This window comes from Pseudolactococcus insecticola (assembly GCF_011170065.1).
In the GTDB taxonomy this organism is placed as follows: Bacteria; Bacillota; Bacilli; order Lactobacillales; family Streptococcaceae; genus Pseudolactococcus; species Pseudolactococcus insecticola.
The window spans coordinates 57672-107100 of the sequence record NZ_BLLH01000007.1 but is presented as its reverse complement, the minus strand read 5'-3'; the positions used below and the strand labels follow the sequence as shown (position 1 = coordinate 107100).

The following is a 49429-nucleotide window of genomic DNA, read 5'->3' as shown; positions in this document are numbered from 1 at the left end:
TCGTCAGAAGACAGTGACTCGTCAGAAGACAGTGACTCGTCAGAAGACAGTGACTCGTCAGAAGACAGTGACTCGTCAGAAGACAGTGACTCGTCAGAAGACAGTGACTCGTCAGAAGACAGTGACTCGTCAGAAGACAGTGACTCGACAGAAGACAGTGACTCGACAGAAGACAGTGACTCGTCAGAAGACAGTGACTCGTTAGAAGACAGTGACTCGACAGAAGACAGTGACTCGTCGGAGGACAGTGACTCGTTAGAAGATTCAGATTCATCTGAAGACAGTGATTCGTCGGAAGACTCGGACTCATCAGAAGCTAGTGATTCTACAGAAGACAGCGACTCGACAGAAGACTCGGATTCGTCAGAAGACTCAGATTCATCAGAAGACAGTGATTCGTCAGAAGACTCAGACTCATCTGAAGATAGCGATTCAACTGAGGATTCAGACTCATCTGAAGACAGCGATTCTACAGAAGATTCAGACTCCGATGAAGATTCAGATTCAACAGCGGATAGCGAATCAGCAACTGCGCTAGATTCAACAGAAGATAGCGACTCAACAGAAGACTCAGATTCAGACGAAGACAGTGATTCCTCAGAAGACTCAGATTCATCTGAAGACAGCGATTCCTCAGAAGACTCAGATTCATCTGAAGACAGCGATTCCTCAGAAGATTCAGACTCCGATGAAGATTCAGATTCAACAGCGGATAGCGAATCAGCAACTGCGCTAGATTCAACAGAAGATTCAGATTCAACAGAAGATAGCGATTCCTCAGAAGACTCAGATTCCTCAGAAGACTCAGATTCAACAGAAGACTCAGATTCATCTGAAGACAGCGATTCAACAGAAGACTCAGATTCAACAGAAGATAGCGACTCAACAGAAGACTCAGATTCATCTGAAGATAGCGATTCAACAGAAGACTCAGATTCATCTGAAGACAGCGATTCTTCAGAAGACTCAGACTCATCTGAAGATAGCGACTCAACAGAAGACTCAGACTCAAGCGAAGATAGCGATTCAACTGAGGATTCAGACTCATCTGAAGACAGTGATTCAACAGAAGATTCAGATTCAACAGAAGACTCAGATTCCTCAGAAGACAGTGACTCCTCAGAAGATAGCGATTCCTCAGAAGACTCAGATTCAGACGAAGATAGCGATTTAACAGAAGATTCAGATTCAACAGAAGATAGCGATTCCTCAGAAGACTCAGATTCATCTGAAGACAGCGATTCCTCAGAAGATTCAGATTCAACAGAAGATAGCGATTCAACAGAAGATTCAGATTCAACAGAAGATAGCGATTCCTCAGAAGACTCAGATTCATCTGAAGACAGCGATTCCTCAGAAGATTCAGATTCAACAGAAGATAGCGACTCAACAGAAGATAGTGATTCATCTGAAGACAGTGATTCAACAGAAGACTCAGATTCATCTGAAGACAGCGATTCAACAGAAGATAGCGACTCATCTGAAGACAGCGATTCAACAGAAGATTCAGACTCCGATGAAGATTCAGATTCAACAGCGGATAGCGAATCAGCAACTGCGCTAGATTCAACAGAAGATAGCGACTCAACAGAAGACTCAGATTCATCTGAAGACAGCGATTCCTCAGAAGACTCAGATTCATCTGAAGACAGCGATTCCTCAGAAGACTCAGATTCATCTGAAGACAGCGATTCAACAGAAGACTCAGACTCATCTGAAGACAGCGACTCAACAGAAGACTCAGATTCATCTGAAGACAGCGATTCAACAGAAGATAGCGACTCAACAGAAGACTCAGATTCATCTGAAGACAGCGATTCCTCAGAAGACTCAGATTCATCTGAAGACAGTGACTCCTCAGAAGATTCAGATTCAACAGAAGATAGCGATTCAACTGAGGACTCAGACTCATCTGAAGACAGCGATTCAACAGAAGATTCAGACTCCGATGAAGATTCAGATTCAACAGAAGACTCAGATTCATCTGAAGATAGCGATTCAACAGAAGATAGTGATTCATCTGAAGACAGTGATTCAACAGAAGACTCAGACTCATCTGAAGACAGCGATTCCTCAGAAGACTCAGACTCATCTGAAGACAGCGATTCAACAGAAGATTCAGACTCCGATGAAGATTCAGATTCAACAGCGGATAGCGAATCAGCAACTGCGCTAGATTCAACAGAAGATAGCGACTCAACAGAAGACTCAGATTCAGACGAAGACAGCGATTCCTCAGAAGACTCAGATTCATCTGAAGACAGCGATTCAACAGAAGATAGCGATTCCTCAGAAGACTCAGATTCATCAGAAGACAGCGATTCCTCAGAAGATTCAGATTCCTCAGAAGACTCAGACTCAAGCGAGGATAGCGATTCCTCAGAAGACTCAGATTCATCCGAAGATAGTGACTCCGATGAGGATTCAGATTCATCCGAAGACAGCGACTCCACAGAAGATTCCGATTCATTCGAAGATAGTGATTCCACAGAAGATTCCGACTCTGCTGAAGATAGTGATTCCACAGAAGATTCAGACTCAAGCGAAGACAGCGACTCCACAGAAGATTCAGATTCATCAGAAGACAGCGATTCCACAGAAGACTCAGATTCAACAGAAGATAGCGATTCTAGTGAAGACAGTGATTCAGATGAGGATTCAGATTCAACAGCGGATAGCGAATCAGCAACTGCGCTAGATTCTACAGAAGATTCGGACTCATCCGAAGATAGCGATTTCACAGAAGACTCAGACTCAAGCGAAGATAGCGATTCAACAGAAAGCTCAGATTCAGACGAAGACAGCGATTCCTCAGAAGACTCAGATTCAACAGAAGATAGCGATTCATCTGAAGACAGTGATTCAACAGAAGACTCAGATTCATCTGAAGACAGCGATTCAACAGAAGACTCAGACTCATCTGAAGACAGCGATTCAACAGAGGATTCAGACTCAACAGAAGATAGCGATTCAACAGAAGATAGCGACTCATCAGAAGACTCAGATTCAGCTGAAGATAGCGACTCATCAGAAGACTCAGATTCAAGCGAAGACAGTGATTCCGATGAAGATTCAGATTCAACAGCGGATAGCGAATCAGCAACTGCGCTAGATTCTACAGAAGATTCAGATTCAAGCGAAGATAGCGATTCAACAGAAGACTCAGACTCAAGCGAAGATAGCGATTCAACAGAAGACTCAAATTCCTCAGAAGACTCAGATTCATCAGAAGACAGTGATTCCTCAGAAGATTCAGATTCAACAGAAGATAGCGATTCATCAGAAGACAGTGACTCCTCAGAAGACTCAGATTCAAGTGAAGAAAGTGATTCTACAGAAGACTCAGATTCAACAGCGGATAGCGAATCAGCAACTGCGCTAGATTCAACAGAAGACTCAGACTCAAGCGAAGATAGCGATTCAACAGAAGACTCAGACTCAAGCGAAGATAGCGATTCGATAGAAGACTCAGATTCAAGCGAAGACAGTGATTCCGATGAAGATTCAGACTCATCAGAAGACAGCGATTCAACAGAAGATAGCGATTCCTCAGAAGACTCAAATTCCTCAGAAGACTCAGATTCATCAGAAGACAGTGACTCCTCAGAAGACTCAGATTCATCAGAAGACAGTGATTCCTCAGAAGATTCAGATTCAACAGAAGATAGCGATTCCTCAGAAGACTCAGATTCATCAGAAGACAGTGACTCCTCAGAAGACTCAGATTCATCAGAAGATAGCGATTCCTCAGAAGATTCAGACTCAACAGAAGACAGCGATTCCTCAGAAGACTCAGATTCAAGTGAAGAAAGTGATTCTACAGAAGACTCAGATTCAACAGCGGATAGCGAATCAGCAACTGCGCTAGATTCAACAGAAGATTCAGATTCAACAGAAGATAGCGATTCCTCAGAAGACTCAGATTCAGACGAAGACAGCGATTCAAATGAAGATTCAGATTCAACAGAAGATAGCGACTCAACAGAAGACTCAGATTCATCTGAAGATAGCGACTCAACAGAAGACTCAGATTCATCTGAAGACAGTGACTCCTCAGAAGATTCCGACTCAACAGAAGATAGCGACTCAACTGAGGATTCCGACTCGACAGAAGCTAGTGATTCAGCGACTGCGCTAGATTCAACAGAAGATTCCGATATCCCAGATGAACCAATCGGTGAGGCGAAACCTGGTCAGGATGTACAACCTGATTATCCGATTATTCCTGTGACTGACGGCAATCGCACCACGCCTGATGGACCAAATGGTTCAGCAGGGCAAAAGTATCCGATATTGCCGAGAACAGGTGAGGAAAATGCCGCGGTAACTAGCTTACTTGGCGCAGCATTCCTATCGCCGATGTTCCTACTTGCATGGAAACGGCGTAAGAAAAAGACAGAACGAGCTGAAAAATAGTAAAATAAAACCAGCTTCTTGCCAAAAAAGAGGCTAGTTTTGTTGCAAAAATGCGCTCAAGGCTGATTATTTGCCATTAAGCACGTGAAATGGTAAATTAGACATATATTGATCGTACTGCTTTTCAAAAATGGCTGTGCGAAACTGTTTCTAAAATAGAAAGGCTAAAAATGAAAAAAATTGGATTTCTAAGTTTTGGCTTTTGGCAAGAGCAGGCATCACTTGTCAAAACAGCTGAACAATCGTATCTTGAATCAATTGACTTGGCTGTTGAGGCTGAAAAATTGGGCGTTGACGGTGCTTGGTATCGTGTTCACCACTTTGCCAATCAAATCGGATCACCATTCCCACTCATGTCAGCAATTGGTCAAAAAACTAGCAAAATCGAGATTGGCACAGGCCTAATCGACATGCGCTATGAAAATCCCTACATGATGGCAGAAAATGCTGGATTAACGGATATTTTAACCATGAATCGCGTGCAGTTAGGCGTCGGTCGTGGGTCACCTGAGCAAGTTCAAGATGGCTGGCAATATTTTGGCTATGACTACACTGAAGAGGAAATCAAGGATATTGCCCGTGCGCGGACACTTGAATTTTTACAGTTGATCAAAGGCGAAAAATTTGCTGAACCAAACAGACAGCCAATGTTCCCGCAAGCACCTGGGAAACTTCGGATTGAACCGTATTCTGCGGGTCTCAATCAACGCATCTGGTGGGGAGCTGGTTCAAAAGAAACGGCAATCTGGGCAGCTGAACAAGGCATGAATTTGCAATCCTCAACCCTTGTCAACTATGAAAGTAGTGAGCCATTTCACGTGCAACAGGCCAACCAACTGCGTGCCTACAAAGAGGCGTGGAAAAAAGCGGGTCACGATTTTGAGCCTAGAACCTTAGTCACACGCTCAATCTTGCCAATCACAAGTGATCTGGATCGCCAAATTCTTGCAACTGGTGCACAATCAGAAGATCAAGTTGGTTTTCTCGCCTATCACCAAAATCCAACGATTTTCGGTAAGACGTTTGTCGGTGAACCTGAAAAACTTGTTGAAGAACTCAAAAACGACGAAGCGATTCAAGAGGCTGATACAGTGCTTGTCACCGTACCAAACACGCTTGGTATCGACTACAACGTTCACATTCTTGACACAATCATGAAAGACATGGCGCCTGACCTCGGTTGGCGTTGATAGACATGAAAAATCCTGCTCATTTCAAAATGAACAGGATTTTTTTATTTTGTCATAGCGTTGTTTTTATCAATGGTTGCGGTGATTGCATCGATAACGGTTGCCACAAACTGATGTTGCTCAAGGCTTACGACGCCTGAAATCGTTGTGCCACCAGGGCTTGAAACATTGTCGACTAAGGTCCAGGGATTTTCACCGCTTTTAAGCAGCATCTCAGCGCTTGCGGCAAGCGTTTCAGCGACAATCTGCGTGCTCACATCTTTTGGCATGCCGTGCAAAACGCCCGCGCGGCTCATGGCGTCGATGAACATATAGATGTAGGCGGGCGAGCTGCCAGCAAGTGCTGTAAAGGTGCCAAAGTCCTTCTCAGCAATCTCGTGAACGCTACCAATGCTCTCAAAAATCGCAAGCGCAGCCTTGAAAGTCTCATCAGAAACATAGGCATTTCTGACGATTCCCGTTGTTGATTTTTTGATAGTCGCATTGATATTTGGCATGACGCGGATTAGGGGTTGCGTGTTTGACGTCATCTCAGCTAGGTTATCAAGCGTCAAGCCAGCTGCAATCGAGATGATCGGCTGTGTGATTGTGTAAGCAGATAAAATGTCAGGAATCACATGAGGTTTGACCGCAAGGATGACAAGCTCAGCATCCGCTATCAAGTTTGTATGGTCACTTGCTGCGGTAACGCCAAGTGTTGCTGCAGTCTGCTGCGTTTTTGATAAATCGCGTCCTGAGATTTGAATGCTGAACTTGCTTTTATCAAGTCCGCTGATGATGGCCTGCGCCATTTTACCTGCACCGATGAAACCGATTTTCATAGTTATTTCCTCGCATTCGTTTTATTTCTTAATTTTAACATATTTTTGTATAATTAAGATAAAGAGAGGTGGTGGTGAGATGAGAAAATGGTTGTTCATAATATTTTTCACTGTTTTTGTTGTAACGATCGGAACGATTTACTATCTTGATTTTCAAACGCAAGCCACGGCTGTTGCGGATGATTACGGCACAACGACAATGACGATAGGTACAAACACGCTTTATTATGACAATATTGGTCGCGATAACATGAAAGCGCAAAATTACATCAACAATGATCCACAGCACCATGTGGCAACGTGGGGAGGCAAGCCAATACAGGATAATTTTGACGGGCATAACACACACTTTATCGGGCATAATCCTGGCGTTTTCCATATCTTGAAAGCAGTTCAAATTGGCGATAAGATCACGGTCAAAGACGACTACAACACGGCAGAAATCTATCGTGTGGCAAAGATTTTCATTGTAAACGACGAAGGTTACATGGTCGATGACCACAGACAAAATCGTCTGCAAGAAATGATTGGTATTGGGACAAAAGAGCAAATTACGTTGCAGACTTGTCTGTCTGAAACGACAAATCTTGTCGTGATTGCCTATCCGTTTCAGAGTTAAAACTGTGTTATAATCGGGGAAACTCAGCCATTTTAAGACAAACGAAAAAATTCTTGGTATAATAGAACTAAGAATTTTTTTATTTAGGAGAAAAATATGAGTACATATGCGATCATTCTTGCGGCTGGAAAAGGCACGCGCATGAAGTCAGACTTGCCAAAAGTCTTGCACCAAGTGACTGGGAAACCGATGGTTTCTCACGTTGTCACAGCGACTGAGGCGATTCAGCCAGATAAGACGATTGCAATCGTCGGTCACGGTGCGACGGAAGTTCTAGGTGTTTTACCTGAACATGTCCACTACGTCAAACAAGAAGAGCAGCTTGGCACGGGTCATGCGGTCAAAATTGCTGAAACATTGCTGAAAGACTTGCACGGGACAACGCTTGTCATCGCAGGGGATACACCGCTGATTCGTCCTGAGACCTTGTCAGACTTGATTACTTTTCATCAGAATGAAAAGGCGACGGCAACCATTCTGACGGCGATTGCTGAAAATCCAACAGGCTACGGTCGCATCATCAGACAAGACGGTCAGGTGGAAAAAATCGTTGAGCAAAAAGACGCCAATGACTTTGAAAAATCAGTCCAAGAAATCAATACAGGCACTTATGTTTTTGACAACAGAGCCCTGTTTGATGCGCTAAACAATATCACGACAGACAACGCGCAGGGTGAGTATTATCTGACAGACGTCATCGAGATTTTCAAAAATGACAGCAAAAAAGTTGCGGCTTTTGTTTTGGATGACTTTAACGAGTCTGTCGGCGTCAACGACCGTGTGGCGCTGTCAGAAGCAGAAAAAATCATGCGGGTGCGCATAAATCATCAGCACATGGTAAATGGCGTGACCCTGATTGATCCTGAAACCACCTATATAGATTCTGACGTTGTCATTGGTGCTGATACCATTATCGAGCCAAATGTCGTGATTACAGGCGCAAGTGACATTGGTAAAAACGTCCACATCACATCAGGTAGCCGCATCGAGGACTCGAAGCTTTATAACAACAGCGAAGTCCGTAACTCGACTGTCGAGTATTCGGTTATCGAGGAGGGCGCAAACGTTGGCCCTTACGCACATCTGCGTCCGAGCAGCATTCTTCATGAAAATGTTCACGTGGGTAATTTTGTTGAAATCAAAGGCTCATCACTTGGTGCAGGCACGAAAGCAGGTCATCTGACCTACATTGGCAATGCCACAGTTGGTGAAGGTGTCAACTTTGGCGCTGGTACGATCACGGTCAATTATGATGGCAAAAATAAATTTAATACTGAGATTGAGGACTATGCCTTTATCGGTAGCAATTCTACATTGATTGCGCCGCTTAGTATTGGCAAAAATGCCATCACAACGGCAGGTTCTGTGATTACAGAGGATGTCAATGAAAACGACATGGCCTTTGGCCGTGCAAGACAGGTCAATAAATCTGGCCGTGCCAAAAATAAACCCAGTTACCACAACGACTAAATACCAAAAAGGAAAATAGCCATGAATTTTGAAGATTTTGAAGAAAAAACGATCAGCCGTGAAACGATTTTTAAAGGGCAGATTATTGACGTCAAGTTTGATACGGTTGCACTTCCTGGAAACCGCGGCGCAGCACCACGCGAACTAGTTTTTCACAATGGTGCGGTGGCTGTTCTTGCCATCACTTCTGATGACAAAATCGTCCTTGTCCGCCAATTTCGCAAAGCACTCGAAAAAGTTATTTATGAGATTCCAGCAGGCAAGTTAGAACAAGGTGAAAATGCGGATCCGCAAGCAGCCATGCTGCGTGAACTCGAAGAAGAAACCGGTCTTGCCGCAAAAACAGTGACTAAAATCGCTGAATTTTACACGGCGCCTGGCTTTTCAAACGAGTTGATTTATTTATACAAGGCTGAAAATTTGGTCAAGGTGGAAAATCCAAGGCCTCAAGATGACGATGAGATTTTAGAGCGCTATGAAGTCAGTCTTGCTGAGGCAAAAGCCCTGATTGCATCAGGTGAGATTGCCGATGCAAAGACGATTTTAGCCATTCAACATTGGGAGTTAAGCACACATGCCTAAGCCGTTATTGACAGATGACATCATCAATCAAGCGAGTCGTGAGAAACAACGACTAGACGACGAAATCGCACGCGCCAAGTCATCTGATCCAGAATTAGCCAAAAAATTTGCGGCACAAAAAGCGCAAATCGAAAAAAATCAAATTTATAAAAGCCGTCGTATTGAAGCGCAAAAACGAGATGAACGTGGCAAAAAAATGACAAAGTACATCGTGATTTTAGCGATTTTACTGATTATCGTGATGATCGTCGTTTTTAAGTTTTAAAAGCAGGTTCCCATAATCAAGCGACAAAAAATGATAGGAGAAATCATGAAATTAGGCATTATTGCAGCCATGGATGAAGAGTTAAAAATCCTGACTGACAGTCTACTCAAACCTCAAAAAGCCATGCACCACGGCTTTATTTTTTATACAGGTGCTATCGGGCGCCACGACGTCGTCCTTGTCAAATCAGGGATTGGTAAGGTCATGAGTGCCGTTGCTGTTGCGCTTTTGGCAGATATTTTTCAGGTTGACGGCATCATTAACAGTGGCTCTGCTGGTGGCGTTGGCGATGGTCTCTCTGTTGGAGACGTCGTTATTGCAGACAAACTCGCCTATCACGATGTTGATGTGACCGCTTTTGGCTATGCTTTTGGGCAAATGGCAGGACAGCCACTTTATTTTGAAAGCAGCAAGTATTTTGTGTCAGAACTCAAAAAAGCGGACCCTCAGGCAAAAATTGGCCTGATTACTTCGTCAGATTCGTTCATTTCATCAAAAACACGTCAACTTGACATCAAACAACATTTTCCGGATGTGTTAGCCGTTGAGATGGAAGGCGCGTCAATTGCGCAGGCTGCAACTGCACTCGGTAAGCCATTTGTTGTCATTCGTAGCATTTCTGACACAGCAGACGGCGCCGCAGCTGAAAGTTTTGATAGCTTTATTGTGGCAGCAGGCGAAAAGTCAGCTCAAACCTTGATAAAACTTCTGGGAAGCATGATCTGATGACCGATAATTTGGTGCTACACACGGATTTATACCAACTTAACATGATGCAGGTTTATTTTGAAAAAGGAATTTCAGAGCGAAATGCCGTTTTTGAGGTTTATTTTAGAGACATGCCCTTTAAAAATGGCTACGCTGTTTTTGCGGGACTTGAGCGCGTGATTGACTATTTGTCAAGCCTACATTTTGAGGCTGATGACATCGTCTATCTGCGTGAGCTGGGCTATCCAGAGTCGTTTTTGAGCTATCTGTCAGATTTACGATTTACGTGTAGCGTCAGATCAGCGCGTGAGGGTGATTTAGTCTTTGCAAACGAACCGATTCTTCAGGTGGAAGGGCCACTCGCCCAATGTCAGCTGGTTGAAACAGCCATCTTGAACATTGTCAACTTCCAGACCCTCATTGCCACCAAGGCCGCGCGGATCAAGTCGGTCATCGGTAGCGCACCACTCATGGAGTTCGGCACACGCCGGGCGCAGGAAATGGATGCAGCCATCTGGGGGACACGTGCAGCAGTGATTGGGGGAGCAGATGCGACCTCAAATGTCCGAGCAGGAAAGCGTTTTGGGATTCCGGTTGCAGGCACACATGCCCACGCCCTCGTGCAGGCTTATGGCAACGACTACGATGCTTTCAAAGCCTATGCCACAACGCATAAGGACTGCGTTTTCCTTGTTGACACCTATGACACGTTAAAAATCGGCGTGCCCGCAGCGATCAAAGTCGCAAAAGAACTAGGTGATGCGATCCATTTTCAAGGCGTCAGAATCGACTCGGGTGATATGGCCTATATTTCCAAAAAAGTCCGTGAACAGCTGGATGACGCAGGATTTACAGATGCGAAAATCTACGCCTCAAACGACCTAGATGAAAATACCATTCTCAATCTCAAAATGCAAAAAGCAAAAATTGACGTTTGGGGTGTCGGGACAAAGCTCATCACAGCCTATGATCAACCGGCGCTTGGCGCAGTCTATAAAATTGTTGCCATTGAAACAGAAAACGGAGATATGCGTGATACGATCAAGCTCTCAAGCAATGCTGAAAAAGTCTCAACGCCTGGTAAAAAGCAAGTTTGGCGGATTCGTAGCATAGATAAAAATAAGTCAGAAGGCGATTATATCACTTTTTCTGATGTTGATGTCACAAGACAAGACGAGATTTTCATGTTTCACCCGACTTATACTTATATCAATAAAAAACTGACCAACTTCATGGCACGTCCACTTCTGACGCCTATTTTTGCCAAGGGTCAGCTGGTTTATGACAAGCCAACTTTGCCTGAAATCAAGGCTTATTTTAAGGCGATGTTGGATGATTTGTGGGACGAGTACAAACGCGATCTTAATCCGCAGGATTATCCAGTGGACCTGGCGCAAGACGTCTGGGATCGTAAAATGCAGCTGATTGACCAAGTACGAAAGGACGTTTACAAATGACATTACAAGACAAAATCATCGCTGAGCTAGGTGTCAAATCTGAGATTTCACCTGAAGCTGAAGTTCGCCGTTCAGTTGATTTTCTAAAAGACTATCTCAAAGCGCATCCATTTTTAAAAAGTTTAGTATTAGGTATCTCAGGCGGGCAGGATTCAAGTCTGGCAGGTCGCTTGGCACAGCTTGCAGTCACAGAACTACGTGCTGAAACAGGAGATGACAGCTACAAATTCATCGCCGTCAGACTCCCATATGGCGTCCAGCACGACGAGCTTGATGCGCAGCGTGCGCTTGCCTTTATCAAACCTGACGAAAGTCTTGTGGTCAATATCAAAGGTGGCGTGGATGGCCAATTAGCCGACCTTGATGCGGCAGGTGTTAGCGTTTCAGACTTTAATAAGGGCAATATTAAGGCACGGCAACGCATGATCACGCAGTACGCTATTGCTGGTGCTAATCAAGGCGCCGTCATCGGAACAGATCACGCTGCTGAAAATATCACAGGATTTTTCACAAAATTTGGTGATGGCGGTGCGGACATCCTGCCTTTGTTTAGGCTAGACAAGCGTCAAGGCAAGCAACTGTTGGCTTATCTGGGCGCAGATCCTGCTATCTATGAGAAAGTACCCACGGCTGACCTAGAAGATGGCAAGCCAGGACTTGCAGACGAAGTAGCGCTTGGCGTGACCTATGCTGACATTGATGACTATCTAGAAGGACATGAGATTTCTAGTGAAGCAAGACAAATCATTGAAAATTGGTGGATGAAAACGGAACACAAACGACATCTACCGATTTCAGTGTTTGATGATTTCTGGCGGATTTGATATATGACGACTGGTAAAAGAATTGGCATTTTAGGAGGTAATTTCAACCCTGTCCATCATGCGCATTTATTCATCGCAGATCAGGTGCAGCAGTTGTTGCAGCTAGACGAAGTCCAGCTCATGCCTGAAAATCTGCCGCCACATGTGGACGCAAAGCCGACCATTTCGCCTGAGCATCGCATCGCCATGCTGAAACTCGCCATCAGAAACTACCCCAATCTGACACTCAATCTGTCAGAAATCGCACGTGGTGGCAAATCTTACACTTACGATACTATGTTAGCTGAGACGACCAAGCACCCAGAAAATACCTATTTTTTCATCATTGGCGGGGACATGGTGGACTACCTGGACAAGTGGTACAGGATTTCAGACCTGATAGAACTCGTGACCTTTGTCGCAGTAAAACGGGAAAATACTGGCGCAGTTGTCCCAAAATATCCCGTGAAATTACTTGATTTACCACAGCTAAATATCTCATCAAGCGACATCAGAGCACGTATTGCATCAAAGACTGCACCGCGGCCGAATTTTCTTCTGCCCGCTGAGGTGCTTGACTACATTGACGAAAATAAGATTTATCATGCCTAGACGCAAAAAAAGTAGTATAATGGAACTGTTTTTAGGAAAGGACTAGACACATATGACTGAACTTACACAAGATTTTACACAATCACTCTATGATAACTACTTGGCAAACGCCAAATATCAAGCGGTGGAGAATGCGGCAACGAAAAACGGCCTGCTAAATGCGCTTGAAAATCGTGCCTCACACGCCGCCAACCTGCCAGTTTTCTCGCTTGATTTGACCAATGATCCCGTTGCCAATCAAAAACAATCAGGACGCTGCTGGATGTTTGCAGCACTCAATACGTTTCGTCATAAAATATTGACAGAATTCAAGCTTGAAAACTTTGAACTGTCACAAGCCTACACATTTTTCTGGGACAAATACGAAAAATCAAACTGGTTTTTGGAACAAATCATCACGACAAGCGACCTCGAAATCGGTGATCGCAAACTGAAATTCCTGCTTGACGTGCCCCAACAAGACGGTGGCCAGTGGGACATGGTTGTTGCGCTATTTGAAAAATACGGCGTCGTGCCAAAAGACATCTATCCTGAGTCTATCTCATCAAGCGCCAGTCGTGAGCTTGACCAATATCTCAACAAAATCCTGCGCCAAGATGCGCAAGTTTTGCGTGATTTGATCAAAACAGGCGGCGATGTGGCAGCAAAAAAAGCTGAACTCTTGCAAGAAGTCTTCAACTACCTTGCCATGACGCTCGGCTTGCCACCGCAAAAGTTTGACTTTGAATATCGCGATAAAGACAACCAATTCAACAAGTTTGAAAACATCACACCGCAAGCTTTTTACGAAAAATTCGTCAACCTCAAACTCGACGACTACGTGAGCGTGATCAACGCACCAACGGCCGATAAACCTTACAACAAGTCATACACAGTAGAGTTTTTGGGCAATGTTGTGGGTAGCCGCGATGTTCGCCACCTTAACGTCGACATGGATCGCTTCAAAAAACTCGCGGTCGCACAAATGCAAGCTGGCGAAACGGTCTGGTTTGGTTGTGATGTAGGTCAAGTCTCTAACCGCAAAGACGGCCTTCTGACGCTTGACGCATATGACTTTTCAGCCATGGACGTAGCCTTCACACAAGACAAGGCGAGCCGTCTGGATTACTCAGAAAGTCTCATGACGCACGCCATGGTACTGACGGGTGTTGACCTCGATACAGCAGGCAATTCACTCAAATGGAAAGTTGAAAATTCATGGGGCGAAGATGTTGGTAAAAAAGGTTATTTCGTAGCCTCCGACGACTGGATGGATGAGTACACTTATCAGATCGTCGTCAGAAAGGAATTTCTAACAGCAGAAGAACTCGCAGCCTATGAAGCAGAACCAGAAGTCCTGTTACCATGGGATCCGATGGGTGCACTGGCTTAAATAGTTTTGTGAACCATTATTTAAAATATCTGATACTACAAAAGCGATACTCATTTGAGTACCGCCTTTTTTTAATTGCTCCCTGCAACCCAGCCAGTCGCAAGGGCGCTTGTGATGTTGAAGCCACCTGTGTGAGCGTTAATGTCGAGGACTTCGCCAGCAAAATAGAGATTGTCTACCGTCTTACTCATAAGCGTTTTCGGTGTGATTTCACTCAGATCAACGCCGCCTGCGGTCACAAAGGATTTGGCAAAGCTCATGGTGCCAGTAACTTTGATGGGAAATGCTTTGAAACTTTCAAGTAATTGCTGCAACTTTTTCTGTGGCAGTTGTTTGATTTTCAGATCAGGTGCAAGCCCTGTTATTTCGATCAGAAAGTCAGCGAGGCGCTCCTGTAAAAAGAGTTTGGCGACATTTTTAAGCGATTTATCACGCAGTTGCTCAAACTTATCAGCAAGTTCATCTGCGGTCAATGTTGGCAAAAAGTCAAGCGTGATCATCTCGTCAGAACTTGTCACAAAACTAGACGCCCGAAGCGCCGCAGGACCTGATAAGCCAAAGTGTGTGAAAAGCAAGTCGTGTGTAATCGTCTGATTTTTAATCTGCAAAGACACATCACGCAGGGAGATGCCTTGTAGTTTTTTATGCGGAAAATCAGTCATTAGCGGACTTTCCGCAGGTTTCAACTCTGTGACTTTGAGCTTGAAATGCCGTGCAATATCGTGACCAAAGCCAGTTGAGCCAGTCGATGGATAGGACTTGCCACCTGTTGTCACGATGAGTTTTCGGCTGGAAAAGCTCTTGCCGTCAGCTGTTTTGATGGTAAACTCATCGTCACCTTTTTTGACAGAGATGACTTCAGTTTTCGTCAGAACGCTCGTGCCAAGCTCAACCATCTTTGCTGACAGCGCAGCGATGATCGTCTGTGACTTGTCGGTCACGGGAAAGACACGGCCGTGATCCTCAACTTTGAGCTTGGTACCATTGTCCTCGAAAAAAGCCATAATATCGTGGTTGTCGAACTGGGCAAAGGTGCTGTAGAGAAACTTTGCGCCGTGAGGGATGTTTGCGAGAATCTCGTCACGCGTGCCATTATTGGTCACATTGCAACGACCGCCGCCCGTCATGGCGAGTTTTTTGCCGAGCTTTTTATTTTTATCTAAAAGTAGCGTTTTGCGACCGTAAAAGCTGCTCGCAATCGCAGCCATCATGCCCGCCGGGCCGCCACCAATGATGATTGTATCGTAATTAGTCATGTTGTTATTATAGCAGAAAAAATTGGAATTTTGGCAGATGTTGCTAGACGAAGCTACTTTCTAACAATGGAAAATATGATTCTGGTTTTTCTTTTGCCAATTTGTGACAAAATTCTTGAAAAAAATTGAAAAAAGCGGTAAAATAAGGCAAATTGATTTTTATATTGAAAACGGTAACAGCTTTCATTTTCAGTCTAAAAGTCAAAATTGCGAGTTGCACATCATATAAAGACTGTGTGCTCACGCTTAAAAAATAAGGAGAACTTATGTCACACGTAAAATTTGATTATAAACCAGCTTTGGAATTCGTTTCTCAACACGAATTTGATTATCTGCAACCAGCAGTTTCAGCTTTTGACAAGGCTTTGCGCGAAGGAACTGGACAAGGTTCTGACTTTACAGGCTGGATTGATCTGCCAAAAGACTACGATAAAGGCGAGTTTGACCGCATTTTGAAAGCCGCAGACAAGATCAAGTCTGACAGCGACGTCTTGATCGTCATCGGTATCGGTGGGTCATATCTCGGTGCGCGTGCGGCGATTGATTTCCTCAACAATCCATTTGTCAACTTGCAAACAAAAGACGAACGTAAAGCGCCGCAAGTCTTGTACGCTGGAAACTCTATCTCATCTACTTACCTGTCACAACTCGTTGAGTACGTGGGCGATAAAGACTTTTCTGTCAATGTCATCTCAAAATCTGGGACAACGACTGAACCTGCCATAGCTTTCCGCGTGTTCAAAGAAATGTTGATCAAAAAATATGGTCAAGATGAAGCTAACAAACGCATCTACGCTACAACTGACAAAGAAAAAGGTGCCGTTAAAGTTCAAGCCGATGCACAAGGTTGGGAAACATTTGTTGTGCCAGACGCTGTTGGTGGTCGTTTCACAGTTTTGACGCCAGTTGGTTTGTTGCCAATCGCAGCATCAGGTGCAGATATCCAAGCGCTTATGGACGGTGCAGCAGCAGCGCGTGAAGCTTATAGTTCTGACAGCATTGCCAAAAACGAAGCTTACCAATACGCTGTTTTGCGTAACATTCTCTACCGCAAAGGTAAATCTATCGAAATCCTTGCCAACTACGAACCATCACTCCAATACTTCGGTGAATGGTGGAAACAATTGGCCGGTGAGTCTGAAGGTAAAGACTACAAGGGTATCTACCCAACGTCAGCAAACTTCTCAACTGACCTCCACTCAATCGGTCAATCTATCCAAGAAGGCAGCCGTAACTTGTTTGAAACAGTGATCAAAGTCGCTGAACCAAAACTTAATATCAATATTCCAGCTGAGTCAGAAGACTTGGACGGCCTTGGCTACCTTGAAGGAAAAGACGTTGACTTTGTCAACTCAAAAGCATTTGAAGGCGTGCTTCTTGCCCACACTGACGGTCAAGTGCCAAACTCAGTTGTAACGATCGATAAACAAGATGAATTTACACTTGGCTACCTGATCTATTTCTTTGAAATCGCGATTGGCCTATCTGGTTACTTGAACGGTGTCAATCCATTTGACCAACCAGGCGTTGAAGCTTACAAGAAAAACATGTTTGCTTTGCTTGGTAAACCAGGATTTGAAGCACTTTCAAAAGAATTGAACGCGCGTTTGTAATCTAGGTATAATGACTAATATAGGAAAAACAGTCGAAAGGCTGTTTTTCTTTGATAAGGCAGGTCTTTGCTTGAAAATAGGAGTGAATGTCATGACTGTTAGCCCGTTTGAGGTAAAAAAATCCCGTCAGAAAAAACGGCTTCCGGCTGTAAATCAGCCACTAATCCTTGAAAACAAGAAAAGATCCCCCAAGAAAGTTTACGTGTTAGCGATTATCTTTTTTGTAGGCCTTGCCTTCACGGTAATAGCCGACAAGGATTATGGTCAGATTGAAAAATTTGGCATGCTGGTCTGGTTCGTGCTTAGCTTTTTTGCCTATGCAACAGTTGTCACGAGCTTTGCAGTGATTTGGCAGCGTTTGCTGCGTCCTTCTCCTAAAACTAAAAATGCCTTTTTCATCTTTATAACGGCGTTTATTTCAAATCTTTTGTCAAAACTCATGATCATTTTCTACCTGTTCGCATTTCTACTTGCACCAGCTTTTTGGCTGATTTCAAAGCATTGGACGATAGGTTGAAAAATCTACAGCAAGAAAATCAAAAATGACAAGTCGTTTGAGTTCGCACTCAGCCGATTTTTTATTATAATTAGATTAAGAAGGATTATTCTCAAAAATAGACCAAAAGAATGGAGCAAAGACTATGATTATCACAAGACATAACGAGGTGTTTGACGAGATCACACCGATTACAGAGGGTCAGGCGCCAGATTTTACACTAACGGACCAAAATCAAGTGGCAGTTACCCTATCTGAGCTTTCTGACCCAATCATCATCAGTGTTTTTCCTGATATCAACACCCGCGTTTGTTCGCTACAAACCCGCAGGTTCAATGCTGAGGCAGCTGCGAACGCAGATATTTCGTTTCTATCTATCTCAAACAACACACTGGATGAACAGGCTAATTGGTGCGCGGCTGAAGGCGTTGATATGACAGTCCTATCTGACGAAAAAAATGAATTTGGTAAGCTCTACGGCCTAGTTATGACGCAGTCAAATCTCCTAGCACGCAGCGTCTACGTCATTAAAAATGGTCAGATTATCTACTCTGAGATTTTAGATGAGATGACAGATGAGCCCAACTACGATCGTGCGCTTAAAATTGCAGCTGAAAATAAATGATAGAAAAAATCCTGATTTCAATAAATCAGGATTTTTTTGTGATTTGACGTGCCTCACAAAACCAGCTGGTTCGTCTGCGCCAGATGGAGGTTACTGCAAATGTTTCGCCATTTTCAAAAAATTCATAGGTCAAAACAAAGGTTTTTTTTGAGATGCGATCTGGTTTGAAGGCTGCAATCGCTAGATTTTCATGGTGTTCAGTTAGCTTATCCGCTTTTGTGATTTCAATGCCGTCACGGCGAATCTCGGTAAAATGTTCTGACAGGAGTTGCGCGTCTGAACCGTTTAGCACTTGTTCTTCTAAACCAAGCAAATGCAGCGCCAGACTAGCGTCACGTTCCTCATCAGGCAAGATAGCAGGCTCGACATGGACATCCACATCAAACACATCAAAGTTTGCTTTCAGGGTATTTTCGATGACCTCGGTCGCCGCATGGCTCTCAAAAACTGAGAGATCAGGCGACATCTCAACGACGACATCTAAAAAGATATTACTACCGTAAGTTCGCCCGCGGATAAATTTGACGCGCGTAACCTTGTCAATCTCAGCAATCGCAGCAGTGTAAGTCGCTATCTTTTCTTCGTCAAAGCCATCAGATAAGCTAAACACGGACTCAGCAAAAATATCATAGGCAGTTTTGAAGATGAAAACCGTGATGACCACAGCCATGAGTCTATCAATGATGGTCAAGTTAAAGGACGCTGCAAAGATTGCAATTGATGTCGCAATTGACGTGACTGCGTCAGACAGATTATCCTTTGCGGCGCTCATCAGAGCAGAACTTTTAGATTTTTTGGCGAGATTTCGGTTGTAAAAGTAAATCCCTATCATGACCACGGCCGAGAAAATCCCGACAAGTGACCCAACGAGGTCGACAGACGTTTTGGTATTGTGTAAAATCGCATCTACCGTGTCTTTTAAGACAAAAAAGCCGACGACAAACATGATAAAACTCGTCAGAAGAGAGGCGACTGACTCAACTTTCCAGTGGCCATAGGTATGATCGTCATCAGCAGGTCTGCGGGCAATTTTTAAGCCAATCAAAACGGCGACATTACCCAAAATATCAGTGACATTGTTAAATCCATCTGCTCGTAAACTCTCAGAATGTGTCATACTTGAAACAGAGATTTTGATGAGGGACAAAATAACATAGGCCCAGATGCTCAAAAGTGCCCCGCGTTCCGCTAATTTCAAGTCTTTATAACGTGAATTTTCCATTAGTCTATTATAACAAATTAAATGCCAAATCGGCTCAAAAATTTGTGAATTTCTCAAAGGGTAAAATGCCATGAAATATGTTAGAATAGTAAAGATTTAACATTGAAAGGAAATATTTATGCTCATCAAAGCAATCAAACAGTACAAGTTTTGGGCGCTAGGCTCGCTTGCAATGGTCATCTTAGTTGTTGCAACGACGCTTTGGCAGCCACAAATCTTGACCAAAGTCCTTGAGGCTGTGTCTGAAAATGACAAAAACAAAATCGCAGACTACGGTGTGCAACTCCTGATTATCGCAGGTATCGGTCTTCTAGCTGGGGTTGTCAATACAATCTTTGCAGCCAAAATTGCACAAGGTGTTTCAGCTGATTTACGGGAACAAACTTTCCGAAAAATCCAAAGTTTTTCATATGCTAATATCGAAAAATTTAACGCCGGAAATCTTGTCGTTCGCATGACAAATGACGTCAATCAGGTCATGAACTTGATTATGATTTTGTTCCAAATTCTTTTGCGAGTACCGCTTTTATTTATTGGATCATTTATCCTTGCGATTCATACGCTACCAAAACTGTGGTGGATTATCGTGCTTTTAGTTGTCGTTATCGTCTTGATCACGGCGGCATCTATGGGGAGCATGGGCAAACATTTTGGTGCTTTCCAAACCTTGATGGATAAACTAAACGGTATTGCTAAGGAAAATCTTCGCGGCACACGTGTCGTTAAGTCTTTTGTCCAAGAAAAAAATCAAGCGGCGAAATTTGACGAGAACTCAGATGAGCTGTTAGGACATAACTTAGCAGTTAGCTACATCTTTTCTGCCATGATTCCAGCCTTCACTTTTGCGGCCTATCTTGCTGTTTTTGGAGCCATCTGGTTTGTGTCGACTTACGTCCAAAAAGAACCAAAAGATCTTGCTGGCATTGCATCATTTATGACTTACATGATGCAAATCATGTTTGCCATTATCATGGGTGGTATGATGTCTATGATGGCGTCACGTGCCTTTATCTCACTCAAACGGATCGGCGAAGTGATCAATACCAAGCCTGCTATGACCTTTGAAGACAGTGCAGATATTGATCTGACGGGTGATCTTGAGTTTGACAATGTCACATTTACCTATCCGACTGACGATGAGCCAACGCTTGAAAATATTTCTTTTAGCATCAAAGCTGGGGAAATGGTTGGTGTCGTTGGGGCGACGGGTGCTGGGAAGTCAACACTTGCTCAGCTGATTCCACGACTGTTTGATCCGACCGAAGGCGCAATCAAAATCGGTGGTCATGATCTGCGTGAGCTCAATCGTAAAAATCTACGTGAGACGGTGTCTATCGTCTTACAACGGGCGATTTTGTTCTCAGGGACCATTGCGCAAAACCTGAAACATGGTAAGGCAGATGCGACGATTGACGACATGAAACGTGCCAGCTCAATCTCGCAAGCACGCGAATTTATCGAAAAAATGGCGGATATCTATGATAGTTCAGTCGAAGAACGTGGGACCAACTTCTCAGGTGGTCAAAAACAACGTATGTCCATCGCGCGTGGTGTTATCGGCGATCCGAAAATTTTGATCCTAGATGATTCGACATCAGCACTTGATGCCAAATCTGAAAAATTGGTGCAACAAGCGCTTGCTGGGGAACTTGCCAACACGACTAAAATCATCATTGCCCAAAAAATCTCATCAGTGGTACATGCCGATAAGATCCTTGTTTTGGATGCGGGCAAACTGATCGGCGTGGGTACACATAAGGAACTCGTCGAAACAAACGAGATTTACCGTGAAATCTACGCAACACAGAAAGGAAGTGAAGCCTAATGGGAGAATATCAAAAAGCCATCAAATTTTTCTGGAATTACTTCAAAAAATTCAAGCTATCATTTCTGATCATCGCTATTGCTGTGATTGCAGCCACTTATTTGCAAGTTAAAGCGCCTGTTTTTCTAGGCGATGCGCTAACAAAACTGGGTGAGTGGTTAGGCGATTATTTCAAGCATCAAGGTGCACAAAAAGTTGTGGCATCGTTTAACGGGCATATCCCACAAGAGTTGCCGCAACAACTTGCCGCTCAGCTACATAAAAATGGCCTGCCAACTGACGTGACAAAACTTGTCAACTTGGCAAAACACGCACCAGAAAAGACAGCATTTGTCGCGGTGATGTGGAAACTTTTACTGTCTTATGTCTTTATGACAATTGCCATGCTGATTTACAGCGTTTTGTTCGGTCGTATCGTGTCTCACTCGACAAACTCAATGCGTAAAGGTCTGTTTGGCAAGCTAGAACGTCTGACGATTTCGTTTTTTGACCGTCATCAAGATGGCGACATTCTCAGCCGCTTTACGTCAGATTTGGATAACATCCAAAACTCGCTCAATCAATCACTCGTACAAGTGGCAACGCAATCAGCCATGTTTATCGGTGTTCTGATCATGATGTTCCGTCAGAACGTGAGTCTCGCATGGGTAACAATCGCATCAACACCAGTTGCGTTGATCCTTGTTGCCATTATCATCCGTCAAGCCAAGAAATATATCGACTTGCAACAAAATGAAGTCGGTAAACTAAACGCCTATATGGATGAGAAAATTTCTGGTCAGAAAGTCATCATCGTTGAGGGTCTTGAGTTAGACGCGATTGAAGGCTTTGTCAAGCAAAATGATAAAGTGCGTAGTGCAACTTTCAAAGGTCAAGTCTACTCGGGCATGCTCATGCCTGTCATGACTGGTATGAGTTTTGTCAATCTGGCAATCGTCATTTTTGCAGGCTCACTTATCGCACTCAATGACAAGTCAATGTCAACAGCAGCAGCGCTTGGTCTAGTCGTGATGTTTGTGCAATATTCACAACAATACTACCAGCCTGTCATGCAGATTTCATCGTCATTTTCACAACTTCAAATGGCTGTCACAGGTGCCCGCCGTTTGCAAGAAATGTTTGACGAAAAAGATGAAGTTCGCCCTGAAAATGGCAAATCCTTCACTGGCATTGAATCAGGTGTTCAGATTGAAAATATCGACTTTAGCTACGTACCGGGTAAACCGATTTTGCGTGACGTGTCGATTGATGTCAAAAAAGGTCAGATGGTTGCAGTTGTTGGACCGACAGGTTCTGGTAAGACCACAATCATGAATCTGATGAATCGTTTTTATGATGTTGACAAGGGTAGCATCAAGTTTGATGGCGTTGATATTCGCGACATGGATTTGGATTCATTGCGTCGTGGCGTTGGTATCGTGCTGCAAGACTCTGTTTTGTTCAGTGGAACGATCAAGGACAACATCAAATTTGGTTTTGACGCGACAGACGAAGCTGTGATCACAGCAGCCAAAACAACGCACATCCATGAATTCATTGATAGTCTTCCTGATAAATACGATACGCTCGTTGACGACGATGAAAATGTCTTCTCGACAGGTCAGAAACAGCAGATTTCGATTGCACGGACGATTTTGACAAATCCAAAACTCTTGATTTTGGATGAAGCGACATCAAATGTAGACACGGTGACTGAGCAACAAATCCAGTGGGCAATGGAAGCAGCAATTGCAGGTAGGACGTCATTTGTTATCGCACACAGACTCAAAACAATTCTCAATGCCGATAAAATCGTTGTCCTAAAAGACGGCGTGGTCATTGAAGAAGGCAGCCACCATGAGCTACTCCAAGTGCCAAATGGTTTTTATGCCGAATTGTATCACAATCAATTTGTCTTTGATTGAAATTGAAAAGTAAGCAGTAGAAAAATCGATTTCCCGAAAGGAATCGATTTTTTTGTGTCCAAAATTCGTCAAGGTGCCAAATGAAAAAAAATATGGTAAAATAGAAAAGCATGAATTGACATTTTTAAGAATTGGATTTGATAGAAAATATGAAAAAAATAGTAATTAACGGTGGTAAGCGCATTTCTGGCGAAGTGACGATTTCGGGTGCTAAAAACTCAGTTGTGGCGCTGATTCCAGCAACGATTTTGGCAGATGACGTGGTCACACTTGAAGGCGTTCCTGACATTTCTGACGTGGCAAGCTTGATTGAGATTATGGAAATCATGGGCGCAACAGTCGAGCGTGACATGGCGGCAGGTACAGTGACCATCGACCCACGTGGCGTTGAATCAAAACCGCTACCGTATGGTAAGATCAACTCTTTGCGAGCGTCTTATTACTTTAACGGATCGCTTCTTGGTAAATTTGGCGAAGCAACTGTTGGCTTGCCTGGCGGTTGTGACCTTGGACCACGTCCGATTGACCTGCATATCAAAGCATTTGAAGCACTTGGCGCACGGATGACCTTTAAAGAAAACGCCATGCACCTGACGACAGATGGTAAGCACATGCGTGGCACGACGATTTTCATGGACATGGTTTCAGTGGGGGCGACGATCAACACGATGCTTGCCGCGGTTAAGGCAGAAGGGCGTACCATTATCGAAAATGCGGCGCGCGAGCCTGAGATCATCGACGTAGCAACGCTTTTGAACAACATGGGCGCCAAAGTTCGTGGTGCAGGCACAGACGTCATCCGCATTGACGGCGTTCAAAAGCTCGGTGGTGCGCGTCATACCGTGATTCCTGACCGCATCGAGGCGGGTACTTACTTGAGCCTGGCTGCTGCCTTTGGCGATGGTGTGGTGGTCAATAACGTGATTTACGAGCATCTTGAGTCTTTCATCGCAAAACTCGAAGAGATGGGTGTCAAGATGGTCGTGCGTGACGACTCAATCGAAGTGCTCAAGTCGGAAAATCTCAAAGCTGTGACCATCAAAACCGTGCCATATCCTGGCTTTGCGACAGATTTGCAACAGCCGATCACACCACTTTTATTGATGGCAAATGGGCGTGGCAAAATCATCGATACCATTTATGAAAAACGAGTTAATCATGCCGCAGAACTCGCACGTATGGGTGCGAACATCCAAGCTAGCAATGGCGAAATCAACTACCATGCGCCAAATGATCTGCACGGTGCACAAGTTACGGCGACAGATTTGCGAGCAGGTGCAGCACTTGTCAATGCAGGTGTGATTGCAACAGGCGAAACAAAAATCTCAAATGTTGAGTTTATTCTGCGTGGCTATGATAATATTATCGAAAAAATGACAGCGCTTGGTGTTGACATCAAATTAGTTGACGAAAATTGAGTTTTGGGCTTGAAAATCGTCGCTAGTTTTGATAAACTATATTAGTATTGATTACTTTGGACTGGCAAACAGTCCAAGGCAGAAAGGAAATATCGAACATGAAAGCAGAAATCCATCCTAATTATGGACCAGTAGTATTTATGGATACTTCAACAGGCTTCAAATTCTTGAGTGGCTCTACAAAAGGCTCAAGCGAAACTGTTGAATGGGAAGATGGCAACACTTACCCATTGATCCGTGTGGAAACATCATCAGATTCACATCCATTCTACACTGGTAAAGCTAAATTCACACAAGCCGATGGCCGTGTGGACCGTTTCAACAAAAAATACGGATTGTAAGCTATATTTCATTTCTAGAGTTATCTGGAATACAAGAAATCATGGCTAGACCGTACTTTACTGCGACGAGCGAAAGCGAGAAAGCAAAAAATACGGATTGTAAGCTGTATTTCATTTCTAGAGTTATCTGGAATACAAGAATACGGTTTATTGGAAAGACGCCTGCGGGTGTTTTTTCTTACCTTAAAACACAGCGTCTGTCTAGGAAATTTGGTATAATAAAAGCATGTCAATTCACCTGAAAGCTGCTGATTTACTTTTTGTCAAAACAGACCAAACGCAATTTTCGACCGCTATTGCTGAGGCAACGGGCGACTATGTCCACGTGGCAATCGTTGCTGCGGCTAACAAAATCATCCATGCAACGTTTACACATGGCGTTGTGGCGCAGACGTTGGCAGAATTTCTAGCTGAAAATCCTGATCCAGACGTTTATCGGTTTGATGATGAAGGAATTGATTTTGACACGGCAGATGTGATTGAGCGGGCTGAAAATCAGTTGGGTAAGCCTTATAACTTGAGCTTTTATCCTGATGCAGAAGGATTTTATTGTTCTCAGCTTGTTGCCTATGCCTTTAAAAATCAAGTGTTATTGCCAGAAGTTGCCATGCAATTCGGCGATGGTGAGGACTTGATTTCGCCGTATTGGCAGAGCTACTATGACAGACTAGGACTAGCAGTCCCGCTGGGTCAAGCAGGAACTAATCCGAATGACTTATCGCAATTTTCAAAACTCAAACGAATAGGAACCCTGTCAGATGGCGCAAATCAAAATTTTTAATCAGACGAAACTCACGGAACGTCCGTTTTTTCAAGATCTGATTGACCACCTGGATACACATGAGGATGTGACTTTGCGCAAGCTCAAGGTGGTCTTTTCTGATGTGAAAAATCTGGAGCGCCAGATTGAGGATTTTGTTCAGGCAGGCTTTATCAGGCGTGCTGAAAAGCGCTATACCAATGCCTTTCAGACTTTTGAAGATGGTGATTTTGACCTGACTTTACCCGCATTGGAGCCGAAACGACTTGTGTATGACGCACCGTTTTTTGTCAGAAATGGTTCAAAGTTGATGACGAAGCTTGCGACATCTCAAGTCCAGCAGGTTTTGAAAAATGATACGAATGGCATCAAACTGCATATTTCGTCAGATTTTCAGCGTTCTGACGACAGTCTAGCCAACTATTTTTATCATGTTGATAAACGTGTTAAGCTGACCCCACTTGAAGAAGAAGTTTTTGAGCTTATCGGTGATAGTGATCCAAACTATGTCTTGAAATATATGACGACATTTCTCCTGAAATTCGCCAAAAAAGACACCGTTAAAAATAAAAAACCAGATATTTTCGTCAGAACACTTTTGAAATATGGTTATATTCGGGAAGTGGCCCCTGATTTGTTTGCGACGACATTTGCGTTGGCAGATAAAAAAATAGCGACTCAAAAGCTAGACACGGCACAAGATTTCATCGCGCAACAAATCCGTCAGACGAAAAAAGTCGAAAATTTCCTAACATTTGAATGAAAATTCTTGTCAAAATGACAAAAATTGGGTAAAATAGAAAAGTGAGATTGATTACTGAAAATGGTGATTTTCCCATAGACGCAAAAAATGCGCCAATTTAGCTCAGTTGGTAGAGTTGAAAGCACTGCTTTCAATCGGCGGATAAAGAAATTCGAAGAATTTCTACATCTGGCTGCTCTTTCAAATGTCAGCAAAGTAATCAACAATCTTTCCCACAGACGCAAAAAATGCGCCAACTTAGCTCAGTTGGTAGAGCAGCTCACTCGTAACGAGCAGGTCACAGGTTCGATCCCTGCAGTTGGCATGACCGGGTTAAATCACCCGAAGAAGCAGAAGAATCGCGCTTGGCACGATTTTTTTTACCTTGTTTTTTTCGAAAAAACTCCACATAACAATGTTAACACCAATTAACACTAACATTACGCCGAAATAGCTCAGTCGGTAGAGCAGCACCATGGTAAGGTGAAGGTCGTCGGTTCGATTCCGATTTTTGGCATTAACAATCGCTTATTTATGCTCGTAATTTGGTCGGGCGTCTCTACTTGGCACCGTAAATGCCAACCAATAAGCAAGGAGTTTAGGTCTCTTTGCGTCGTTTCGCAGAGGGATTTTCTTTTTAGAAAGATAGGTATATGGAAGAATTAGTAGCTAGAATCAAGCAAGACGGGACGGTTTTGGGAGACGATATTTTAAAAGTTGATAGCTTTTTGACCCATCAAGTTGACCCCAAACTCATGCGCCAGATTGGCCGTGTTTTTGCGGCAAAATTTGCAGATGCAGGTATCACAAAGGTTGTTACCATTGAAGCAAGTGGGAATGTCCCTGCGGCATACGTGGCTGAGGCGCTTGATGTGCCGATGATTTTCGCCAAAAAAGCTAAAAACGTGACCATGACCGATGAGCTTTTGACGGCAGATGTCTATTCATTTACCAAAAAAATCACGTCAACCGTACAAATCTCGAGAAAATTTCTGTTAGAAACAGATAAAGTGCTTGTGATCGATGACTTTTTGGCAAATGGTCAGGCGGCTCTCGGATTGATCAAAATTCTTCACGAAGCAGGGGCTCAAGTCGCAGGTATAGGCATTGTGATTGAAAAATCTTTCCAGACTGGACGCGGCTTAGTCGAAGAAACAGGTATCCCCGTCTTTAGTCTTGCGAGAATCGCAGGATTTGACGCGGGAGAAGTTGTATTTGCGGAGGCAGACTTATAATATGAGCAATCAAAATCAAGAAATCAAACACTCGAAATCTGCTGTTCTAGGCTTGCAGCACTTACTTGCCATGTACTCGGGTTCGATTCTCGTGCCCATCATGATCGCAGGTGCGCTCGGTTATTCATCAAAAGAGCTGACCTATCTGATTTCGACCGACATTTTCATGTGCGGGGTCGCAACGCTTTTACAGCTTCAAGTTAATAAATACTTCGGTATCGGCCTGCCGGTTGTCCTGGGGGTTGCCTTTCAGTCAGTCGCACCACTCTCAATTATTGGTGCAAAACTAGGATCAGGTGCCATTTTTGGCTCGATTATCGTGTCTGGGATCATTGTGATTCTAATCTCTGGCGTCTTTTCAAAAATCCGCAAATTCTTCCCACCACTCGTGACAGGCAGCGTGATAACAACGATTGGCCTGACCTTGATTCCCGTTGCAATCGGGAACATGGGCAATAATATCGCAAAACCAAAACTCTCAAGCCTGATTTTGGCGGCGGTGACGATCGTGATCATCCTCTTGATTCATGCCCTAACGACAGGTTTTATCCGCTCGATTGCGATTCTGATTGGGCTTGTTGCGGGGACTATTATCGCGGCATTTATGGGGCTCGTTGACTTCTCGCCAATCGCGCAAGCACCGATCGTCCACGTGCCAACCCCATTTTTCTTTGGTAAACCGATTTTTGACCTGTCATCGATTATCATGATGACGATTATTTCCTTAGTGTCAATGGTGGAGTCCACAGGCGTTTACCTGGCACTTTCAGATATTACAGGCGATGAAATCTCTGAAACACGCCTGAGAAATGGCTATCGTGCTGAGGGGCTCGCCGTGACTTTGGGTGGTATTTTCAACACTTTTCCTTATACCGGTTTCTCACAAAATGTCGGTCTGGTCCAATTATCAGGCATCAAAACCCGTCGCCCTATCTTTTATACGGCTGGCTTTCTCGTGATTTTGGGACTGTTACCAAAGTTTGGTGCCTGTGCGCAAATCATCCCTGGTCCAGTTTTGGGTGGCGCCATGCTCGTTATGTTTGGGATGGTCACTGTTCAAGGGATTCGGATGCTAGCTCGTGTCGACTTTGAAAATGAACACAATCTGCTAATTGCGGCAGTCGCTATTGCAGCAGGCGTTGGCTTCAACGGCACAAGTCTATTTCAAGCGCTGCCCGATACGGTTGAAATGTTCTTAAATAACGGCATCGTCATGGCAACGCTGATTGCCATTGTCTTGAATGTGATTTTTAATCGTGAACCAGATTAAATTATATGGAAAAGTAACCTTTAGTGTGGCTGCTTTTTTATTTATCGACAAAAACAGTCTATATTCTCCGTCCCTTACCCGGTTCAGATGTTTAAAATCACAAAAAATGGTATAATAGAATTAATAATATATTGAAATTAGAAGGATAATATGACTTATTTAGCCATAAATACCCAACATTTGACGGCCCTAGAGCAGTTATCTTTAGACGATTTTTTGCAGGCGCCAAAACCTGCCTCTTATCTGATTTTAGATTGCCGTGGCGTTGATCTGTCGACGCTTGAAAAACTTGTTACAAGTGTTCGCAGTCGCTACATCGTCTATGGCTATGCAACTGCAAAACAGGCTGCCCTGCTTGGACAATGGGGGCATTTTGATCTGACAGAAATCTGGGAAGCACCAGATTTTTTGGCGTTGCTTGATTGGATTTTTGACGATTTGCTATTTACTCAAGGGTGGAATTTGGCGCCTGATGAGGCAGCCATGCTTTCTGACGATTTTACTGGGACGATTGAGCGTCGAGGCCGCTATGAACTCTTTTTTGATCACAAAGTTGCAAAAAAAGAACTGTTGACAACCTTTGATCCGTTGGTTAGAAATTGGATGTTTAAGACCTATGTCAGACCCTATCGGCGTTTTGATAAGGCAGGCAAGTATCTGATTGAGTTTGACGTGGTAGCTGATGACTCAGTTACAGTAACTTATGTTTTCACACAGTACGATAAAAATTACCAAATCGTCAGAAAAGAAATGATTGATGCCCGTACACCGTCTGCGATTTTCGAAAAATTACCAGATACGACACTTGATGTTATGATCTATGTTGAAGGTCAAGGTCAGGCGGTGATTGGTAAAGTTTGGACCTACAAATACAAGTATGGCCTGGGGCGGTTTGTTGCGGGAGACAGGCGCTATCTGACGGCGCAAAACGAGCCGATTGATACCTATTATATGCCCGGTCATGACACACGCAAACTCATCGTTGGCTTCTCAGGTGCTTTGAACGAAGTACCACAGTATGAGCGGATGAGTATGGCGAAATTTGGCTTTCCCGTCTTGCTTTTTGCAGATATCCGCAGCCGTGGCGGCGTTTTTCAGCTCGGACGCAATCTTAACACGGACTATGAAAATGAGGTCAAGCGTCTGATTGACGAAAAACTTTCTGAAAACGGTCTGACAAGAAAAGATCTGATCTTTGCTGGGTGGTCTATGGGGTCATTTTCAGCAAGTTATTACGGCGTGACGATGTCGGCAGGGGATATTATCGCTTGTAAGACGCTAACAAATGTCGGTAAAATCACGTCAGATACCTGGCTGATCTATAAAATGGATGGTGCAATGATTGATGCGCGTGAGTATCTGACAGGGCGCACAGACAAGTCTGACGACGAAAAATTGGACCAAATATTACCGAAAGCTGTGGCAGAACACGACATATCAGATACAAATTTTCACCTGTTTATGATGCATGATGATGAACTTGATCGCAATGTTAGCTTTTTTGAAGAAGTGGTTAAACCACGCGCCAAAACGCTCACAATCGAGATGCACGACGGTTTTCATGCGGGAAAAGTAAGAGAACAAAACGCGTTTATTATGGCGCGTCTTAAAGAAATAAAGGATAAACTTTGATGCAATATTTTACACAAAATCCAGTTTCCGAAGAAGCGAAATTTAACGCAATTGGCAAAGTCACCGCTGACTATGCACAGTTTTTTGGCGAACTTGGCATGAAAAATCTAGATATTCCAGATCGTGTTGGGGCCGGTGGTGCTGAACGTCTTTTTGCACAACTGACGCCTGAGGATGTTGTATTTTATCAGTATCCATCATACTATGGTTTATCGCTTGCTAAGGAGACGATTATTGTCGATGAACTCGTTAAAAAAGGGGTAAAAATCGTTGTTTTAGTGCATGATGCCTACACCTTGACCTATGAGTTAGAAGAAAATAACCAAGAAATTGCGTTGCTCAATCGGGCAGACGCCATTATCTTGCATGGCCCTAAGATGCAGGCAGTCATGGAAGAAAAAGGCTTGACGACACCTAGCGTGGTGCAAGGACCATTTGGCTATCGCTTGACAGATGATGAAATAGCAGGCATTGATCACAAAGTCACTGAAAAAACGACAGCTTGGGAAACGCTTTACACGGGAAATCTAGGAAAAGCTTGGTTTGCTATTGACTATGAAGCACAGACTCACATGATTCTCTACGGGCCACTTCCCAAATGGGCTGAAGGACAGGAAAAACCGTTCAAAGGCAATTTAGATTATCGAGGGAAAGTGGCGCCAGAAGAGCTGCCAGTATCAGATTTTAAAGGGTTTGGTCTGGTTTGGGATGGCACACATGACCCTGATTATCGAAAAAAATCTCGCTATACCGCCTACAATATGCCACTCAAAGTATCAAACTATTTGGCACATGAATTACCGCTAGTCGTCTGGTCAAAATCTGCTATTGCTGAGTTTGTTTTAGAAAACAAAATCGGTCTGGCGCTAGATGATCTAAACGAAGTTGATGCGGCTTTAGCTGATATTTCAGCTGAAGATTACAATCAAATGGTTGAAAATATGCAGACAATTGGTGCTAGTATCCGCGACGGGCAAACGATTAAAAATGCTGTGGTGCGTGCGCTTGAAGTGTTGTCGGGTACTAAGAAAATCTTTTACACACAAGTTGAGATAAAAACTGATGAATTGGGATTTAGTGCACTATCAAAAGCAACTGCTGATTCTTCAAAAATCTATGAAAAATCAGGACTGCTTGATACCATCTATCAAAATTACGAGGAGCTCTTAAAATGAATCAAGAAATCATATATCTAGTCGCACACTCAGGTGCTCCTAACTACGGCGATGAGCTGATTCCAAAGCTCTGGCTTGATTTTTTGACAGCAAAATATCCTGACAAAACAATCATCGTGGACACTCTGCGTCCTGGTTTAGCAACAAGTTTTTGGGGTTTTCAGTATCGTAATGTTCACTTTGTTGACACACTGTTTCAGTTGGTGGAACGTCTGAATAATCTAGGCGTTGACTTTACGAAAGCAGATGAACAGGTTGAAAAATTTCTGACGCAAAAATTGCCAAAGCTTGATTTTGGGATTGATTTATTGCTATCAGCGCAGAGTATTCATTTTGTTGGCGGTGGCTATATCAACGGGATTTCGCGGTCATTTAGAGGGCAATTTAAATTATTTTTACTTGCTAATGCTGCCAAAAAAATAAATCCAAGTATAAAATTATTTGCGACGGGACTTGGCTTGACGCCGATTCCTGAGCAGTTTGTCGGCAAATTAAATGACGTCATCATTCCTAACTTTGACGTATTTGAAGTTCGAGATGAAGAGACTGCAGCAAGTTTGCCAAATGCGACGCTTGGATTTGATGACATGTTTCTGGGCTTTTCAGACGTCATGCGTGAGAAGAAAACGATTGCTTACGACCTAGATAAGCCGAAAATCAATATCTTGTTACAGCGTCATTTACAAGGACGTGATGAGATTGAAGCGACATTAACGCCGATTTTTGACTATCTTAAAACGCGTGATGACTTTAATGAAACGACGCCAATCAATGTTGTAGAGTCAATTTCGCCTGATGACGGCTGGCTTGCAGGTGCAATCAAGCGCTACACGCCAAATCCGATCGTCTTTACAACGGCAAAAGATTTGCTTTGGAACGGCTTTCCTGCTGCGCCAGATTCGATTTGGTTTACTACACGTTTTCATTTCCACATGATTGCTGCGGCAAATGGCTTTGCGGGGACGTTCATCAACACAGGCGGTGCTTACTATGACGTCAAACATGGCAGTTTGGCAAAACTTGGCACAGGCTGGCGCAACTATGCTGAGAGTGGCGATATGACGCCAGAAGTTTCAGCAACATTTTCAGAAACGGCACAAAAACTAGGCAATCTAAAATATCAATTAGCAGAAAAAATCTATCTATGAAAAAATATATCACACGAATTTATGGCATGGCAGGGACGGTCGAAAAGGCTGACCGTGATTTTGCAGATTTCGCAGAGGAAATTGGCTTTGAAAATATCCCCATCCACCGTTATAATGACAGTAAAGAAACAGACCGTGAAATGTCCAGCCGTATTGACGGGATTCTGGGGCGTGTTGCACGTGGGGACATGATCATCCACCAATATCCGACGTGGAACTCTCCTCGTTTTGAAAAGCGGTTATTGCAAAAAATGCAGTCTTGGGGTCTGATCTGCGGCGCTATGATTCACGATATTCCAAACTGGGTCAATGGCCCATCAAAATGGAACTCGACATTTCCAGAAGAGCACGCGATGAGATATGATTTCTTGATTGTTCACACAAAACGTATGGCAGATGAGTTTAGAAAGCGTGGCTATGATAAGCCAATTTTCGAGAATATCTTTTTTGACTATGCAAGCGATATGCCAATCAACGAGATGACTTTTGAAAAGCAAGTTTACACAGCGGGAAATCCACGTAAAGCTAAGGCTTTACTTGCTTGGGATAATGATGCTAAGCTACTCATGTATGGTGGTAATCCTGATAATTTCATCGAAAACAACATGACCGGACGCAACATTGTCTACAAAGGTATGGTGCCTGCTGATGAGTTGCCACGTGAGTTTACGGGAGGATTTGGCTTAGTTTACTACCAAGATATTCCTGAAGAAGATAACTGGTCGGCACGCTATGCTGGTTTTAACGGACCCCATAAGCTGTCGTCTTATCTGGCTGCGGGTTTGCCTGTTATCGTCGAATCTTATATGCCGTCGGCAGACTTTATTGTCGCGCATAAGCTTGGTTTTGTCATTGACGATATCACACAGGTCGATGCTAAGATAGCTGAGTTAAGTGCAAAAGACTATGCTGAAATGGTTGCTGCGACTAAACGTTTTGCAGGTTTGCTGCGAAGTGGCTATTTTACGAAGCGCGTGATGAGTGAGGTTGCGGCGTTTGCCTTTACTGAAAATACAGGCGATATTAATGTGCTACGGTATTGAGAAGTATTGAAAAGTAATGAAAAGTAATAAGAGGAACTGAGATAATGAACTGGTTGACACAGACCGTGGGCTTAGTGCCACGCGGCGACTATAAGAAAGCACAGGCGGATTTTGCGCAGTTTGCAAAAGCGGCAAAGTATCGCAAACTCGCAATTTTCCGCTTTAATGACGCTGGCGAATCCGATGACGAATTGCAACATCGGATTTGGGGGATTATTGCTGGTGTTAAGCGTGGCGATCTGGTCTTGCATCAGTATCCGACGTGGAACTCCAAACGTTATGAGGAGATGTTTTTCCAAGAAACGTCTTTTAAAGGTGCGACCATGGGTGCTTATATCCAGCAAATTCCAGCTCTTGCAAATCCTGCGACGGCGGAAAATTTTCCGCTTGAGCTCTTGTTTCGCTATCACTTTATCGTTGCGCACACTGAAAAAATGCGTAAAAAGTTGCGGGAGTTGGGCTATGATAAGCCAATTTTTGTGAGTGATTTTGCGGATTATGTGCATGATTTTCCCGTTCAAGACAAGAAATTTTTGCGTCAGGTGATTTATTATGGGAATATTGGCAAAAAAACTAAGTTTTTGAATTGGTCGAATACGACGACTTTGAAAGTTTTAGGCCCTAATCATAGTGATGTGGCAAGTTCTGATAGCGTCAAGTTCACAGCCAACCCGAGCTTAGAAGTCTTGCCGACTTATCTGAATGGCGGTTTTGGCTTTTTGGAGCGTGATAGTCGTAAGACAGATGACTATGCAGTACTGAGTTTCCATGATAAGTTGTCCTTGTTTCTATCATCAGGTTTGCCTGTAGTGGTTTATGACGATTTTGCCTATGCTGACTTTATCGTTGCGCATAAGCTCGGCTTTGCTATTTCAAATATTAACGAGATTGATGCCAAGATGTCACAGATCGACGAGACAGCCTATGCTGACTACCTTAAAAACACGGCTTACTTTGGTGAATTGATGCGAAGTGGCTATTTTACAAGTAGACTCTTGCAACAATTGGACGGACTTGAATTTTTCGACCAACTTGATGACGGTCGGATGCAGTTAGGATTTTAGATGATAGACAGTATTTTACATATTTTAGATAAGATTTGGGATGGCATATATGCGTGGCTGACGGATGGTAAGCCTATTCGGAAAATTCGTGGCCTTGCTGGTTTTTTCATGATGATTGCCTTTTGGCGGTATTTCTATGTGTCGCATAAACGTGCAAAATTGCGCACCAAAGAGCATGAAGAAAAGATGATTGAGGACACTTACGAGAAAAACGAGGATGGTCTTTATCCTTGGGAAGTGGATACAGATATTAGTCCAAAACGTATTTCAAAGGATGCCGAGGCCTTTCGTGACAAGGAAAATGCACGGCCAAGTCGTGGTCGCTGGAAAACTTGATGTTGTTGAAAATGACAGATCTCAGATAAAACGAAGCAAAGGAAACAAGAATGCAATATTGGATTACAAAAATAAATGGTTCTGACACTAAAAATGCGTCTGCTAGTGGCTTTGTTGCCAATCGTCAAGCGGCAGCTAGTGCTTTTGCTGTCGGATTTAACCCAATTAATTACTATACATATGCGCTGCGAGATGCGTCTGACGAGGAGATTGGGTTGCGCGTGTCGACGCTCTTATCAGGTGTTCAGTCAAATGACGTTGTGATTGTACAGTGGCCAATGTGGCAGTCGGATAACCGTTTTGAGCAGATTTTTCTTCAAAAATTACGTGTCATTCCTGGCGTGAAAATTGCAGCTATGGTTTGGGATGTCATGGCTTGGGTTAAAGATGACCGTGACCGTGATTATACGGGTGATTATTCGCTGAAGATGCTAAATGAATTTGACCTCGTCATCGCAGCCAATCGCAAAATGGCTGCACGAATGCGCAAAGAAGGTGGTGTTAATTCTGCTATCTTGTCAATGGACATCTCTGATTCGCTTTATAGCGGTCCATTGCGCGATAAAAAAGTCATCAAAAAGCTCTATTTTGTAGGGTCACGTATCAATCAAAATATGGTGCTGGACTATACGGCTGAAACCCCGTTTGATATGGTGGGCAACAGTGCAGGTCTTGAAAAAACGAATCCTGCCATTAATTTTCTAGGCAGAATGTCGTCTGATGCGATACCGTTTTTATTTGATGGCGGTTTTGGCGTGGTCCAATATGCCAAGCCTGTAAATTTTAAAGGCATGCAAAAATACGGCGAATATAACAATCCGCTGAAACTGTCACAGTACTTGGCAGCAGGGATTCCGGTTGTCATTGGCTCAAAAATGGCACATGCTGAACTTGTCAGAAGTCAAAATCTAGGGATTGTCCTAGATGATCTAAATGACATTGATACTGTGCTTTCTGAGCTTTCAGAAGCTGACTATCAGGCGAAATTAGCTGCTGTTAAACCCTGGTCAGAAGCCATCAGAACAGGCTATTTTTCAAAACGCGCCTGCCTTGAAGCTGTCAGAATCATGACGCTAGGTAAAACAGATAGTTTAGCAGAATTGGCGGTTGAAACAAAGACTGAGGGAAAGTTATGACACTTATTTTTAGTGATTTTGGTATGTTTAACCATAATCGGACGGTGATTGGCGTGCAGCCAGTACTTGGTGCGACTGTCATCACACCACACCTTTTAGTGATGAAAAATGCTGCTGCTCGCGCACACAACATGCCTTTTGGCAGTGTTTGGTCGATTTATGACCTATTTACAGGTAGACAAGCGGTTAGGGATGTCGCACTTAAAGTTGCTGATCTGCAGATTTCTGATGACTATGCGCGTGAGACGCCAGAGACATTTACCAGTGCTGACGGGCGAAAAATTCTTGTCACTTTGCGGGACAAGGCCTTTGTCGGGGAAGTTCAGTATTTTGACGTGGCGGGGAAGTTGACCCAAAAAGACATCTATGATGACGGTGGTTTTCTCATGAGCCGCGAGACGCCGATAGCTCCTGACGTTGTTCGTGCAGAGTTGCTAGATGCGGGCGGTCAGCCAATTTTCGAGCTAACTCGGAGGGGACGTTGGGGTCAAATTTCAAAAGTCAAGTATGTGCCTGAAAATCTGAGCTTTGACTCTGAAAATAAAGCGCTGCGCTGGGCTTTTGAACAATTGGTGGCAAAAAAATCAACTGATGAGCGTTTTCTAGTTGCCTCAACGCAAATGCGTGAGGCTTTGCGTGAGTCATGGTACGAGCCTAAAGGCGTTGCTTTACTTCTGACAGAGCGATTTAGCAAGTCTTTGGATATTTTATTTGACCATTATGAAGCGGTTGTGTTTAATAATCAAGCTGATCTGAAACAGGCGCAGCTTGACTATGGTGAGCGGACGCAGGCGAAGTTAGCTTGGAATAATTTTATTGCGTCAGACCATATCCAGCGGACATTTACAGCGGATCATCGCCAGATTTATCTGACTTTGGGGGCTGCGAGTGAGGCGCTTAACTATGAAAAAATTGCTGACAAAATCAAAGAAATCTTTGACTATCAGCCGGATTTGCGCATGATTATCCAAGTGGATGGTCGAAAGAGTCGTGATAACTTAGTGCCACATATCAAGTGGCGCGGCGCAGAACAGCTTGACAAAATCGAGTTTTACGCAAATCCCAATACAAGTTTTATCAAGCGCAAAATCACAGAGTCGATGCTTGTCATCAATCTGACGGAGCACGATCTGGTGGCATTTGACGTGGCGATGGCGATTGCAGCGCATATCCCTGTTTTGGGGTTAAAAGACAATGCGGTCATGCAAACCTATATTTCTGATGACAATGGGAAACTAGTCTCAATGGATCAGCTTGCCATGGTCGCGAAGGAAGCCGTCGCAAATCTAGGTTTTTACAGCCGTTTGGCGGATGATTTAGCAAGAAAACAGGAAACGCTTTCAAGTGACAAAACAGCAGAAAGATGGAGTGAAATCTTAGAATGACGATTTATCATATGAATAAAGGCATTGGTCGCGCGTCAAGCGGGATTGAATATGCGCAAAAATACCGATTTGAGCTAGTTAAGGAGTTTCCTGAGCGCCAGTTTTTCGTGTTTTGTGACTATCTCTCGACAAATATCACGGTCTACACAGATAAAATGGGCTTTGACCCGGACTACGTCTTAAATGCCTACAAATATATGGCTGGTCAGAAAAATCACCCGTCGTCGTATTCGGCAGATGACTTTGCTGCGACAATTCCGTCAGAGTTTGAAAAAACGGATGATACATCGCAGTTTGTGTCATACAAGTCTGATAAGACACATTATAAGCTTTGGCTCTTGCCTGAAAATGGCATGGTTGACAGGATTGATACCATTTTTAATGGCAAGCTTATGACAGTTGATCATTATTCTGATCGTCTGACGTCGACTGATTTTTACACAGGAGCTGCTGTGACTGCACGTCATTTTTATGATGAAAATGGCAAGTTAAGCATGCGTCAGTTTTATCAGGACAAGGCAATCGCTCTGACCTTGATTGATGACTTGGTGTTACAAGGTCGCAATGCCTTTTATCAGGAATTTTTCAAGCGGTTAGAGTTTACGGCGGATGACTTGATTATTGTTGATCGAAACAAGGAAATCGGCGATGCGCTCTATCCAAATTCGGGTGAGGCTAAAGTTTGTGTGGTGATTCATGCGGAGCACTATAATGCAGCGAGAACGACGGATGACTGGGTTGGCTGGAATAACTTTTACGAATATCCCTTTGTCAATCCGCAGTGGATTGACCACTTCATCGTGTCAACTTACAAACAAGAGGAGATTTTGCGTGAGCAGATGGCGAAAATGGGGCATCCAGATGTGGATGTGCTGACCATTCCTGTGGGTGCCATCACGCATATCTCTGACGGTGAAAATGTCGAAAAAAATAAGTACAAGTTTATGACGGCAAGCCGTTTGGCGTTTGAAAAACATATTGACATCTCGATAAAGGCAGTCGTTGCGGCTAAAAAAGTAGTACCCGAACTGGAATTTCATATCTATGGCGATGGAAAATTCCGCAAGGACTTGGCAGACTTAATCAAGAAATACGACGCATCAAGCTATATCATACTTGAAGGTCACAAAAATCTGGCTGAGATTTATCCGCAATTTGGCGGCTATCTGACGGCGTCAGGATCAGAAGGCTTTGGTCTTACGATTTTGGAGGCGATTGCTGAGATGCTGCCAATCGTTGGCTTAAATGTCAACTATGGCAATACTGAGTTTGTCAAATCAGGCGTTAATGGTATTTTGATCGAAAAAACGGATCCGAAAACGCAGGTAAAAGACATGACAGCAGCCATTATCAAGCAAGTCCAAACGCTTGATTTTGCAAAAAATATTGCCTACTCACAAGAAAAAGCAGCACAGTATACCGATGTTGAAGTCAAGAAAAAATGGCGTGCACTTTATGATACCGTACTTTTTAGAGGGATTAACACTGACAATGGAGGTGAGGCATGAAACTAGTTCTGACGGATTTTAACCGAGAAAATACGCAGCGGTTTAAGGCGAGCTTGACGCAAGCAAGCGTTGATTTTGTTCATGTGAACATCCAGTATGACGGTTTTTTAGATCCAGATATTTTAAATCCATTTTCTTATTTTATGGGCTATTATCAGATGCCTGAAAAGCATCGTTATTTCAATCAAATACCGCTGCCACCATTTTACGAGGCGAGAAACGCAGATGGTGCCAAGTCTGAAATCCTCCAAGGCGACAATATTGTCGGCTATATTTTCTACCACCCAAACACTAATCGTCTGGTCAAGGAAGTCGTCTGGCTTAGCCGTCTGGGGAAAAAAGTCACAGCTGAACGCTATAATATCCAGGGTCAAAAGTATGCGGATGTCATCTTTGATCAGGATGAAAAAGAGTCGAAAATCGTCTACTTTGCAGACGATAAACCTGTGATTGACTACGATCTTGCGACGAAGCACATCAGTCTAAAAGACGGCGGCCTGACGCATTCCTTCAATAATCTGACGGATTTTGTGTTTTATTTTATTGAAACGATTGTCAAGGAAAAATATGGATATCAGTTTGACGAGGTTATCTACAACAACCTTGCAACGCCTTTATTTGTGTCAAATCGCTTGCCACAGCGTGCAACGCTCTATTTTCAAGAGTTTATCAAGGATGCCATTCCTGGCAATATGATTGGCATCTTGGCGGGACGGACGCCTACAAAACGCATTTTGTTTGAAAATATCAAGCAGCTCAAAAAAGTACAAGACCTTGCGACAGATATCAAGATTCCACTGGATTATCTGGGGGCAATCGAGGCGTTTCGCAGGGAAAATGACTATAGTCAAGGTGCGCTTTCAATCACGTTCTCAGATCAAGTGCTGAACGCCGATGCGATTGCTGAAACGCTTGCTAAACGTGGTAAATCATGGACCATTGCCGCACCGACTGAGGTTTCTGACAAACTGCGTAATTTTGCAAACGACCATGATAATGTCAATCTGATTGAGCGGATTTCGGGAGATCAGATTGATCAGTTGCTTGCGACCCATGACTTTTATCTGGACGTCAACCGTGGCGCGCAGATGCTTAACAACATTTACCGTGCCTATCACGAAGGTTTGCTTGTCATTGCGGACCAAAAAACAGCGAAAAATGGTGGCTACGAGGTGATTTTAGCAGAGCTTCCTGATATTTTAGGTGCCATTGACCGCGACAACTATGATAGCCTGATGAAACTTTTGCGCAATAAAAAAGGCAAGCCGGCGACAGTTGCGGCTTATCAGACGCAGTTTGGAGGATAAGCGCGATGACGACAGCATGGAGACAGCCATTTACGCGGCAGGAGCACTTTCACATGCTTGATGCAGCGGTCGTCAGATACGATGAGAATCCCGGCATTTACTACCAGCACGGCCTGATCAGAGATGGTTTTATCATCATCGAGAAAAATGGGACTGATTTTTTAGGTTTGCCCAATGGTCGTAAAGTCACGTTTTCGATTGAAAGCATCGACGAGGGATTACGCCCATATCTGACAATTTTGTTTGAAAAAGATGGCAACAGGCAGGAGTTTTCTGACGGAACGCAAAAAAGCCTGAGCTTTACTGTGCCTGACTATGATAAGTTTACCGTCAGAGTCCGCATGGCAGGAAGCGGTGCAACTCGCCTGATAGCAGTCAGCGCAAACTTGACAGATGACTAGAAATTTAGTATAGTTGAGATATTGAAAAGAGTAGCTGACTGATGCGTTAAAAGGGAAAATGGTCCTGACTGAAAGCCATTTATCGCTAGGTTTGTGAAGTTCACTTCAATGTCACTAGCAACAAACTAATCAAATAAAGATAATTAAGGCAGACTAGTCTGCGAATTAGGATGGTACCGCGGTTTTCGCTCCTTTATGTAGGAGAAAAACAGGTGCCATTTTTATATTGAAAGGAAAACGATGAGTTTACAAGAAAAGATTGCAGCCTTGCGCACCAATGCGCTTGCAAAGCTACAAGCGATTAGCGATGACAAAACGCTAAACGACTTTCGGGTTTCAGTGCTCGGGAAAAAAGGCGAGCTGACTGAGATTTTAAAAGGCATGAAGGATTTGTCAAATGAAGAACGTCCTAAAATCGGAGCGCTCGCAAATGAGTTTCGTGATGAAGTGACAGGACTTTTAGAGGCGAAAAAAGCGACGATTGAGGCTGCAATCATTGCCAAAAAGCTTGAAAATGAAACGCTTGACGTGACGCTGCCTGGGAAAAAAGTTGCAAAAGGCAACCGACATATTCTCACGCAAACAACGGAAGAAATCGAAGATATTTTCCTAGGCATGGGCTATCAGATTGTTGACGGCTATGAAGTTGAGACGGATTATTACAACTTTGAACGCATGAATCTGCCTAAGGATCACCCAGCGCGTGACATGCAAGATACTTTTTATATCACGCCTGAAATTCTCTTGCGCACGCACACGAGTCCAGTTCAGGCGCGTACCATGGATGCGCATGACTTTACAAAAGGACCGCTCAAGATGATCTCACCAGGGCGCGTTTATCGTCGTGACACCGATGATGCCACACACAGCCACCAATTTCATCAGATTGAAGGGCTTGTCGTTGACGAAGCTATCGCCATGAGCGACCTCAAAGGAACTTTGGATACGCTTGTTAAGAAAATGTTTGGTGCAGAACGTAAAATTCGTCTGCGCCCTAGCTATTTTCCGTTTACAGAGCCATCTGTTGAAGCCGATATTTCTTGCTTCAAATGTGGCGGTAAGGGCTGTAACGTCTGCAAATACACTGGCTGGATAGAAGTCCTAGGTGCCGGTATGGTGCATCCAAACGTCCTTGAAATGAGCGGTATCGACTCAAGCAAATACTCAGGATTTGCCTTTGGATTGGGACAAGAACGCATCGCCATGCTGCGCTATGGCATCAATGACATCCGCGGCTTTTATCTGGGTGATGCTCGGATGAGTGAGCAGTTTGAATAAAAGTGGGTATATGTCTAATTATGAGTATTATAAAGAATTATTGAATAATTCATACAGTGAAGTCGTTGAATTTTTACTTGAGAAATATGGCGAAGCTCAGGATGATTATTTTAGAGAAAAATCATATCAAAAATTTTTGAATGGAAAAATTAAGTCCATAACAAAAGGTAAAATATCTCGAACTGGTGAAGGCCTATATTGTCATCATATTGATGAAAATAAATTTTTAAATATAGGAAATACCATGTTTATAAAAGAATATTCTATTCCTTTTGATAGTCAAAAGAGAGACAGACTTGTATATTGTGATTTGATAGAACATTGTATCTTACACGTCCTTATCTCAGTAGAAACGAATGGCGAGTATGGGCTGCCTGGTTTTGAAGTATTTTTAAAACCAATGGTCAAAGAATGGTATATTGACGAATACATCCCACAACTAAAATGGCAAAGAAATTGCTATGATAAATCATTTTTAAAAATTCAAGAAACAATAGAACTTTTGGAAGATATGGAAGAAGTTTTAGAGAAAATATAATATAAAATATAAGGAAAAATAAAATGCAAGTATCATATAATTGGTTAAAAGAGCTCGTCAACATCGACGTGCCAGCACATGATCTATCAGAAAAAATGTCGACAAGTGGCATCGAAGTCGAAGGTGTGACGACGCGCGCAGCTGGACTTTCAAAACTAGTCGTTGGCGAGGTCATAAGCATGGAAGCTATTCCTGAAACGCACCTCAACATTTGCCAAGTCAACATTGGCGAGACTGAGCCCACGCAGATCGTCTGTGGTGCGCCAAATGTCAAAGCTGGCATCAAGGTCATCGTGGCGCTCCCTGGTGCACGCATTGCAGGCAATCACAAGATCAAAAAAGGCAAGATCCGTGGTGTTGAGAGTCTTGGCATGATTTGCAGTCTGCAAGAGATTGGCTTTCCAGAAAGTATCGTGCCCAAAGCCTATGCTGACGGCATTTACTACCTGCCTGAAACGGCGGAAAATGGTGCAGAGATCTTTGACTATCTAGACATGAATGACGAAGTCCTTGAGCTCTCAATCACCCCCAACCGTGCTGATGCCCTGTCAATGCGTGGTGTAGCGCATGAAGTTGCAGCTATCTATGACAATAAAAAAGTCAGCTTTGACGACAAAGTTGTCAGCGAGTCTGACGAAAAAACTGCAGATAAGATTGCAGTCGACGTCGCAACTGACAAAGTTATCACCTATAAAATGCGGATTATCGAAGATGTCAAAATCGGGCCAAGTCCGCAATGGCTCCAAAATCGTCTGATGAGTGAAGACATTCGCCCCATCAACAACGTTGTTGATGTGACGAATTTCGTTTTGCTGTATTTCGGACAACCGTTGCACGCCTTCGACTATGCGACATTTGATGAGAAAAAAATCGTCGTGCGTCAGGCTGAAGCTGGTGAAAAACTGACGACGCTAGATAGCGTTGAACGTGAGTTATCAACAGATGACATCGTCATCACAGTAGCGGGAAAACCCGTTGCACTTGCTGGTGTCATGGGTGGCGAAAATACAGAAATCACAGATAAATCCACAAGTGTGGCGCTAGAATCAGCGATTTTTGACGGGACAAGCATCCGCAAAACGTCGCAAAAATACAACCTACGTTCTGAAGCAAGCGCACGTTTTGAAAAAGGCATCAACCAAGCAGATGTCGAAGTCGCGCTCGACTATGCAGCAGCCATGATCGCAGAACTTGCAGGCGGAAAAGTCAGCGCTGGTGTCGTGTCTAACAACGATTTCACGGCGCAAGACGTGATCGTCTCAATCACGCTTGATAAAATCAACCGTGCGCTCGGACTCACGCTCAACCAGGCTGATGTCGTAGCAATTTTTGATAAACTTGGCTTTACGACGCTTGTCACAGCAGATACCTTTGCGGTCACTGTGCCACCACGCCGCTGGGACATTGCGATAGAAGCCGACTTGGTCGAAGAAATCGCACGGATTTATGGTTATGACAATATTCCAAACACCCTGCCAAATGCAGGTAACACCATTGGCCAGTTGACGCCCATGCAGAAATTCCGCCGTGACATTCGCACCAACCTTGAGGGTGCAGGCCTGTCAGAAGTCATCTCGTATTCCCTGACAACGCCTGAAAAAGCCGTGCAGTTTACAACATTGCCTACTGAACATCTGACGACACTCGCCATGCCCATGAGCGAAGAACGCAGCACGCTGCGTCTCAATCTGACGAGTGGCATGCTCGACATCGTACGCTATAACCTAGCCCGTGGCAATGACACGCTCGCACTCTATGAAGTCGGTCAGGTTTTCGCCAAGTTTGGCAATGAATCTGACAACCGCCCAACAGAATTGCCACAAGTTGCGCTAGCACTGACTGGCAAAGCCTATGATTTTTACGACATCAAAGGTGTCGTGGAAAATCTCCTGATTAAGTTTTCTGACGTGCGTTTTGAGGCTGATACAACGATTACAGATCTTCATCCAGGACGTACTGCGCGTGTCTTGGTCGGGGATACGCCCGTTGGTTTTGTTGGTCAGGTACATCCAACGACAGCGAAAGCCTATGACATTTCTGAAACCTATGTAGCAGCGCTTGATCTGACAGCACTTCTTGACAAGCAACCTGAGCAAGTCATTTTCACAGACATTCCAAAATTCCAAGCGTCAAAACGTGATATAGCGCTGTTAGTTAACCGCACGGCAACCAATCAGGAAATTCTTGATGTGATTGCAGAAAGCAAAGTCAAAACGCTTGCTAAAACCGAGTTGTTTGATGTCTATACTGGGGACAATGTCGCAGCAGACAAAAAATCACTAGCCTACACGCTGACCTTCCAATCTGCCGACGCACAGCTGACTGACGACGAAATCACAGCTGCCGTGACAAAGATCACGAAAAAACTTAGTAAATTTGGTGCTGAGGTTAGATGATAAGCTAAAAATGCCTGATTATTCAGGTGTTTTTTGATATAATAAAACCAACAAATATGAGCGATTCATGCTCATTTCTAAAAACGAGGACACAACATGACACACTATTATGATCAGCATTTGCACACGCATTTTTCTTATGATTCCGAGGCGAATTTTACAGATTATCTGGAAAATTCGACGGGAGTTGTCGTGACGACAGAGCATTTTGACGTGGCAAACCCAGTTTCAGACGGGAAGACTGATGCGCCTGATTATGCAGCTTATACAGCTGAGATTAACGCCCTTAATAAGCGTTATGGCAATCGGATTTTGAAAGGCATTGAGATTGGTTATTATGCACCAAAAGAAGCCGAGATTCTGGCGTATTTATCGGATAAAACTTATGACCTCAAGCTCCTGTCTGTACATCACAATGGTGAGTTTGACTATCTGGATGAGTTTGTGGCAGATATGCCGTTTGATACGATTATGACGCGGTATCTGGCGGAGCTTGAGTATGCGATTGGACGGCTGCCGGCTGATGTACTTGCGCATTTTGACTACGGGATTCGCCTGTTTGACGTGAGCGTAGATGACCTCAAACACTATGAACCACAGCTGCTGCGGATTTTTCAGAAGATGATTGATCACAAGCTTGCTTTTGAAATCAATGCCAAGTCGACGCATTTATACGGACATCTACCGCTCTATGCCTATGCGATTTCACTCGTCAGAAAGCTTGGCGGCAGCCTGTTTACACTGGGATCTGATGGTCACAAGTTGTCACACTATCAGCTGGCATTTGACGAGTTGCTACCATGGCTAAAAACTCAAGGTGTGACAGAATTAGTCGTTTTTCGTGACGGTAGGCACGAATTTGTCACAATTTAGCAATATTTGATATGAAATGATAATATTTCACGACCATTTTATGTGATAAAATGACAAGACATGAAAAAGCAAATGAAAAAATTTGCTGTTATTTTGGCGATTTTTACGGTGGGTATCTTTGGCACGTCAGGTGTCAAGCGCGTGTTGGCGGAGGATTCAAAAACCAACTATGACGCGCAGATCAAGGCAGCTCAAGACAAGGCAGATGGCATTCAAGCAGCGCTTAATACAACGCTTGAGTCGGTCAATCAAGTCTACCAAAAGGCTTATGCGAGTAAGCAGGCGGTGAGCACTGGTCAGGCGAAAATCACAAAAATCACAGCTGATATTGCAGCAGCAAAAAAAGAGATGCAAGAAAGAAAAACGGTTATGGGTCAGCAGATGCGCGACATCCAGGTGGATAACGTACAGTCTGATTTTGTGTCGCTGATCATCTCATCAAAAAATTTCTCAGAAGTCATCACACGTGTAGCGAGTCTCACGACCTACCGCAAGATGCAAAACGAAAAAGTCACAGCCTTGGCAAAGACAGAGACGGATCTGGCAACGCTGAAAATGCAGCTAGAAACTGAGCAAACGCAGCTCAAGGCCAATCAAGAAAAATACGAGACGCAGTATGCGGACTTACAAAGCCAGATGGCGACCCTGAAAACGCAGATTGCGGACAATCAAGCACAGATTACGGCGCTTTCAAACTCAAAAGCGGCTGAAGCAAAACGCCAAGCAGATGAAGCAGCTAGAGCGGCTGCAGAGGCAACGCCAGAGCCAAAGGCTGAGCCTGTAAGCAAGACTGCAGACGTTCCACTTGCTGAAACTAGCAACACTGGCACCGCTGATAATACGTCAAACGCACCGACTACATCTGGTAAGAGCATGACCGTTTCGACGACTGGTTACTCATCTGACGGCGCTGATGGTATGACGCCAGGTCATGTTACGGCGACGGGAATCGACCTCTGGGTCAATCCCATGTGTGTGGCGGTGGATCCGAGCGTGATTCCTTTGGGGTCAATGGTGGAAGTGCCAGGATATGGGATTGCCATTGCAGGAGACACGGGTGGTGCAATCAAAGGCTACAAGGTCGATCTGCATTTTAAAACAACCAAAGAAGCGATTGTTTGGGGAAGACGCAGTGTCACGATTAATGTATTAGGATAAAACCGCCGTTTTAAGCGGTTTTTTGATATAATAAGACTATGATAAAATTTGGTAGAATACTCAAATCCCTGAGTGGATTTTATGATATAAAAGACATGTCTGACGGGCAAGTGTATCAGACGCGGGCACGGGGAAATTTTCGCAAGAAAGGCACCAAGCCTATCGTTGGGGACTTTGCAGAGTTTTCTGCCGCTGAAAATTCAGAAGGTTATGTACTTGCTATAAAAGCGCGTGAAAATTTTTTAGTTCGCCCGCCGATTGCAAATATTGACCAGGCAGTCGTTGTCATGTCTGCGATTGAGCCAACATTTTCCTTAAATCTACTGGATCGATTTCTCGTTTTATTGACAAATAAAGGAATTTCACCCTTGATATATCTGTCAAAACTCGATTTACTTGACGCGAGTGATTTGGCAAAGTTTGAGCAGATCAAATCAAACTATGAAAAAATCGGCTACCCTTTTTTCTTCAATGATGCCAAGGAAATCCAAAAAGAATTTCCAGATAAAGTCACAGTTTTCATGGGCCAAACAGGTGTTGGTAAGTCAACACTGCTCAATAAAATCGCCCCGCAAATGTTGCTTGCCACGCAGGCTATTTCAGATAAACTAGGCCGTGGCAGGCATACGACGCGACATGTGGAGCTTTTTGAGGTTAATCAAGGCTTGATAGCAGACACTCCAGGATTTTCCTCACTCGACTATGAGGTTGCAGATCAACCTAGTCTAAACGCCGCCTTTCCAGAGATTTTAGAGGCGTCATTTGACTGCAAGTTTCGGGAATGTAGCCACACACATGAGCCCAAGTGTGCCGTCAAACCAGCAGTTGAAACTGGTCAGATTTTACAGTCCAGATATGATAACTACCTGCTGTTTCTTTCGGAAATTCAGGGTAAACGGGAAACTTATAAGAAAGTCGTGAAAAAATGAGATCAAATACGTTAAAAATCGCACCCTCTATCTTGTCAGCAGACTTTGGCAACTTTGAGCGGGATGTCAAGCGCCTTGAAGCTGCGGGAGCTGACTACATCCATGTTGATATTATGGACGGTCATTTTGTTGAAAATATCAGCTTTGGTGCAGATGTGGTCAAGGCGATTCGCCCTGCTACCAAGTGTTTGCTGGACTGCCATCTCATGGTTGAAAATCCTGAAAAATACGTATCAGCTTTTGCACAAGCAGGTGCTGACAGCTTATCTATCCATGTCGAAGCAACATCGCATATCCATGGCGCCCTGCAAAAAATCAGAGCAGCGGGGCTCAGAAGTTCAGTTGTCATCAATCCTGGCACCGATGTCTCAAGCATCAAACATGTACTTGGCCTAGTTGATATGGTTTTGGTCATGACGGTAAACCCTGGCTTTGGCGGACAGAAGTTCTTGCCTGAGTGCCTTGAAAAAGTGCGTGAACTCGCAGAGATTCGAGAATTCCGAGGCCTAGATTTTGAGATTGAGGTCGACGGTGGCGTGGATGATGAAACGATTGTTGCCTGTCGCGCAGCGGGTGCGGATGTCTTTGTCGCAGGATCTTATGTTTTTAACGGTGACGTGGCAGAAAATATCGCAACTTTGCGAGAAAAACTCGCCTAAAAAACGTATAAATGAGTAGTTAGAAAGTTTGCCATGAAATTTATTCACACAGCTGATTTGCACTTGGACCGCGAATTTGAAGGTCTCGTGCAAGAAGTGACGATTCAGCCCTATGAAATTTTAGAGAAAATCATTGATTTCGCCATTTCTAAGCAGGTAGAGCTGGTTATTTTTGCAGGCGATAATTTTCACCAATCAAAGCCTAGCATCAAGATGCAGACTTATTTTATAGATCAGCTGGCACGGCTTTTGCCATATGAGATTCAGGTAGTTGTGACGTTTGGTAATCATGACTATTACAGGAAGTCGATTTATTGGGTGGATTTCCCTGAAAATGTCACGGTTTTCACGTCAGAAACGGTTGAGAGTCGCAAGATCACACTGAAAAATGGTGAAAGTCTGATGGTCACAGGATTTTCCTATGAACAGCCACATATCACT

At 43.8% G+C, this 49429-nt stretch carries 44 protein-coding genes and 2 tRNA genes (1 of these 46 running past the window's edge); 43 read left to right on the top strand and 3 right to left on the bottom strand.

What is annotated here, in order from left to right:
- Both Hs20B_RS07110 and Hs20B_RS07105 read left to right on the top strand, forming a co-directional pair.
- Window positions 1–4416, top strand: a 4416-nt coding sequence (locus Hs20B_RS07110) for an LPXTG cell wall anchor domain-containing protein (RefSeq protein ID WP_172357018.1), incomplete at its 5' end; no start/stop codon positions are given.
- 170 nt (window positions 4417–4586) lie between these two features.
- On the top strand, window positions 4587–5606 hold the full coding sequence (locus tag Hs20B_RS07105; RefSeq protein ID WP_172357016.1) for an LLM class flavin-dependent oxidoreductase: 1020 nt from the start codon (window positions 4587–4589) through the stop codon (window positions 5604–5606).
- Window positions 5607–5650: 44 nt separating this feature from the next.
- Here the strand turns inward: Hs20B_RS07105 and proC are convergent, their stop codons facing one another.
- Window positions 5651–6427: a pyrroline-5-carboxylate reductase gene (gene proC, locus Hs20B_RS07100; RefSeq protein WP_172357014.1), complete on the bottom strand. Its 777-nt coding sequence runs from the start codon at window positions 6425–6427 to the stop codon at window positions 5651–5653.
- A 79-nt stretch (window positions 6428–6506) separates the two neighbouring features.
- Here proC and Hs20B_RS07095 point away from each other — a divergent pair, with 79 nt between their 5' ends.
- From Hs20B_RS07095 to pepC, 9 genes are all read left to right on the top strand, one after another.
- A complete protein-coding gene (locus Hs20B_RS07095) occupies window positions 6507–7046 on the top strand; it encodes a sortase domain-containing protein (RefSeq protein ID WP_172357012.1) in 540 nt (179 codons plus the stop codon).
- Between the two features lie 96 nt (window positions 7047–7142).
- A complete protein-coding gene (gene glmU / locus Hs20B_RS07090; RefSeq protein WP_172357010.1) occupies window positions 7143–8516 on the top strand; it encodes a bifunctional UDP-N-acetylglucosamine diphosphorylase/glucosamine-1-phosphate N-acetyltransferase GlmU in 1374 nt (457 codons plus the stop codon).
- A 21-nt stretch (window positions 8517–8537) separates the two neighbouring features.
- A complete protein-coding gene (locus Hs20B_RS07085; RefSeq protein ID WP_172357008.1) occupies window positions 8538–9098 on the top strand; it encodes an NUDIX hydrolase in 561 nt (186 codons plus the stop codon).
- On the top strand, window positions 9091–9363 hold the full coding sequence (gene macP, locus Hs20B_RS07080) for a cell wall synthase accessory phosphoprotein MacP (RefSeq protein ID WP_172357006.1): 273 nt from the start codon (window positions 9091–9093) through the stop codon (window positions 9361–9363). Before Hs20B_RS07085 ends, macP begins: the two co-directional genes overlap by 8 nt.
- A gap of 45 nt (window positions 9364–9408) precedes the next feature.
- Window positions 9409–10089 carry a 5'-methylthioadenosine/adenosylhomocysteine nucleosidase gene (locus Hs20B_RS07075; protein ID WP_172357004.1) on the top strand — a complete coding sequence of 227 codons (681 nt, stop codon included), beginning with the start codon at window positions 9409–9411 and terminating at the stop codon, window positions 10087–10089.
- Window positions 10089–11528 carry a nicotinate phosphoribosyltransferase gene (locus Hs20B_RS07070; RefSeq protein ID WP_172357002.1) on the top strand — a complete coding sequence of 480 codons (1440 nt, stop codon included), beginning with the start codon at window positions 10089–10091 and terminating at the stop codon, window positions 11526–11528. Before Hs20B_RS07075 ends, Hs20B_RS07070 begins: the two co-directional genes overlap by 1 nt.
- Window positions 11525–12352: an NAD(+) synthase gene (gene nadE, locus Hs20B_RS07065; RefSeq protein WP_172357000.1), complete on the top strand. Its 828-nt coding sequence runs from the start codon at window positions 11525–11527 to the stop codon at window positions 12350–12352. Before Hs20B_RS07070 ends, nadE begins: the two co-directional genes overlap by 4 nt.
- Before the next feature lie 3 nt (window positions 12353–12355).
- Window positions 12356–12943, top strand: a complete 588-nt coding sequence (locus Hs20B_RS07060; protein ID WP_172356998.1) for a nicotinate-nucleotide adenylyltransferase — start codon at window positions 12356–12358, stop codon at window positions 12941–12943.
- Between the two features lie 52 nt (window positions 12944–12995).
- Complete coding sequence (pepC, locus tag Hs20B_RS07055) at window positions 12996–14315, top strand: aminopeptidase C (RefSeq protein WP_172356996.1); 1320 nt, start codon at window positions 12996–12998, stop codon at window positions 14313–14315.
- Between the two features lie 71 nt (window positions 14316–14386).
- On the opposite strand, the gene Hs20B_RS07050 is transcribed toward pepC, so the two are convergent.
- Window positions 14387–15571 (bottom strand): BaiN/RdsA family NAD(P)/FAD-dependent oxidoreductase, encoded by a 1185-nt coding sequence (locus tag Hs20B_RS07050; RefSeq protein WP_172356994.1) that lies wholly within the window; start codon window positions 15569–15571, stop codon window positions 14387–14389.
- 266 nt (window positions 15572–15837) lie between these two features.
- On the opposite strand from Hs20B_RS07050, the gene Hs20B_RS07045 reads away from it, so the two are divergent.
- The 3 genes from Hs20B_RS07045 (at window position 15838) to Hs20B_RS07035 (ending at window position 18305) form a co-directional block, all read left to right on the top strand.
- On the top strand, window positions 15838–17184 hold the full coding sequence (locus Hs20B_RS07045) for a glucose-6-phosphate isomerase (protein ID WP_172356992.1): 1347 nt from the start codon (window positions 15838–15840) through the stop codon (window positions 17182–17184).
- 91 nt (window positions 17185–17275) lie between these two features.
- Window positions 17276–17701: a hypothetical protein gene (locus Hs20B_RS07040; protein ID WP_172356991.1), complete on the top strand. Its 426-nt coding sequence runs from the start codon at window positions 17276–17278 to the stop codon at window positions 17699–17701.
- A 124-nt stretch (window positions 17702–17825) separates the two neighbouring features.
- Window positions 17826–18305: a thiol peroxidase gene (locus tag Hs20B_RS07035; protein ID WP_172356989.1), complete on the top strand. Its 480-nt coding sequence runs from the start codon at window positions 17826–17828 to the stop codon at window positions 18303–18305.
- Window positions 18306–18330: 25 nt separating this feature from the next.
- Here Hs20B_RS07035 and Hs20B_RS07030 read toward each other — a convergent pair whose 3' ends face one another.
- Window positions 18331–19527 (bottom strand): cation diffusion facilitator family transporter, encoded by a 1197-nt coding sequence (locus Hs20B_RS07030; RefSeq protein ID WP_172356987.1) that lies wholly within the window; start codon window positions 19525–19527, stop codon window positions 18331–18333.
- A gap of 118 nt (window positions 19528–19645) precedes the next feature.
- On the opposite strand from Hs20B_RS07030, the gene Hs20B_RS07025 reads away from it, so the two are divergent.
- From Hs20B_RS07025 to Hs20B_RS06885, 29 genes are all read left to right on the top strand, one after another.
- Window positions 19646–21352, top strand: a complete 1707-nt coding sequence (locus Hs20B_RS07025) for an ABC transporter ATP-binding protein (RefSeq protein ID WP_172356985.1) — start codon at window positions 19646–19648, stop codon at window positions 21350–21352.
- Window positions 21352–23256 (top strand): ABC transporter ATP-binding protein, encoded by a 1905-nt coding sequence (locus tag Hs20B_RS07020; protein WP_172356983.1) that lies wholly within the window; start codon window positions 21352–21354, stop codon window positions 23254–23256. The genes Hs20B_RS07025 and Hs20B_RS07020 overlap by 1 nt, the downstream gene beginning before the upstream one ends.
- A gap of 149 nt (window positions 23257–23405) precedes the next feature.
- On the top strand, window positions 23406–24674 hold the full coding sequence (murA, locus tag Hs20B_RS07015) for a UDP-N-acetylglucosamine 1-carboxyvinyltransferase (RefSeq protein WP_172356981.1): 1269 nt from the start codon (window positions 23406–23408) through the stop codon (window positions 24672–24674).
- 98 nt (window positions 24675–24772) lie between these two features.
- Entirely contained in the window at window positions 24773–25015 is a 243-nt protein-coding gene (locus tag Hs20B_RS07010) for a type B 50S ribosomal protein L31 (protein WP_172356979.1), read from the top strand.
- A gap of 226 nt (window positions 25016–25241) precedes the next feature.
- Entirely contained in the window at window positions 25242–25796 is a 555-nt protein-coding gene (locus Hs20B_RS07005) for a YiiX/YebB-like N1pC/P60 family cysteine hydrolase (protein ID WP_172356977.1), read from the top strand.
- The gene (locus Hs20B_RS07000; RefSeq protein WP_172356975.1) at window positions 25774–26538 is read left to right on the top strand and encodes a DUF1803 domain-containing protein; all 765 of its coding nucleotides are present in this window, start codon (window positions 25774–25776) and stop codon (window positions 26536–26538) included. The genes Hs20B_RS07005 and Hs20B_RS07000 overlap by 23 nt, the downstream gene beginning before the upstream one ends.
- A gap of 231 nt (window positions 26539–26769) precedes the next feature.
- Window positions 26770–26842 (top strand) — tRNA-Thr (locus tag Hs20B_RS06995).
- Window positions 26843–26961: 119 nt separating this feature from the next.
- A tRNA-Thr gene (locus tag Hs20B_RS06990) sits at window positions 26962–27034 on the top strand.
- Between the two features lie 136 nt (window positions 27035–27170).
- Window positions 27171–27752 carry a xanthine phosphoribosyltransferase gene (locus Hs20B_RS06985; RefSeq protein ID WP_172356973.1) on the top strand — a complete coding sequence of 194 codons (582 nt, stop codon included), beginning with the start codon at window positions 27171–27173 and terminating at the stop codon, window positions 27750–27752.
- Window position 27753: 1 nt separating this feature from the next.
- On the top strand, window positions 27754–29022 hold the full coding sequence (locus Hs20B_RS06980) for a nucleobase:cation symporter-2 family protein (protein WP_172356971.1): 1269 nt from the start codon (window positions 27754–27756) through the stop codon (window positions 29020–29022).
- Window positions 29023–29172: 150 nt separating this feature from the next.
- Entirely contained in the window at window positions 29173–30654 is a 1482-nt protein-coding gene (locus Hs20B_RS06975) for an accessory Sec system protein Asp2 (protein ID WP_172356969.1), read from the top strand.
- Entirely contained in the window at window positions 30654–31829 is a 1176-nt protein-coding gene (locus tag Hs20B_RS06970; RefSeq protein ID WP_172356967.1) for a glycosyltransferase, read from the top strand. Before Hs20B_RS06975 ends, Hs20B_RS06970 begins: the two co-directional genes overlap by 1 nt.
- Window positions 31826–32977 (top strand): polysaccharide pyruvyl transferase family protein, encoded by a 1152-nt coding sequence (locus Hs20B_RS06965; protein ID WP_172356965.1) that lies wholly within the window; start codon window positions 31826–31828, stop codon window positions 32975–32977. The genes Hs20B_RS06970 and Hs20B_RS06965 overlap by 4 nt, the downstream gene beginning before the upstream one ends.
- Window positions 32974–34020, top strand: a complete 1047-nt coding sequence (locus tag Hs20B_RS06960) for a glycosyltransferase (RefSeq protein ID WP_172356963.1) — start codon at window positions 32974–32976, stop codon at window positions 34018–34020. Before Hs20B_RS06965 ends, Hs20B_RS06960 begins: the two co-directional genes overlap by 4 nt.
- A gap of 44 nt (window positions 34021–34064) precedes the next feature.
- Window positions 34065–35084 (top strand): glycosyltransferase, encoded by a 1020-nt coding sequence (locus Hs20B_RS06955; RefSeq protein ID WP_172356961.1) that lies wholly within the window; start codon window positions 34065–34067, stop codon window positions 35082–35084.
- Complete coding sequence (locus Hs20B_RS06950) at window positions 35085–35420, top strand: hypothetical protein (protein WP_228407524.1); 336 nt, start codon at window positions 35085–35087, stop codon at window positions 35418–35420. It begins immediately after the preceding gene.
- 50 nt (window positions 35421–35470) lie between these two features.
- The gene (locus Hs20B_RS06945; protein ID WP_172356960.1) at window positions 35471–36556 is read left to right on the top strand and encodes a glycosyltransferase; all 1086 of its coding nucleotides are present in this window, start codon (window positions 35471–35473) and stop codon (window positions 36554–36556) included.
- Entirely contained in the window at window positions 36553–37941 is a 1389-nt protein-coding gene (locus Hs20B_RS06940) for a hypothetical protein (protein ID WP_172356958.1), read from the top strand. Before Hs20B_RS06945 ends, Hs20B_RS06940 begins: the two co-directional genes overlap by 4 nt.
- Window positions 37938–39449, top strand: coding sequence for a glycosyltransferase (locus Hs20B_RS06935; RefSeq protein ID WP_172356956.1), 1512 nt, complete (start codon window positions 37938–37940; stop codon window positions 39447–39449). Before Hs20B_RS06940 ends, Hs20B_RS06935 begins: the two co-directional genes overlap by 4 nt.
- Window positions 39446–40756: a hypothetical protein gene (locus tag Hs20B_RS06930; RefSeq protein ID WP_172356955.1), complete on the top strand. Its 1311-nt coding sequence runs from the start codon at window positions 39446–39448 to the stop codon at window positions 40754–40756. The genes Hs20B_RS06935 and Hs20B_RS06930 overlap by 4 nt, the downstream gene beginning before the upstream one ends.
- A gap of 5 nt (window positions 40757–40761) precedes the next feature.
- The gene (locus tag Hs20B_RS06925) at window positions 40762–41157 is read left to right on the top strand and encodes a hypothetical protein (protein ID WP_172356953.1); all 396 of its coding nucleotides are present in this window, start codon (window positions 40762–40764) and stop codon (window positions 41155–41157) included.
- 240 nt (window positions 41158–41397) lie between these two features.
- On the top strand, window positions 41398–42435 hold the full coding sequence (gene pheS / locus Hs20B_RS06920; RefSeq protein WP_172356951.1) for a phenylalanine--tRNA ligase subunit alpha: 1038 nt from the start codon (window positions 41398–41400) through the stop codon (window positions 42433–42435).
- 10 nt (window positions 42436–42445) lie between these two features.
- Window positions 42446–42973 (top strand): SAV1803-related protein, encoded by a 528-nt coding sequence (locus Hs20B_RS06915; RefSeq protein WP_172356949.1) that lies wholly within the window; start codon window positions 42446–42448, stop codon window positions 42971–42973.
- Window positions 42974–42996: 23 nt separating this feature from the next.
- Window positions 42997–45369 (top strand): phenylalanine--tRNA ligase subunit beta, encoded by a 2373-nt coding sequence (gene pheT, locus Hs20B_RS06910; protein WP_172356948.1) that lies wholly within the window; start codon window positions 42997–42999, stop codon window positions 45367–45369.
- Window positions 45370–45465: 96 nt separating this feature from the next.
- Entirely contained in the window at window positions 45466–46242 is a 777-nt protein-coding gene (locus tag Hs20B_RS06905) for a PHP domain-containing protein (RefSeq protein ID WP_172356946.1), read from the top strand.
- 60 nt (window positions 46243–46302) lie between these two features.
- Window positions 46303–47400 carry a 3D domain-containing protein gene (locus Hs20B_RS06900; protein WP_172356944.1) on the top strand — a complete coding sequence of 366 codons (1098 nt, stop codon included), beginning with the start codon at window positions 46303–46305 and terminating at the stop codon, window positions 47398–47400.
- 38 nt (window positions 47401–47438) lie between these two features.
- Entirely contained in the window at window positions 47439–48329 is an 891-nt protein-coding gene (rsgA, locus tag Hs20B_RS06895) for a ribosome small subunit-dependent GTPase A (protein WP_172356943.1), read from the top strand.
- Complete coding sequence (gene rpe, locus Hs20B_RS06890) at window positions 48326–48988, top strand: ribulose-phosphate 3-epimerase (protein ID WP_172356941.1); 663 nt, start codon at window positions 48326–48328, stop codon at window positions 48986–48988. Before rsgA ends, rpe begins: the two co-directional genes overlap by 4 nt.
- Window positions 48989–49021: 33 nt before the next feature.
- A protein-coding gene (locus tag Hs20B_RS06885; RefSeq protein WP_172356939.1) for a metallophosphoesterase family protein crosses the window boundary here: on the top strand, window positions 49022–49429 show its 5' portion. It continues 753 nt past the right edge of the window; 408 of the gene's 1161 nt are visible here — the first part of the coding sequence; the start codon lies at window positions 49022–49024; its stop codon lies beyond the right edge, outside the window.

Excerpts from the sequence above, each read along its gene's own strand:
- Hs20B_RS07105 (WP_172357016.1), top strand. The coding sequence starts at position 4,587 with ATGAAAAAAATTGGATTTCTAAGTTTTGGCTTTTGGCAAGAGCAGGCA.
- proC (WP_172357014.1), bottom strand. The coding sequence starts at position 6,427 with ATGAAAATCGGTTTCATCGGTGCAGGTAAAATGGCGCAGGCCATCATC.
- Hs20B_RS07095 (WP_172357012.1), top strand. The coding sequence starts at position 6,507 with ATGAGAAAATGGTTGTTCATAATATTTTTCACTGTTTTTGTTGTAACG.
- glmU (WP_172357010.1), top strand. The coding sequence starts at position 7,143 with ATGAGTACATATGCGATCATTCTTGCGGCTGGAAAAGGCACGCGCATG.
- Hs20B_RS07085 (WP_172357008.1), top strand. The coding sequence starts at position 8,538 with ATGAATTTTGAAGATTTTGAAGAAAAAACGATCAGCCGTGAAACGATT.
- macP (WP_172357006.1), top strand. The coding sequence starts at position 9,091 with ATGCCTAAGCCGTTATTGACAGATGACATCATCAATCAAGCGAGTCGT.
- Hs20B_RS07075 (WP_172357004.1), top strand. The coding sequence starts at position 9,409 with ATGAAATTAGGCATTATTGCAGCCATGGATGAAGAGTTAAAAATCCTG.
- Hs20B_RS07070 (WP_172357002.1), top strand. The coding sequence starts at position 10,089 with ATGACCGATAATTTGGTGCTACACACGGATTTATACCAACTTAACATG.
- nadE (WP_172357000.1), top strand. The coding sequence starts at position 11,525 with ATGACATTACAAGACAAAATCATCGCTGAGCTAGGTGTCAAATCTGAG.
- Hs20B_RS07060 (WP_172356998.1), top strand. The coding sequence starts at position 12,356 with ATGACGACTGGTAAAAGAATTGGCATTTTAGGAGGTAATTTCAACCCT.
- pepC (WP_172356996.1), top strand. The coding sequence starts at position 12,996 with ATGACTGAACTTACACAAGATTTTACACAATCACTCTATGATAACTAC.
- Hs20B_RS07050 (WP_172356994.1), bottom strand. The coding sequence starts at position 15,571 with ATGACTAATTACGATACAATCATCATTGGTGGCGGCCCGGCGGGCATG.
- Hs20B_RS07045 (WP_172356992.1), top strand. The coding sequence starts at position 15,838 with ATGTCACACGTAAAATTTGATTATAAACCAGCTTTGGAATTCGTTTCT.
- Hs20B_RS07040 (WP_172356991.1), top strand. The coding sequence starts at position 17,276 with ATGACTGTTAGCCCGTTTGAGGTAAAAAAATCCCGTCAGAAAAAACGG.
- Hs20B_RS07035 (WP_172356989.1), top strand. The coding sequence starts at position 17,826 with ATGATTATCACAAGACATAACGAGGTGTTTGACGAGATCACACCGATT.
- Hs20B_RS07030 (WP_172356987.1), bottom strand. The coding sequence starts at position 19,527 with ATGGAAAATTCACGTTATAAAGACTTGAAATTAGCGGAACGCGGGGCA.
- Hs20B_RS07025 (WP_172356985.1), top strand. The coding sequence starts at position 19,646 with ATGCTCATCAAAGCAATCAAACAGTACAAGTTTTGGGCGCTAGGCTCG.
- Hs20B_RS07020 (WP_172356983.1), top strand. The coding sequence starts at position 21,352 with ATGGGAGAATATCAAAAAGCCATCAAATTTTTCTGGAATTACTTCAAA.
- murA (WP_172356981.1), top strand. The coding sequence starts at position 23,406 with ATGAAAAAAATAGTAATTAACGGTGGTAAGCGCATTTCTGGCGAAGTG.
- Hs20B_RS07010 (WP_172356979.1), top strand. The coding sequence starts at position 24,773 with ATGAAAGCAGAAATCCATCCTAATTATGGACCAGTAGTATTTATGGAT.
- Hs20B_RS07005 (WP_172356977.1), top strand. The coding sequence starts at position 25,242 with ATGTCAATTCACCTGAAAGCTGCTGATTTACTTTTTGTCAAAACAGAC.
- Hs20B_RS07000 (WP_172356975.1), top strand. The coding sequence starts at position 25,774 with ATGGCGCAAATCAAAATTTTTAATCAGACGAAACTCACGGAACGTCCG.
- Hs20B_RS06985 (WP_172356973.1), top strand. The coding sequence starts at position 27,171 with ATGGAAGAATTAGTAGCTAGAATCAAGCAAGACGGGACGGTTTTGGGA.
- Hs20B_RS06980 (WP_172356971.1), top strand. The coding sequence starts at position 27,754 with ATGAGCAATCAAAATCAAGAAATCAAACACTCGAAATCTGCTGTTCTA.
- Hs20B_RS06975 (WP_172356969.1), top strand. The coding sequence starts at position 29,173 with ATGACTTATTTAGCCATAAATACCCAACATTTGACGGCCCTAGAGCAG.
- Hs20B_RS06970 (WP_172356967.1), top strand. The coding sequence starts at position 30,654 with ATGCAATATTTTACACAAAATCCAGTTTCCGAAGAAGCGAAATTTAAC.
- Hs20B_RS06965 (WP_172356965.1), top strand. The coding sequence starts at position 31,826 with ATGAATCAAGAAATCATATATCTAGTCGCACACTCAGGTGCTCCTAAC.
- Hs20B_RS06960 (WP_172356963.1), top strand. The coding sequence starts at position 32,974 with ATGAAAAAATATATCACACGAATTTATGGCATGGCAGGGACGGTCGAA.
- Hs20B_RS06955 (WP_172356961.1), top strand. The coding sequence starts at position 34,065 with ATGAACTGGTTGACACAGACCGTGGGCTTAGTGCCACGCGGCGACTAT.
- Hs20B_RS06950 (WP_228407524.1), top strand. The coding sequence starts at position 35,085 with ATGATAGACAGTATTTTACATATTTTAGATAAGATTTGGGATGGCATA.
- Hs20B_RS06945 (WP_172356960.1), top strand. The coding sequence starts at position 35,471 with ATGCAATATTGGATTACAAAAATAAATGGTTCTGACACTAAAAATGCG.
- Hs20B_RS06940 (WP_172356958.1), top strand. The coding sequence starts at position 36,553 with ATGACACTTATTTTTAGTGATTTTGGTATGTTTAACCATAATCGGACG.
- Hs20B_RS06935 (WP_172356956.1), top strand. The coding sequence starts at position 37,938 with ATGACGATTTATCATATGAATAAAGGCATTGGTCGCGCGTCAAGCGGG.
- Hs20B_RS06930 (WP_172356955.1), top strand. The coding sequence starts at position 39,446 with ATGAAACTAGTTCTGACGGATTTTAACCGAGAAAATACGCAGCGGTTT.
- Hs20B_RS06925 (WP_172356953.1), top strand. The coding sequence starts at position 40,762 with ATGACGACAGCATGGAGACAGCCATTTACGCGGCAGGAGCACTTTCAC.
- pheS (WP_172356951.1), top strand. The coding sequence starts at position 41,398 with ATGAGTTTACAAGAAAAGATTGCAGCCTTGCGCACCAATGCGCTTGCA.
- Hs20B_RS06915 (WP_172356949.1), top strand. The coding sequence starts at position 42,446 with ATGTCTAATTATGAGTATTATAAAGAATTATTGAATAATTCATACAGT.
- pheT (WP_172356948.1), top strand. The coding sequence starts at position 42,997 with ATGCAAGTATCATATAATTGGTTAAAAGAGCTCGTCAACATCGACGTG.
- Hs20B_RS06905 (WP_172356946.1), top strand. The coding sequence starts at position 45,466 with ATGACACACTATTATGATCAGCATTTGCACACGCATTTTTCTTATGAT.
- Hs20B_RS06900 (WP_172356944.1), top strand. The coding sequence starts at position 46,303 with ATGAAAAAGCAAATGAAAAAATTTGCTGTTATTTTGGCGATTTTTACG.
- rsgA (WP_172356943.1), top strand. The coding sequence starts at position 47,439 with ATGATAAAATTTGGTAGAATACTCAAATCCCTGAGTGGATTTTATGAT.
- rpe (WP_172356941.1), top strand. The coding sequence starts at position 48,326 with ATGAGATCAAATACGTTAAAAATCGCACCCTCTATCTTGTCAGCAGAC.